Source organism: Paraburkholderia domus (assembly GCF_905220705.1).
Lineage (GTDB): Bacteria > Pseudomonadota > Gammaproteobacteria > Burkholderiales > Burkholderiaceae > Paraburkholderia > Paraburkholderia domus.
The window spans coordinates 173,014-230,684 of the sequence record NZ_CAJNAT010000005.1; the positions used below are offsets into that span (position 1 = coordinate 173,014).

The following is a 57,671-nucleotide window of genomic DNA, read 5'->3' on the forward strand; positions in this document are numbered from 1 at the left end:
GAACACCTTGCTCGCATCCTTGAGCGACGCCGAGCGCGAGGCGGTTTTCGGCGGCAACGCCGCTGCGTTTTATCGACTTTGATGTGACGAGCACGCGTTACGAGCACAAGAGAAAGCCCAATCAACTGGAGTCGTAGATGACACAAAGACTGGCCGGCAAGACGGCACTGATCACCGCGGCAGGACAAGGCATCGGCCTCGCCACCGCGGAACTGTTCGCGCGCGAAGGCGCGCGCGTGATCGCCACAGATATCCGCATCGACGGGCTCGCCGGCAAGCCGGTCGACGCGCGCAAGCTCGACGTGCGCGACGGTGCAGCGATCAAGGCGCTGGCCGTAGAACTCGGCGCGATCGACGTGCTGTTCAATTGCGCGGGCTTCGTGCATGCCGGCTCGATTCTCGAATGCAGCGAAGAAGATTGGGACTTTGCCTTCGATCTGAACGCGAAGGCGATGTACCGCATGATCCGCGCGTTTTTGCCCGCGATGCTGGAGAAGGGTGGCGGGTCGATCATCAATATGTCGTCGGCGGCGTCGAGCGTGAAGGGCGTGCCGAACCGCTTTGCGTATAGCGCGTCGAAAGCCGCGGTAATCGGGCTGACCAAGTCCGTTGCTGCAGATTTCATTACGCGTGGTGTACGCTGTAATGCGATTTGCCCGGGCACGGTGGCTTCGCCGTCGCTCGAACAGCGGATCGTCGAGCAGGCCAAGGCACAAGGCGCGACGCTCGAGGCCGTGCAGGCGGCCTTCGTCGCGCGTCAGCCGATGGGCCGCATTGGCAAACCGGAAGAGATCGCTGCGTTGGCGCTGTATCTCGCGTCTGACGAATCGTCGTTTACCACCGGTCATGCGCATGTGATCGACGGCGGCTGGTCGAACTGACAGACCCCGAAAGCTACTGATACACGAACCGAATACCTCTGAAAGGAAGTGCAAGGATGAAACTGCTTCGTTATGGGCCGAAAGGCCAGGAAAAGCCGGGCTTGCTCGATGCGCAAGGCAAGATTCGCGATTTGTCGAAGGTGGTTGGCGATATCGACGGCGCTGCGCTGACCGACGAAGGCCTCGCCAAACTGCGCGCGCTCGATCCGGCTTCGCTGCCGGTCGTGGAAGGCAATCCGCGCATGGGACCGTGCGTCGGCAAGATTGGTAAGTTCATCTGCATCGGGCTGAATTACGCAGACCACGCCGCCGAATCGAATCTGCCGGTGCCGTCGGAACCGGTGATTTTCAACAAGTGGACGAGCGCGATCTGTGGCCCGAACGACGACGTCGAAATTCCGCGTGGTTCGAAAAAGACCGACTGGGAAGTCGAACTCGGCGTAGTGATCGGCAAGCCCGCGAAATATATCGACGAAGCCAACGCGCTCGACTACGTCGCCGGTTACTGCGTGATCAACGACGTGTCGGAGCGTGAATGGCAGATCGAACGCGGCGGCACGTGGGACAAGGGTAAGGGTTTCGATACGTTCGGCCCGATTGGCCCGTGGGTCGTGACGCGCGATGAAGTCGCCGATCCGCAGAACCTGAGCCTGTGGCTCGAAGTAGACGGCCACCGCTATCAGAACGGCAGCACGAAGACGATGGTCTTCGGCGTCGCGAAGCTGGTGTCGTATGTCTCGCAGTGCATGAGCCTGCAACCGGGCGACGTGATTTCGACTGGCACGCCGCCGGGCGTCGGTATGGGTGTGAAGCCGAATCCGGTGTTCCTGAAGCCGGGCCAGACGATACGTCTTGGTATTGAAGGTCTCGGCGAGCAGACGCAGAAGACTTACGCGGCGGAATAAGCGGTGCAGTAGGCCGCACAACCAGCGCCGTTCAGGATGAAAAGCCGCGACTGCTCGCCAGCAGTCGCGGTTTTTTCATGCGCGCCGGTGTTAGCCGTTCGTTCGCCTCGCCCATCAAGAGTGCACAGTTCCGCTTACCCCGCCGGTTCGTGCTCGCCGTTGTCGCTGATTCGATTGATCGTGCCTTGTGCAACAGCGACGAGCTTCTCGCGGCCGCCGTCCATCACATACACATTGCACTGGCAGGTTGCCTGAAGCCGGCCCGCGTAGACGACCTTCGCCCGCGCGATCAGCGTGCCGTTCACTACCGGCCGCAGATAGTTGATCTTGTACTCGCCGGTCACGACCTTCGGCCCGAGCGACAGCGCGCCGGCGAACGTCAGCGCATTGTCGGCGAGATAGCTGATGACGCCGCCGTGCACGAAGCCATGCTGTTGCCGCAGTTCATCTCGGATCGGCAGGCATAGCGTCAGTTCGTCGGTACCCGTATGCATCAGCTCGGCGCCTAGCAACATGCTGAACGGCTGGGCATGCAGTGCACCGCGCGCCCGGTCGAGGATGTCGGTCATTGTGGATCCTTCGGGCGTGGCCCGCAGTGGCGTCTGCACCCGCGTGCGTTGTGCAGTCCCTACCCACTCTAGGAAGCGCCGATGCACCGCGTCAAGGTGAATCCGAAATATCTGCGCGGCATTGTTGCGCAAAATGATGGGGATTGCGGAGTTGGCCGATGAAAAGGGGTTGTAAGACGATTTTTGACGACATTGATCTCAAGCAAAGTTCGGCGTTGCCGTTAACCCTGACGTACCTTCCGTCATTCTTTGCATTCAGGTGTTCACGATGTTCAGCAAGATCAAGGTCGCATCCGGCCTGTTGTGTGTTCTGGCCGCGTTCTGCGTTTTCCAGCTTGTCACGGTGGGTTTGGGGTTCTGGTCGCTCACGCGCACGCACGACGACGTGGGCGATCTGTCGAACATCGCCTTGAAGCAGGTGGACGCGGTCAATGAAACGACCCAGCATCTGATGGATGCGCGCATCAACCTGTCGCGCGCCGGTACGCGCATGGTGCGCGGTGGCGCGGAGCCGACCGATATCGTGCAGCACGCCCGCGAACAGCTGACGGCGGCCGATCAGTCGTTCGGCGCCTTCATGAGCGCGCAGAAGACCAGCGACGAAAACAGCACCCGCGCCGCCGCGCTCGCCGAGCGCTATAAGAAGCTGCACGACGCGCTCTCGGAGCTGGTGCAGTTTCTGGACTCGAACAATATCCAGGCCTTCCTCGACCAGCCGACCCAGTCGTTCCAGGACGCGTACCTCGCCGAGTCGCGCAACTTCGTGCAATTCGGCGACGCCGCGAGCCATGCCTCGCTCGATTCGATCGATGGCCGCATGACCCTGTTCCGCGGGGTCAGTATCGCGATCCTGCTGGCGCTGGTTGTCGGCACATTTGCGGTGTATGCGGCGCTGCGCCGGGGCGTGGTGGCGCCGCTGGAAGAAGCTGGCCGTCACTTCGACCGAATTGCGCAAGGGCGTCTTGATCAGCCGATCGCCTCGCGCGGCACGAATGAAATCGGCCGCCTGTTCTCAGGCCTCGCCAAAATGCAGGCGAGCGTGGCGCGCACCGTGCAAACCGTGCGCGAATCCGCCGATTCGATTCACCTCGGCGCCGACGAAATCGCCACCGGCAACGCCGATCTCTCGGCGCGCACCGAAAACCAGGCGGCCTCGCTCGAAGAAACGGCGTCGAGCATGGAGGAATTGACTGCCACCGTACGCCAGAACGCCGATCACGCCCGCGAGGCCAATGCACTCGCCGAAACCGCCCTCGAGGCGACCTCGCGCGGCAGCGAGGTGGTCAACGAGGTGGTCGACAAGATGCGTGGCATCGCGCAAAGCTCGGACAAGATCGCCGAGATCATTTCAGTGATCGACGGCATTGCGTTCCAGACCAACATCCTCGCGCTGAATGCGGCCGTCGAAGCGGCGCGCGCGGGCGAACAGGGGCGTGGCTTCGCCGTGGTGGCGGGCGAGGTGCGCGGTCTCGCCCAGCGCAGCGCGCAATCGGCGAAGGAAATCAAGACGCTGATCAGCGAATCGGTCGCCGAGATCCAGGGCGGCTCGGTGCTGGTCGAGCATGCCGGCGAAGCGATGCGCAACGTGTCCGCGTCGATCTCGCGGGTCACGCAGATGATGGCGGAAATCAGCGCATCGTCGCTCGAGCAGAGCACGGGCATCGAGCAGGTCAACCAGGCGGTGGTGCAGATGGACGAGATGACGCAGCAGAACGCGGCGCTCGTTGAGGAAGCGGCCGCAGCGGCCGCCTCGCTGCATCAACAGACGCAGCAATTGAAGGAGGCGGTTTCCGTGTTCGAAATTTCGGAAACTGTGTTGCGGATGCAACAACCGGACGACATACACGGGCAAACGGCGGGGTTTGCGCGGTCGGCGATGCGGGCAATTTAACCCGTACGGATGCCCCAAAAGAGGGCAACTGCAAAAGAAAATGGCCCGCCGAAGCGGGCCATTTTGCATCAGACGCAAGCGCCTAAGCGTGCCTCAAAGTACCTGACGGTACTTAGGCCGGCTGGATGTTCGCAGCTTGCTTGCCCTTCGGGCCTTGCTTGACTTCGAACGTCACTTTCTGGTTTTCCTGCAGGGACTTGAAGCCGCTGCCTTGAACTTCCGAAAAGTGTGCAAACAGGTCTTCGCCGCCGTCGTCCGGGGTGATGAAGCCAAAGCCCTTTGCATCGTTAAACCACTTCACAGTACCTGTTGCCATTTTTAATCCAGTAAATGTTGTGTGTTGCATTCGCGACCGCTATTTCTCAACACGAGATCGAGCGCGAAGTACGAGTTGTATCACGTCTTTATGATGGACGCCAATCAACAAGTATTCGGGTATTCCCCTGATGGGGCCCTTTTGGGGCCCAGAAACCATTTTGGAGGGGTGCCCCAGCCGGTAGGGTAAACTGCTTGTATTACACGTCCAGGAAAAACATTGACACATTATCAGCAAGAAGAACTCACCTCGTTCTGGAGTCGTTTGACCCCCTATCTCGCGATACTGGAGTCGAAATTACCTCAAGAAGACGCTCCGGACCCGGTTGGCCGTATCACGGTCGATACCGACGACCACCAGGCTTTCGCCCTTCACACCACCGATAAAAAGCCGCACGGCGACACATCGGAAACTCCCACCGGACAAAGCGCGACCTACACGCGATTTAAAACTGCCGACGCCGATTGGGGACCTTGGCAACGCGAAGAATATTGATTGACCGGCCAGTCGGCTTGTAACGCCGATCTCTGGCAAGACGGCCGGCGCTTAGCCCGGCAACGCGTCATAAGCGGTCGCGAGGTGATAGGGCGTGGTCGACGGCATGTCGGCACGCGCGACTTCACCGGCCGCTGTTTTGCACTCGAACCAGCCTTGCGGACGCAGGAAGCGCTGCCGGAAAAGCTCGATTTGCCGCGGCAGCGCGGCGAGCGCAGCGGGGTCGCCATGGCTCGCCAGGGCGCGCAGATATTCGGTCTGAGCCCAGATCCGCTGGGTGGCATCCTTGATTCGTCCGGTTTCGTCGAGCGAGGCGCACACGCCGCCCGTTTGCGGGTCCACGCCATATTGCTGCGCGAAGCTGAACGCGCGTGTCAGCGATTCGTCGAGGCCTGACGCTTCGAACAACGCGCCCGCCTGCTTGACCAGCCAGAACCATTCGAACTGGTGTCCCGGTTCCAGACGATTGTCGTCCGAGCCAATCGGCAATTCGGCGATGCAGCCGGTCGGCGCATGCACGAAGTGATGCGCAACGGCGCCGGCAAGACGTCGCAACGCGGCGTCGAAGGCGCTGTCGCGCGTGGCGTCACGGGCGGCGAGCCAGGCTTCGGTCAGGTGCATCAGGGGATTCTGGATCGGCGTGCCGGTCACGCTGGCGAAGTCCGCTGTGAGTGCGGCGTTGAACAGGTCGGCCTCGGCAGCGAAGCGCGACTGAATCAGTGCCGACGTGCGATGCACGGCTTCCAGCGCGTCGCGGTTGCCGGAACGGGCACCGTATTCCGCGCAGGCGAACACCACGAACGCATGCGTGTACAGGTCTTTGGTGGTGTCGAGCGGTGCGCCCTGCGCATCCACGCTATAGAACCATCCGCCGTGGCGCGTGTCCTGAAAGGTGTGCATCAGCGAATCGAACAGCACCTTGGCATGCGTCGCATCGCCTGCTTGCGAGAACACGAACAATTGGCGCGCGCACGCCATCGCCCGATAGCGCTCCGCGGGCAACGGCTCATGACCCTCGGCGCTGACCGCTTCGAACGGCAGCTTCAGCGCGGTGTTGAAACCGGGTCCGCGCCACAGCGGCAGTACCACACGAGTGAAGTGATCACGCAGTGTGGTGGCGGGAGTGATCGTCGAAGCGGCGGAAGGGGTCATGGTCTGCATAGTTCGGTTGGTCAAACGCAGTCATTCGAAACGCCTGCGGACTTGGGCTCTCGCTGCGGCGTGCGGTCAAGCATAAAGCAAACGGCTGCCGCTGGCACTCCGTCATAAGTGCTGAATACGCTTCAAATAAATTTCAGATAAGGAGGAAAAACAATGTTGGGGAACCTTGAGCTCATTTCCCGTCTGGTGCTGGCCGCTGCGCTCGGCAGCGTGATTGGCTTCGAGCGCGAACGGCTCTCATGGGCCGCGGGGTTGCGCACGCATATGCTGGTCTGCGTCGGTTCGACGCTAATCATGATCGTGTCGGCCTACGGTTTTGCCGAAGTACTGTCGGGCGATCACGTCGTGCTCGACCCGTCCCGGATGGCCGCGCAGGTGGTCTCCGGCATCGGCTTTCTCGGCGCGGGCTCGATCCTGCTGCGCGGCGAAATCGTGCGCGGGCTGACGACGGCGGCAAGCCTCTGGTCAGTCGCAGCGATTGGGCTGGCGGTCGGCGGTGGGTTGTATACGGCGTCGATCGCCGCGACCATCATCATTCTGATCATCCTCGCCGGGATCAAACCGCTCGAGCGCCGCTTCATCACGGTGAAGCAACGGCGCCAACTGACGATGATCGTCGAGCGCGGCGCCATGACCTTCCATTCGCTACACGACGAACTCGGCGCCGCGAGCCCGCGCGTCAAGCAATTCGTGATGCAGCAAAGCGATGACGCGCCGGAGTGCGATGAAGTGATGATCACGTTGCACCGCGTGTCGAATACCGAATATGAAGCGATCTGCGCACGCTTGCGTCAACTGCACGGCGTCAGGCAGTTCCGGCAGGACGAGGTGTCGTCTTAAAAACGGAAAAACGTCTGCGAATGGCTTCGGCAGGGGCGGGCGGCCATGCGACAATGCGGTCTCGAAAAATTCCAATGGCTTTGACGAGCGGTGCTCGGCGCCCGCTTTCCGGCGACGACCGCTTTTTTCTCTATGGCAGATTCCGCAGCATCCACGCAGTCCCGGCCTCCGCGCGCCGCTTCGAAGAAGCGGCGTCAGGCCACCGTCTCGACCGAAACTGAAAACAAGCTGGCGCGCGCCGCGCGCTCGGCACAACGTCTCGCGCAACTGAGCGATGCCTCACGTGACGACAGCACGCTCGATCTGTTCCCTGACGATCCCACCCGTGCCACGCTCGAAGCGATGAACATCGACGTGCGGCAAGGCACGCTCCATGGCTTCGAATTACCCGATGTCGTGCTGGCAGCGGTTGGTGCGATCGATGCCGATGGCGTTTCGCTGGAGGCGAGGGCGGCGCGCCGCGCGCCTCGTGCTGTGAAATCCGACGAACCCGTGCAGGTGAATGCGCAATTGAGCGGGTTGGAGACCGAAGCTGTGGAGGGCACGGCGTCGCCTGTTGGCGAGCTGGCTTTCGGGGATGTGACCGCGGCAGCAGACGCGCCGGCCGAAGAGAAGCCGGCGGCATCGGCACGTGACGCAGCCGTGCCGCTCACGCCTGCCATGGCGGCGGCTACCGTGGCGCGCAGCGTGACCGCGCTGCGCCAGGCGGCTGAGCCGGGTGCCACCGCGATCGAGACAACGGTTGCGTCGACTTCGGGCGGTGCGAAGCCGCCTATGCCGCCGCAGCGCTTTGCGGCGACCTTTGCCAAGGCGACGACGGCTTCGCGAGAAGCGGCCGGCACCGAAACCGCGGATGCGGGAACGGTTTCGGCGCCGTCTTCGTCGGAGTCTGGGTTCGGGTCTGAGTCTGGCGCGGTTACTGTTGAACCGAAGCCGGCCGCCAACGCGTCTGGCAATACGTCTGCATCTGCGTCCGCTTCTTCATTCGCGCATGCAAACGGCGCTTTCGCTGCACCCTCATTCCGGGAAGCTCAACGCGCCGAAGCTGCCGCGGCAGCGCTGCGTGCCGCGCCTGAACTCGACCGTGCGCGTGCGACGGCCTTCGCCGATACCGTCGACGCCCTATATGGCGTGATCGCCGATCAACGCATCGCCGCGACCGACCATTCGCGCCGCATGAAATGGATGCTGTCGATCGTGGTGGGCGCGTTGCTCATGACGGTCGCGATCGGCATCACGCAGACAGTGCTCCTGATGCGCCTGACGCGTGAAACGACTGCCCAGCAGCACCGTATCGAACAGATGATGCAGAACCAGCAGGCCGCCATGGCCAGCCTGCTCGACACGCACATAGCGATGGCCAACGCGGCGGCGGCCAATGCGGCTTCTGACGCAGCTGCAAGTGCGGCGCCTCAGCCAGCCGCGGCCACGCCCGCTCATGGCAAAGGTGGCGCGCGAGCAAAGCACGCGCACAAGCCGAAAGCAGCCAACTCGCACTGAGTTTCAGTGACCGCCGCGCCGGCGTTCGCTGGCCGCGGCGGTTTGTTTTGCCGACGCTGGCGAGCGCGAAACCCGCCCGCAGCGGGGAGCCGCAGTCGGCCGCGCTTCAGTCAGCGGAACCTTTTGACCCCGAAATATAAAAAACAGGGACGTTGTCATGATGCGACGCACCATGGATAAAAACCCTGTGGCAACACACCACACCCGAGAAATTGCTGCATCGCACTAGCTTTTGCCTAGGGAAAACCCTATAATGCTTCTTAAGGGAAAACCCTAGCAAATGCAGTAACCAACCGGGAGTCGCCATGAGCTTCATTTTTGCATTGTTCCAAAAGGTCAGCGACCTCTTTGCGTCGCCCCATCTGCCGCTGGATTCGGACTACTCGTATGCAGCCCGCAGCGCCGAAGCAGAGCGCATGCGCAAAGCGCAATCTACGTTGTTCGGCATCAAGCTGAGCGACTAAAAAGCAAAGTAGTACAGCCTGAGCGCAGACCACCGCGCATGGGCGCGCACCTCGAGTGCGCCTCGCATCATTGAAGCCACCGCCCGCGAAACGCGTGCCGTGGCTTTTGTTTTTGGTGCGGTTACCGCTCAATTCCCAGTCTTTCCGAATATTTCCCGGCCGAAATGAATGTAACGGCGGCTGACACGGTGCCGTCGTGCCGTTCCGGCGATCGACCTCGCATGCGCTGTAGATGGGCGGCGAACGCCGAAAAGGCCGCTATTCATCAGTCCCTTTCTATGAAACGTGTCCTTACAAGTGCTCACGTCTTCATGCGGTTTGCACCGCTAAAGTTGGTCTCAAGCGTACGGCGTCTGGTCCGAACCCCAAATCGCGGTTCGATGTTGACTGAACACGGGCGCTGGCTTGACACAAAACTTTGTATGGGAGGTCACTATGAAAACCTTTAACAAGACATCGCGTTCGATTGTTGCAACCTTGCTGGCGGGCGGCGCGTTGCTCGCAGCCGGCAGCGCTTTCGCCCAGGAACGGGTGGTCGTCGAGCATGGTCCGGGACCGGCGGTTTACGGTCAGCCGCACATGATGCCGGTGGATGTGTCGATCAACATCGGCTGGCATGGCGATCGTTACTACGACGGCCATCGCTACTGGGAGCACGACGACTGGATGCGTCATCATCCGCGCGACTACGATCCGCATCATCACGGCGACGACCATCGCCCGCCGCCCCCGCGCTACTAATGCGCGGATGACTGCGCCGCATGACGCGGCGTGAAGTCCACAAAGCCGGTCCTTCCTCACGGAAGACCGGCTTTGTCACGTTCGGTCTTGAAAACGGACACGCTGCGCTATGCTTCAAAGCTTTCATCGAAGGCAGCAGGAGAGCGGCGTGGACAAGGCAGTGATTGGCGTAGTGGGTACGGGGTTGATGGGCGTTGGCATTGCAACGCAAAGCGCCTTGCACGGGCACCGGACGATCGTTCACGACGTCGACCCGGCGCGCCTCGCGAGCGTTGCGCCGAAGGCGGAAGCGGTGCTCGACGAACTGATCGACGCCGGACGCATCGACCACGCCGCCAAACAGGCGGCGCTCGCACGCATCGAGACGCATGCGCAACTCGACGTCATGGCGTCGGCGCAATTCGTGATCGAGGCGATTCCCGAGGTGCTCGAGTTGAAGCATCGACTATATGCGTCGCTGGCTGAGTTGATGGCTGACGACGCAATCCTCGCGAGCAACACCAGCGGCTTTCCGCCCGATCAACTGGTTGCTCCGTTGCGCGCGAAGGAGCGTTTTTTGATCGCGCATTTCTGGAATCCGCCGCACATGATCCCGCTCGTCGAAGTCGTGCCGGGCACAGAGACCGCGCCGGAAGTCACTGAGCAGACCGCTGCGTTGATGAGCGCGATCGGCATGGAGCCGGTGGTGCTGGCGAAGGCGATTCCGGGTTTTGTCGGTAACCGGCTGCAGTTCGCGGTGCTGCGCGAGGCGTTGAACATCGTGCGCTCGGGAGCGGCAACGCCTGATGTAGTCGATCGGGTCATGAAGGCGTCGCTCGGGCGCCGGTGGGGGATCGTCGGGCCGCTCGAGGGCGCGGACATGGGCGGCCTGGACACCTTCCTCGACATCTCCACGCATCTGATGCCGGAACTCGCCAAAGACGAAGACGTGCTCGATCTGCTGCGTGCGCAGGTGAACGCGGGGCGCGTCGGCGTGCGCAGTGGCGCGGGTTTTTATGATTGGGACGACGCTCATCTGGCGCGAGTCAAGGAAGGCCGCAAGCGGGTGATTAGTCGCGGTTAATGGCGTTACGCGGCAGACGAGACACTCGCCGTCGCCGCCAACCTATCACGCTGCTTCTCAATCCCACCCAGAATCGATTCCGTCAATCCGTCAGGAAATCTCGAAGGGACCTGATCGCTCACTGCATTAATCACATGATCGGTTGCGTCCACCACTTCAGCGATGATGTCTTGCGCCGTCTCACTTCCCAAGCCAACCTGTCGTGCCAGTTCGATCCAGTGCCGCCGCTGAATCTTGTCGATCAGATAGTGATTGGTACTACCGCGAACGGCCATCGCCATTTTTACCTTCTGACGCGCGATCTGATTCCGCCCGGGGCCAATGATCGGATGGGCGGAGAGCACGTCATAAAGCGGCGTCGACCGGTACATCCCGCCCGGCAGATGAAAAATGCTGAAGTTCTTCGCATGCCCATCCGTTGCTGCCAATAGCCAGAACACAAGTTGAGTCTTGAAGAACTGCCGCCGATCCAGATCCGCGTTTTCCGAGCCGAGCAACACGTCCATGATCTCGGCGATGCCCGGCCCACCGTCGGCTTGGTACTTCAGATGTGAGGGCCGTCCAGTGGCCTGGCACATGTCTTCCTGCGGAAGGCGCACGATCCAGCTCGCGTCGCTCGACAGCCTACGGTCGAAACGCTTGACCACGAGCGCTTTCTGATTCTCGAACGTTGCAATCTCGCAGTTCGCAGCGGGGAGTCCATACGCCGATACGATTTTCGAGCACAGCCATTCGTTCTCGATCGAGGTCCGCATGTCCGCCTGCATGTTCCCAACCAGGCCGAGCGGGAGTTTGAAAATATGCGTGGTCGGCGTGCTGCCAGTCGGGTAGATCCACTGCTCATCGTGGCGCAGCAGCGCCGTTTTCTCCTGCGCGCCGGCAATCGATAACCTCAGATCCGCAACGCTATCGTGTTGGCCGAGCGGCGCCGCTGAGGTGGCATTGCGCAGCAGCAGCGCGATCTGCGGCCCGGATAACGGCGTCCCAGAGATATCGTAGAGATCGGTGGGTTGCTCGTTGGGCGGGAGTAGTTGGATTGCACCGACGCAGTCCCGGCCAAGCGCCACCAGCAGATCGAATGCGTTCGTGCTGCCCGTGCGATGCCGTTGAGCTAATCGCCGGCGGATCGCATCGCTATCGGGAAGCAAATTGTCGAAGAATGCGCTGACCACATCGCCACGGTAAGGTTGATTCCCGGGCGTGAACGGCATCGATAGGGAAAGGGGGCGCCCCTGTTCGTCTTCGATCCACTCGTCGAGATAACTCAGGCGGTCCCCGTCCCGTGCTTTTTCCCAGTAGCCGACGGGCAGGCCGTTCATCCAGATGTTGAGTCGTTGTGTCTGAGAGCGGCGCGCCATGATTACCAGTTTTCCCGTTTCTTTTTGGTCGTGATTGCCCCAAGGGGTTGCTTCGAACTCGACGCCTTCTGAGTTCGGCCTGAGCGGTTGGCGACCGACGGAGATTTCGCTTTCTTGGCGGCGGGGACGTGTCGTTGAAGTTTCGGCGTCTCGGCCTGCACGGGTTTATTGCCGGGCGCGGACGACGCCTGACTCATATGCAACTCCACGTTCAGCAAGCGCATGACCTTAAAGAGCCGCTCGACGCTTGCCGATGCCGGATTGGCTTCCAGTTGCGCGTAGCTTTGCTGCGTGATGCCTAGCAATTCGGCCAGTGCAGCTTGTGTGAGTCCCGCGGACTTGCGAAAGCCCAGCAGAATGGGGCGGAGCTGACTTAGCGTCTTGATAGCGTAATCCATCGGATTTTCTTCAGGCTCGTACAGTCTTTGGATTGTAACATATAAATACAGTCAATAAACTGTAAATAAAATAAACAGTCTATAGGCTGTATGTGTAATTTACAACTTAAAGCCTGTTAAGATGGAGCGCGAAGCCAACCGATGAACAGGAATTCCCGGAAGCGCGAATAGCCGTAGTCCGCTTCACTCTCGTCCCTAGCACCTCCAGCACCTCCAGCACCTCCAGCGCGTCTGCGGTATAAATACCTCCCGCCTCACCCGCAAACCCCAACACAAACCATGTCCCACTACTTCTACGACCCCGCTGCCGGTCACGGCCTCCCGCATGACCCGTTCAAGGCCATCGTCGCCCCACGCCTGATCGGCTGGATTTCCTCACGCGCCACCGACGGCACCCTGAACTTGGCGCCCTACAGCTTCTTCGGCGCGTTCGCCAGCTTCCCGCCGATCATTGGCTTCTGCAGTGAGGGCCGTAAAGACAGCGTCGCCAACATCGAAGCGACCGGCGAATTCGTCTGGAATCTCGCCTCCAAGCCGCTCGCCGAGCAGATGAACCGCTCCTCAGCGCCAGTTCCATCCCACGTCGACGAATTCGAACTCGCCGGTCTTACACCGGCGCCGGGCCGCAACGTTGCCGTGCCGCATGTCGCCGAATCGCCGGCCGCGCTCGAATGCAAGCTGCTGCAAGTGGTCCGTCTGCATACGCTCGACGGCAAGCCAATGGACAACTACCTGTCGCTGGGGCAAGTGGTCGGCGTCCACATCAACGAGACCTATCTGAAAGACGGCCTGTTCGACACCCACGCCGCGCAGCCGATCATGCGTGCCGGCTACCGCGCGGACTACGCGCAAATCGGCGAGATGTTCCAGATGTTCCGCCCGACCGCATAAGCACCCAAAGCGTTTGAAGCACCTCGCGCCGCGCAATGCGGCGCGGCACCTATCTGATCGCCTCCACGACACGCAAAGCCGGATCCCCGCAAACTGGCCCGCTTGATGCTTGCAACCGACGCTCCAACGCGTCGTTTTCAACTGCCGGCTCACTCAAGAGGAGCGCGATCATGTCCACCGAATTCGCCACGCAGTTCAGCCATGTCCGTCCGCAAGACACGTCCTACGTGGATCAGGGCCTACGCGACTTTTTTCTTTACCGGGATTTAGGCATCGCGCAAGCAACCGGCGGCAAGGTACTCGCGCAACTCGTCAAAGCGAATCACGCACCAGAGCAAGGCACCGGCTGGCACCGTCATGAGGCCGATTTCCACATTGTGATCATGTTGAAGGGCTGGGCGCGCTTTATGTATGGCGACAAGGAGACGCTCGTTGCCGCCGGCGATTGTGTACATCAGGCGCCGGGCATCGTCCACTATCTGTTCGATTACTCAGAAGATATGGAGTACATCGAAATTGTTTCGCCGGCCGATTTCAAATCGATTGAAGTCGAAGGTCCGTGCGAAGTGCCGGCGGTGCAGCCGTGGAAGAGCGTCCCCGCTTGACCAGCGGAACTGCGCCACGGCGCCCGCATAACGAGGCCGCATGCGGCATGCACAGAGAGCTGCCGAGTCATCGGCGCATGCGGCCGCCTGAAGAAACGGCGACGTTCGCGCATGCGGCTACCCGAGAAGACGAACAGCTTATTGCGTCGCGGGTGGCCGTCGTCGCGGCGCCGGTGACGCCTGCTGAGGCTTGGCGGCGCCTCCGGAGCCAGCTCCGTTCGGCGTGGCAGTCGCGGCGCTGGTATCTATCTCGACTTCAACCACCGCCGCAGCAGCAGGCGCAGCTGGTATCACCTCAGAAGCCGCGGCCACCGATACCGGCTTGATAGTCCGCGCCCGCGAACTCACCACCACCGCGCGCGGCTCGTTGTCGTAAATCACCGCCCGTACGCGCGGATAAATCTGCCGCTCCCACCGATGTCCATTGAACACGCCATAGTGCCCCACACCGGTCTGCACATGATGCGTCTTCAGATACGGCCGCAACTTGTCGCACATATCCTGCGCCGCGAGCGTCTGCCCAACCGCGCAGATATCGTCCTTTTCGCCCTCAACGGTCAGCAGCGCCGTGCGGCGGATCTTCGAAGGCTCTACCAGCCGCCCCTCTACTTCGAGCTCATGCAACGGCAACGCGTGCCGCTGAAAAACCGTATCGACGGTCTCCAGATAGAAATCGGCCGTCAGATCCATTGTCGCGAAGTATTCTTCGTAGAAAGTGTGGATCGTGTCGGCCTTCGCCGGATCGCCTTTGGCGCGTTCGTAATGCATGGTCTCGAACGAGTCGAGATGGCGGCCGAGGTTCATCGACATAAACGCGGTCAGTTGCACGAAGCCAGGATACACGCGACGGTGCGCGCCCGCGAAACCGAACGGTACCGCGCTGATCAGGTTCTGCTCGAACCACTCGATCGGCTTGCTCTTGGCCAGTTCGTTGACGCGCGTCGGATTGATGCGCGTGTCGAGCGGGCCCGCCATCAGCGTCATGCTGGCGGGCTGCGCGGGGTTGTCGTCCGCAGCCATCAGCGCGACCGCGGCCAAAGCGGCGACCGTCGGCTGGCACACCGCCAGCAGATGCGCACCCGGCCCGATCGTCTCCGTGAAGTCGATCACATGCTGCACGAATTCGTTGAAGCCGAAACGGCCCTGGCTCAGCGGGACGTCGCGCGGGTTGTGCCAATCGGTGATGTAGACGTCGTGCTCCGCCAGCATCGTGAGCACGGTGCCGCGCAGCAACGTCGCGAAGTGGCCGGACATGGGCGCGATTACCAGCACGCGCGGTTGCGGATGCGAAAGCGTGGCGTTCTTACGGAAATGCAACAGCGAACAGAACGGCGTGTGCGCGGCGATTTCCTCGACGATCTGCACGGGATTGCCTTCCGTCACCACGCTATCGATACCGAAAGGCGGCCTCACAGGCGTGAGTCCGGCGAGCGTCAACAACTCGCAGGCCGCGCGTATCGAGCGTCCATGCGACGTCTCGCCGAACGCGGGCCAGGCGTCGAGCGAATGATTCACCAGCGCTGCGCCGTGCCGCATCGGCAGCATTACGTCGGCGAAAGCCTGGTATGTGGGATATGCGAACAGGTTCATAACCTTCGCACGAGTGCAGGAAAGGAAGGAGCCCGAATAGAGGCAAGTCATGTGCCAATCATGCGCTCGCACTGACGCGGCCGTCCCCGCACGTTGGCATAGCATTTGCGCGAGTCATGGGAACGGGCTGAAATTGCCGCGCTTTGGTGCGCCCGCGCACGGCAACGTGCATGCGCATCGTCAGGCGTCGGATGAGCGCCTCATATGGAGGAGAATCGTATGGCGAATACCACGCTCACCATCAGCAGCAAGAATTATTCATCGTGGTCGCTGCGCGGCTGGCTGCTGACCAAATTCAGCGGCCTGCCTTTCGAAGAGATCGTGATGCCGATCGACGATCCCGCTGCGCGCGCCGAATTGTTACTGCTGTCGCCGTCGATCCTGGTGCCGTGTCTCTTTCACGACGGCATCAAGATCTGGGACACCATGGCGATTGCCGAATACCTGAACGAACTGAAGCCGGAAGCGGCGCTATTGCCCAAAGACGTCCGCGCGCGAGCGCATTGCCGCTCGATTTGCGGCGAGATGCATTCGGGATTTGGTTCGCTGCGCTCGGCTTTGCCGATGAACCTGAAGGCGCATTTTCCGGGCTTCAAGGTGTGGGCGCGGGCGCAATCGGATATCGATCGCATCGTGACGATCTGGAGCGAGTGCCTGAAGCAGTACGGCGGCCCGTTTCTGTTCGGCGAGCGTAGCGCGGCAGATGCGATGTACGCGCCGGTAGTAACGCGTTTCGTCACCTACGACGTGAAGCTGGATCCGGAGATTGTCGAATACGGGCAGCGCATCATGGCACTGCCTGAAATGCAGCAGTGGATCGCAGACGCGCAGCAGGAAGTGGAGGAGATCGACGAACTGGACGTGGAGTTTTGATGACTGCGCGTGGCGGCGCCGTTAGCGCTGCCGGCGCGGCAGCAGGCGCCGCGCCTTTACGAAAGCTACGCCTCAATCCCGCCCGGCTTCCAGCTTGAACACGCTCACCACCTGCGCAAGCCGCGCAGCCTGATCGCGCAATTCAGTCGCGGCGAGTTCCGCCTCGCCGACGATCGTCGCATTCTGCTGGGTCGCCTCACCGATCTGCGTGACGGCAAGGTTGACCTGCTCGATGCCACCCGATTGCTCGCGCGACGCAACGCTGATCTCCGCCATGATCGCGCGCACCTGGCCGACCTGGTGAACGATGCCCTGCATCGTCGAGCTGGCCTCTTCAGCGATCCGGAAGCCGCTTTGAACGGTCGCCGTGGAGGCGGAGATCAGCTCCTCGATCTCCTTCACCGAAGCCGCGCTGCGCTGCGCGAGCGCGCGTACTTCCGACGCCACCACCGCAAAGCCCTTGCCGTGCTCGCCGGCGCGTGCCGCTTCGACAGCAGCGTTCAATGCAAGGATATTGGTCTGGAAAGCGATGCCTTCGATCACGCTGGTGATCTCGGCGATCTTCTGCGACGAGCGGCTGATCTCGCCCATCGTCGAAACCACGCGCTCCACGGCGCGGCCGCCTTCGAGCGCGGCATCGGCGGCATTCGTGACGAGCGTGTTGGCCTGGGCGGCGTGGTCGGCGTTCTGCTGCACGGTCGACGTGATCTCTTCCATGCTGGCCGCCGTTTCTTCGAGGCTGCTCGCCTGCGTGGCAATACGCGCGGCAATATTGCCGCTGCCAGTGGCGATCTTTTCAGTGCCTTCCGACATATCCGTCGACGCATTGCGCACTTGCGAAACGATGCGTGCGAGGCCTTCGCCGATGCCGTCGATCGACTGCATCAGGCGGCCGATTTCATCGGCACGCGCATTCGCACCCTTCGCCACGCGCACGCTCAGATCGCCGGAGGCGAAGCGCTCGGACGCCTTCGCGGCTTCGTCGAGTGGACGGCTCACGAGGCGGCGCACGGCGATCAGGAACACGATCGCGAACGCGCCGACCAGCGCGAAACCGATCAGCAGGAATTCATCGCGCGTCGTGACGACGTCGGCCATCACCTCGTCACGCGGCGCGATGCCGCCCACCAGCCATTGCCACTGCGGCACGGTGATGAACGACACGAATTTGTCGCGCGCGTTGCGCTCGCCCAGCGCTGCGTCGGCGGAACTGAATTCGAGTTGACCTTCCTTCATGTCGAGCATTTGCTGATACGGCGCGTTCGCCTCGTCCGCTTTCTGGCCGGCGGCGGCCGGATGCACGATCAGCTTGCCGCGATCCTCGCCCTTCGACGCATCGAGCACGAAGTAGTAACCGCTGTCGCCGATTTTCAGTTTGCTGATACCGTCTTCGACCGACTGGATCTCCTTGTCCACGTTCACGCCCACGAACAGCGCGCCGATCACGCGACCGCTCGCGTCCGTAACCGGGCGGTATTGCGTAATCAGACGTTTGCCAAAGAGCGTGGCAAGTCCCGTATAGGACTTGTTCGCCATGATCAGCGCATACGCCGGCGCTTTGCGGTCGAGCAGCGTGCCGATCGCGCGCGAGCCGTCCTGTTTTTTCAGCGAAGTCGTCACGCGGACGAAATCGTCGCCGCTGCGTGCGAACACGGTGGCAACCGCGCCGCTGCGTTCGAGAAACTGATCGGGAATCGAGAAGTCCATGTTCAGGACTTTGTCGCCGGCCTTGATGGTCGGGGTGGCGACGCCGTTGACGTCGACTTTCTGGGTGTCGTCGAGCGTGTAGCCGGTGGGCAGAAAGCTCGCGAATAGCGACATCGAGCGATCGACTTCGGACGACAGCGCCTTGTCGAACAGCGTGATCATGGCGGCGATCGAGCGGTCCTTATCGGCGACGCGTTCGAGCACCTGATCGCTGACCTGCTCGCCGGCGCTGCGCGTGAGCGCCCACGTAAAAGCGGCGAAAATCAATGCCACCAGCGCGCACGACAACACGGCAAGCCGGGCGCCAACGCTGGCGCGGCGCAAAGAGAGAAATTCCATGGGCGTTCGGAGTAAGGAGAGACATGTGACGCGCAAACCATGCGGATGCATGGTTTACACCTATGTCAGGATTACGGCCGATTTGCCCATATCTTTAGCGCATTTGAAAGCATTACGTAATATAGCGACGTATATATCGTCAACGTGGCGATCGTGCTGACCCGCCGCGCCAGGTGCGCAGCAGTAGCGCATTGGTGACGACGCTTACGCTCGAAAACGCCATCGCCGCGCCGGCCAGCATCGGGTTCAGCAAGCCGAAGGCGGCAAGCGGAATGCCGATCAGGTTGTAGACGAACGCCCAGAACAGGTTCTGCTGGATCTTGCGCCAGGTTCTGCGCGAAATGTCGATGGCGTCGGCCACCAGCGCCGGGTCGCCGCGCATCAGCGTGATGCCGGCCGCCTGCATCGCGACGTCGGTACCGGTCGCCATCGCGATGCCGATGTCGGCGGCGGCGAGCGCCGGGGCGTCGTTGATGCCGTCGCCCACCATCGCGACGATACCGGCACTGCGGATCTTCAGGTCGCGGATCACGTTGGCCTTGTCGTCAGGCAGGACTTCCGCGTGGAATTCGGCAATGCCGAGCGCCTCGGCGACGCTCGCTGCGCTGCCTCGGTTGTCGCCCGTGACGAGCACGCTCTTGATGCCCATTTGGGCGAGCCGTTCGACGGCCGCACGGGCGGTCGGTTTGACGGTGTCGCCGAAGGCGATCAGTGCGAGCGCGGCGGGCGCAAGCGGTGCGCGCTGCATCAGCCAGGAGACGGTGTTGCCCGCCGCTTCGAGCTGTTTTGCGCGCTCGGTGAGTTGCGGTGGCAGCTGGATGCCGAGTTCGTTGAGCCAGCGCGTGCTGCCGAGCGCCAGGGTGCGGCCGTTTATGTCCGCTTCCACGCCGCGCCCGGGTACGGCGCGTGCCGCGCTTGCCGTGAGTGTCGCAACCGGTGACTTCGTCGCGACCTTTGCTACCGCAATGGACGCCGAAGCGCCTAACGCGCTATCGCCCGTTACCCCAACACCACCATTCGCTGACGATTCTTCTCGCAGACCGCGCGCCTGTGCCGCGTCATGCGCCTTCACGACTGCCCGTGCCAACGGGTGATCGCTGTGCCTTTGCACGGCCGCGGCGAGCGCCAACGCTTCGTCGTGCTCGATGCCGCCGATCGCCTCGAACGCCGTCACCGACGGTTGCCCAAGCGTCAGCGTGCCGGTTTTATCGAACGCGACGATATCCACGCGATGCGCGGTCTCCAGCGCCTCGGCGTCCTTGATCAGCACGCCATGCCGGGCCGCGACGCCGGTGCCGGCCATGATGGCCGCGGGCGTCGCCAGTCCAAGCGCGCACGGGCAGGCGATTACCAGCACAGCGACCGCGTTCAGAATCGCGGTTTCGCCACCCGCGCCGGCGATCAGCCAACCCATTAGCGTGAGCGCCGCAATCGCCAGAATCGCAGGCACGAAGATCTCGCTGACGCGGTCGACCAGCCTTTGGATCGGCGCCTTCTCGGCCTGCGCGCTTTCCACGAGGCGGATGATTCGCGCGAGGGTCGTCTCCGCGCCGATCGCGGTAGTCGTGACCGCAATCGCGCCTTCGCCGTTGATCGAACCGGCGGTGACAGGATCGGCTACCTGCTTGGGTACCGGCAGGCTTTCGCCGGTAATCAGCGATTCGTCGATATGGGTGCGGCCTTCGAGCACCGCGCCGTCAACCGGCACTTGCTCGCCGGGACGCACGATTACCACCGTGCCGACCCGCACTTGCGCAAGCGGCACTTCGCGTTCGTCCGTGCCGACGCGGATTCGCGCGCGGTCGGGGCGCAGCGCGTTGAGCGCGCGGATCGCATCCGTGGTCTGGCGCTTGGCGCGCGCCTCGAGCCACTTGCCGAAGCGCACCAGCGTAATCACCACCGCCGATGCTTCGAAGTACAGATGCATCATGTCGCCCGGATGGGTCGCCAGTTCATAGACGCTGATTCCATAAGCCGCTGACGTGCCGAGCGCCACCAGCAAATCCATGTTCCCGGCGCCGGCCCGCACCGCACGGTAGGCCGCGCGATAGAAGCGCGCACCGAACACGAACTGCACGATCGAGGCGAGGGCGAATTGCAGCCAGGGCGAAAGCATCGCGTGCAAGCCGAACCATTCGCCGACCATTGGCAGAACGAGTGGCAGCGTCAGCACGGCGGAGGCGAGCACCGCGGCCAGTTCGCGGCGGGCTTGTTGGTGTTTGCTGTCGGCAGTGGCGGCAAGGGCGGCATTCCCGGCCGACGCCGGTGCGTCGGGCGGCGCCATCAGCGTCGCCTCGTAGCCCGCTTTCTTGACGGCCGCGATTAGCGCATCGGTGTCGGCACCTGCGCCTGCGTCGCCTGGATTGACGGTCGCGGTTTCGGTCGCCAGATTCACAGACACGCTGGCGACGCCCGGCACCTTCGCAAGCGCTTTCTCGACGCGCATCGCGCACGAGGCGCAAGTCATTCCACCGATTGCCAGTTCCGTGGCGTGCGATATTTGCACCGGTGCGATGTCCGGCCGCGCCGACGGCGTGGCTTCGTAGCCTGCTTTGCGCACGGCGCTCGCGAGCGTTTCGGGGTCGACAGCAGTCTCGCTATCGACGCTGGCTTTTTCAGTGGCGAGATTCACCGACGCGCGCGTGACGCCCGGCACTTTGGCGAGCGCCTTCTCCACACGCATCGCGCACGAGGTGCAGGTCATCCCGCCAATGTCGAGTTCGGTGGTTCTGGAGGGCGTAGCGTCCGCGGGACGCTGTGGCGTGGCAAGTTCGGTCATGGTAGCTAAGGCTCGTAGCGGCATCGGGCCGCGTTATGAACCCAGTATTGACCTTCCCATGATGGGAAGGTCAAGGATGTTGTTGTGGCGCATTGATACGCCGCCAAACGCGCCACAACAACGCGTTGCCGAAAGCGCACCGGATGTCGGCCAGCCGATCCGGCTCGTGCCGCCAGCTACGGAGCCAGGGAACTGGCAACTGCGTCGCGCTACGGTTGATGAGCAAAAGACTCAGAATGCCGGCGGCGCGTCCAGCATCGCTTGGCCAACGGCCTTCTGCCCGTCGCTCTCTCGCGCCAGCAGGGCTTCAGCCGCGCCGCGCCGGTCGGCGGCTTCCTTGTTCTGGCCGAGTTTCCATTTGCCGACCAGTCGCGTGACCTCGATCTCGAGGCCGACGATCGCCCCCAACATCTGGGCGATATAGTCGGCTGGCGCGTCGCCCATCTTCCACGGCACCGGTTCGCCTGCTTCCATCTTGCGGGTGAGCCGAGCGACCAGGCCGCGTACGAACGCCTCGTCGTCGCGCACGAGGATCCGGCCGTGGGCGTGCACCACCATATAGTTGTAAGTCGGCACCTGACGATGCGTCTCGTGCTTGCTCGGATACCAGGTCGGCGAGATGTAGGCGGCCGGGCCCTGGAAAATGACGAGGGTTTCCGGGTTGGCGGCGACTTCTTGCCAGACGGGATTGGCTCGGGCGACGTGGGCGCGGAGGATGCCGTGGGTTTGGGCAGGTGCCGCGTCATCCCCTCCGGGGACTAGCTTTGCGTCGAACTCGAACGGCAAATGATTCGCATCGAACCCGTTCGGCCCGTGGGTAATCAGCGCGCCGAACGGCTGCTCGGCGATCAGACGGTGGAGAACCTCTGGACGGTTCTCTTCAAAGTGGGCGGGCATGTACATAAAACGCTCCGGATACAAAAAGGCGGCGAGTAGTCGGGAAGAGCAGTCAGCAGGACAAGAACCGGCGCGGAAGTGGCAAAAATCGTCAACCGTACGCTAAATTGTGTCCGCGCGCGCATTGCAAAGCGCTATTCCTGCCTTTGCGCTTGCCTGGTGAGCAAGGATACGATACAACCCGAAGTTGTCGGAATCGCCAGCCGCGGCCTGGCTGCGCTGGGCTTAGGGAGGCCACGCAAACAGGTTCCGCTGCGCACCGACGTCTCCCTTAGGCCTGCACGTTCTGCCACCTGAACGAATGATAAAAAATCGCCAAGAACTGTTTTCGTTTCACTGGACCTGCGCATCGCTCGCAGGCCTCGCGTTTCTGGCTGGTTGTGCGTCGACTTCGTCAACGACGCAAAAAACCACTGGCTGGATCAAAGACGAAGTTGCCGATTCGTATGTATTCGGCTATCCGCTGGTGCTGATGGGCGTCGCGCGCGACGCGGCGGTCGGCACCGATCCGGGCCAGGCACCGGTCAATACGCTGCGCCACGCGCAGGCGTTGCCGCCGATCGGCGCGGCCAATCCGCTGCAGCCGAGTCTCGACACGCTCGACTCGACCGGCTGGCTGGATGTCGGCAGCGAGCCGGTGATCGTGTCGCTGCCCGATTCGCACGGGCGCTACGTCGACGCCCGCGTGCTCGACATGTGGACCAACGTGGTGTGGTCGACCAGCTCACAGTTCGCTACCCGCGCCGCAGGCATCAAGGCGCAAACGATTGCCTTCGTCGGCCCAGGCTGGCAAGGCGATCTGCCCAAAGGCGTGAAGCGCGTCGACGTGCCGACCCGCAACGCCTGGGTGAGCGTTCGCATCCAGTCGAACGGCACCCGCGATCTGACGACGGTGCGCAAGCTTCAGCGCGCTATCCGCGTCGCGCCGCTGAGCGTGTATGCCGGCGACACACGCTCGGCATCGATTACGCCGCCCCACAGCAATGCCGCCGATGCCGCCGCTGCTGCTTCCGGTACGCCGGCCGCGCAAGTCGCCGCGCTCGACGCGAATGCCTTCTTTAGCCGGCTTGCGCAGGCATTGCCGGAAAATCCGCCGACACCGGCCGATCCGCACGCACTGAAAATCCTGTCTGACTTCGGCGTAACGCCTGGCGATCCGGTGAAGCTGCCGAACGCGCCCGAGGCGATCGCCGCGGGTCTGGCCGACGGCCACCAGCGCGTCGTCACGCCGCCGTCCAATCTGCTGAACGGCAATGGCTGGAGCTGGTTCGGCGACGGCGTGGGCAACTACGGTCCCGACTACGCAATGCGCGCCTACGCTGCGGCGACCCAACCGGGCATCGGCACGAAGGACGATGAAGTACGCGCGGTCGTCGCCCAGGACAGCGACGGTCATGCGCTCAATGGCGCCAACCGCTACGTGATTCACTTCGCGCCGAACCAGTTGCCGCCGGTGCGTGGCTTCTGGTCGATCACCGCCTATACGAAAGACGGCGCGTTAGGGGAAAGCGCGCCCGCGCGTCTGGCGGTCGGCGATCGCAATGGCGCACGCCGCAATCGCGACGGCTCGCTCGACGTGACGGTGTCGTCGACACGCGGCAAGAGCGGCAACTGGCTGCCGGCGCCGCGCGCCGATCTGCAACTGGTGCTGCGTCTGTACGCGCCGAAGCCGCAAGCTACCGACGGCAGCTGGCAACCGCCGGCGGTGATGCGTCAGTGAAGTCCGCCAATGGAATGCATTCATTGAATGCATTAGTGAAATGCGTCACTGCTGTGACAGTAATGAATGAGTAACGCATAAATCAGCCCATGTCTGCCAGCTTCGTGCTGGCAGACATAAAGCGCTGTAGCGCGAAACAAAGTGTAAGTCGCGACTTACATTTCTATCCCGGGTAAGTTTCACCACTTATACTGCCGCATGCGGGATTTTCGTTTTCGCGGCGGGCTTGCCGCCGCATTACCCAAGACCGAGCATGGCAAGCCTCAATAAAGTATCACTCGCATCTTCCATCCAGACCGTGCGCGACGTCGCGCAGTCACGCCGCACCCGGCGTGTCATCACGGGCCTGCTGATCTTCCTCGTATTATTCGGTCTGCTGGGCTTTTTCGCGGCGCCGCCGTTGATTCGCCACATCGCCGAGCAGCAACTCAGCAAACAACTCGACCGGCCTGCCACGATCGGCCGCATTGCGCTCAATCCGTACACACTTAAACTCGAAGCCGATCGCGTGCATATCGGCGAGCGGGGTGGTGCGGGCGATTTTGTCGATATTTCACGGCTCATTGTGAAGCCGTCGTGGAGCTCGCTGTTTCGCGCGGCGCCGATTATCGACGAGGTGCAACTCGATTCGCCACGCTTTCATATCGTTCGCTACGATGCGCAGCGTTTCAATTTCACCGATCTGATCGAGAAATTCTCGAAGCAGCCGGCCAAGCCCGATAGCAAGCCGACGCTGTTCTCGGTGTCGAACATTCGCCTGGAAAACGGCCAGATCACGTTCGACGACAAATTGCTCGGCGCAACGCACGTGATCGATCAATGGAAGCTCGGTATTCCGTTTATCGCCACGCTGCCTTCGAAAACCGACATCTTTGTGGAGCCGTTGCTGCGTGCGCGCATTGACGGCAGCCCGCTTGCCATTGACGGTAAGACCAAGCCGTTTGCTGCGTCGCGCGAATCGGAAGTGTCGTTGCGCTTTGACGGGCTCGACGTGCCGCAGCTCTTGTCCTATGCGCCGACCAAGCTGCCCGTGATTGTGCAGAGCGGCAAGCTGTCCACTGACCTCAAGCTCAATTTCGTGATGTCCAACGACACGCCCTCGTTGCGCGTGGCGGGCACCGTCGATCTGAACGATGTGGACGTGCGCGATCAGAGCAAGGCGCCGTTCTTCGCGGCGCGCGCGGTACATGTGGCTGCCGCGACACTGGAGCCGTTGAAGAGCCTGTATCACATCGACGATATCCGCATCGACGCGCCAAGCGCCAATCTCGCGCGTGATAAAGAAGGCGTGTTGAGTGTCGAGCGGATGTTCGCGCCTGCGCCTGCTAAGGCAGCGTCTGCGCCGGCTGCGGCCACAACGGCTGAAAACGCTGCGAGCGCGCCCGTCGCGGCATCCGGAACAAGCGCCACGGACAAAACCGCACAGCCTCTCGACCTGTCGATCAAGCGTTTCTCGCTTAACGACGGCTCCGTGAACGTTCACGATGAAGCGGCCTCGCGCCCCGTCGACGCTGGCCTGCAGAAACTGGCTGTCACGCTGACCGATTTCTCGACGCTCGCTACCGCTCCCGCGCATTACACGCTCAATACCGACTTCAAGGACGCCGGCGGCTCGCTCGGTGTGGCCGGCACGTTTGGTCTCGTCGCGAAGACCGCCAACGCAAAGCTCGATCTGAAGTCATTGAAGTTGCCCTTGCTGCAACCGTATATCGACACCGCGACCGCCGCACAAGTGGTGGACGGCGCGCTTTCTGCCACCGCGAACCTCGATGCGAACTGGTCGAAGTCGCCGACCGCCGTGATGGTCACCGACACGCAACTCGATTTGCAATCGCTCAAACTCGCGGTGCGCGGCAGCAAGACGCCCGTGGTCTCGCTCACGCAAGGCCAGGTGACGGTCAAGCAGGTGGACCTCGCGGGGCGCACTGCCAATATCACCGGCGTCGACACGACAGGGCTGGTAGTCAATGCGCAGCGTCTGAAAGACGGCAGCATCGACCTCGCCGCCCTCGCTGGTCCGCATCAGGCTGAGCAGCGGCGCACGGCGATCCACGCGGTGAAGAAGGCGCAAGCGGAAGGGCCCGCGTGGCACTACAAGATTGGCGAACTCAACCTGAAAGACGCGACCGCGAATTTCACCGACAACACTACACCGCAGCCGGTGAAGCTAAGCGTGACGCCGCTGCAACTGAAGGTGCAGCAGATCAGCGACGATCTGAGTAAGCCGCTGCCGGTCGATCTGCAAGCCACGCTCAACAAGAAAGGCACGCTCGGCATAAAGGGTGATGTCACGGCGACGCCGCTCAAGGTGGCCGTCAAGGTCAATGCGAACCGCCTGGATGCGGCGGCTTTCGAACCGTACTTCGGCAGCAAGCTGAATGCACTGATCGCGAGCGCGTTGCTCAACGCGAACGGCGACCTCGCACTGAGTCAGGCGAAGGCGCTCAAGGCGACGTATCGCGGCGACGTGGCGCTTGTCGAAGTTCGGATGATCGACAAGGCGACCTCGGACCCGTTCGCAGGATGGGGTTCGCTCGCGCTGACCAACCTGAAGGCCGACTATGACGAACACGGCACGGTGGTCGACGCGGGCCGCGTGACGTTCACGAAGTTCTATGGGCGTGTGCTGCTCGACGCGCAAGGCAAGCTGAATCTCAAGGACGTGGTCGCGCATGAAAGCGGCGCCGCGCAATCGCTGACACGCGACAAGAGCGGCTCCGAACCCGTGCCGCTGACGCCGCAAGCTGCGTCGGCCCCTTCTGCGCCGGTAGTGGCGTCCGCACCGGTGCCGGCGTCGTCGGCAACCCCGGCCACGGTCACGGCCGCAACACCGCCGCAAAGCCCCGTCAAACTGCACTTCGGCCAACTTGTGCTGCAGCAGGGCCGCGTGAACTACACCGACAACTTCATCAAACCGAACTTCACCGCGAACCTCGTCGGCATTCAGGGCACGGTCGGCGCGTTCGGCACGCAATCGACCACCCCTGCGCCCGTCGACATCGCCGCGAAGGTGGCGGCCAATGGTCCGCTGTCGATTCGCGGCACGGTCAATCCGCTCATCGCGAAGCCGGCGCTCGATTTGACGGCGAGCGCACACGATATCGAGCTGACCAACCTCACGCCGTATTCGGCGAAATACGCCGGCTATCCGATCACCAAGGGCAAGCTGAACGTCGATCTGCACTACAAGCTCGATAACGATCAGTTGAACGCGAACAATCATATTTTCATTGATCAGCTCACGTTCGGCGATCACGTCGAGAACAATACGGCCACCAAGCTGCCGGTTCGTCTCGCGATCTCGCTGCTGAAAAACTCGCGCGGTGAAATCGACGTGAATCTGCCGGTGTCGGGTTCGTTGTCGAATCCGGAGTTCAGCATCGGCGGGCTCATCTGGCATGCTGTGCTCAATCTGCTGGAGAAGGCCGTCACTGCACCGTTCTCGCTGATCGCCAATGCGTTTGGCGGCAATGGCGAGGAATTGGGCTATGTCGAATTCGATCCGGGTTCGGCGAAACTTTCGGATGCCGCCGACAAGAAGCTCGACACCATCGTGAAGGCGCTGGCCGACAAGAGTTCGATCCGTATCGATCTGATTGGCCGCGTCGATCCGGCGATCGACGAACCGGGCCTGCGGGCGCAATACGTCGAACGCCAGGTCAAGCAGCAGAAGATCAAGGACGTGGTGGGCAATGGTGAGAGCGTCGATCTGTCAACCGTCACCGTGGATCCGAAGGAATACGACAAGTACTTGACCAAGGCCTACAAGGCGGGCGACTTCAAGAAGCCGCGCAATTTTGTCGGCTTGACCAAGAGCCTGCCGGACGACGAGATGAAGGCCGCGATGGCCGCCAACGCTCCAATCGACGACGCCAGCCTGCGTCAGCTCGCGCAGCAACGGGCGCAAGCCGTGCAGCAGTATTTCGAGGGCAAGATCGATAGCAGCCGCGTGTTTATCGTCGCGCCGAAGCTGAACGCGGATGGCATCAAAGACAAGGGCGCGACGACGCGGGTGGACTTTGGGTTGAAGTGACGTGTTGCGTTGCAATGCGAGCCGGTTCGCAGTCGTCGCGCTGCCTTCGTGACGCGATGTGGCGTATTGCGTTGTGGACGCACCGCTGCGCCGCAGCGCGCGGTTAAGCGGCGCGCGTCGGCGTCTTCTTCAATGCAGTCTGCTCGATCACCCGCGCGAGCGTGTCGAACGCCGGGCCGATCTTCTCGTTCGCCACGCAGGCGTATCCCAGCAGCAGTCCGCGCCGTGCGGGCGTCTCGCTGCTGTAGTAGGCGGCGAGCGGACGCACGATCACGCCGGCGTCGTAAGCGGCTGCCGTGACCGCGCGATCGTTCGCATGATCGGGCAGGCCGAGCACCAGATGCAGGCCGGCCTCGTCGCCCATTACCGGCAATTCGTTGCCGAAACGCGCGGTGATCGCGTCGATCAGAATCTGCCTGCGCTCGCCGTAGAGCGCTCGCATGCGACGAACATGCGACGTGAGATGACCGTCCATGATGAAGTCGGTCATCACCGCCTGCTGCATCAACTGCCCTTCGCGATACAGCTCGGCAACGCCCGTGCGGAACGTATCCACCAGATGCTCTGGCGCGATCATGTAGCCGATTCGCAAGCCTGGAAACAGCATCTTTCCCAGGCTACCCACATAGATTACCTGGCCGGCATCGTCGAGCCCTTGCAGCGATGCGAGCGGACGGCTGCCGTAGCGGAACTCGCTGTCGTAGTCGTCCTCGATAATCCAGACGTTGTGCTGGCGTGCGTATTCGAGCAACGTGCGGCGGCGCGCGAGACTCATCACCATGCCGAGCGGATATTGATGCGACGGCGTGACGAGTGCCAACCGCGGCGGCTGTTGCAGATCCTGCTCGCGCGGGTTGAGACCCTCGTCATCCACCGGCACCGGCACTAGCGTAATCCCTGACGATTGCAGCACGCTGCGCGCACCCCAATAGCATGGCTCCTCCACCCACGCGCGATCGCCGACGTCGGTCAACAAGCGCACGGCCAGATCGATCGACTGATGAATGCCCGTTGTGATGATGATCTGGTCAGGCGTGCAATTCACCGAGCGCGCTACGCGCAGGTAATCGGACAGCGCGCGCCTTAGCGGCCGATAGCCGCCGCCTGGCGCATAGGTCAGCAGATCGGGATTGGCTTCCTTCCACAATCTTGCTTGTAAGCGGCTCCATGTGCGCGCCGGAAACTCGGCGACGTCGGGCACGCCTGGCATGAACGCACCCCATTGTTTGGCGGACACGCCTGCTTGATCGATAAGCCTGCGTCCGCGCGTGGAGAGGTCGCCTAGATCGCGTTTGGGCGGCTTTATAGCCTCGGCTGCCGGACTGCCTTGCGCGTCGACACTGGCCACCACCGGCTTCTTGCGCGCGTTCATTGCCGCAGTATCCGGCCGCGTGTCGGCGACATAGGTACCGCTGCCAGTGGTCGAGATCACATAGCCTTCGGCGGTCAGCTGGTCGTAGACGTGCAGCACCGTGTTGCGCGCGATGCCGAGATCCTCGGCGAGCATGCGCGAACTGGGCAGCTTGGTGCCAGGCGGCAGCTGGCCGGTCAGGATGGCCTGCTGCATCAGCCGCAACGTCTGTCTGTAGACCGGCTCGGCGGCGGCGCGGTCGAGTCGCGCGGCAAGCCAATCCGACAAAATCACGGTGTCCAAGTGGTTCTATCCGGAATAATGAAATGGTTCCATATTGTAGAACCGTAAGGGACTATAGTGAGCCACGCAATTAATGCAATCCCGCTGTTCCGCAGGGGGAGCCGGCCGGACCGCAGAGGAGACTAGTGCGATGAAAACCGATGACGTGATCGTCAGCTTTCGAGGTGTGCGCAAGACATACGACGGCGAAACGCTGGTCGTCAAACAACTCGATCTGGATATCTATCAGGGCGAATTTCTGACGCTGCTCGGACCTTCGGGATCAGGGAAAACCACATGTCTGATGATGTTGGCGGGCTTTGAATTTCCCACCGGCGGCGAAATCTGGCTCGATGGCACGCTGCTCAATACCGTGCCGCCGCACAAGCGCAACATCGGCATGGTGTTTCAGAACTACGCGCTGTTTCCGCATCTGACGGTCGAGCAGAACGTCGCGTATCCGCTCACCGTCCGCAAACTTTCCGCGGAAGAGCGCGCCCATCGCACGAATAACGCACTGAAGATGGTGCGCATGGAGGGCTTCGCAAAGCGTTATCCGGCACAGCTTTCCGGCGGCCAGCAGCAACGTATTGCCTTGGCGCGGGCGCTCGTGTTCGAGCCGAAGCTCGTGCTGATGGACGAGCCGCTCGGTGCGCTCGACAAGCAGTTGCGCGAACACATGCAGTACGAACTTAAATCCTTGCACGAGAAGCTCGGCGTCACTTTCGTGTACGTCACGCACGATCAGGGTGAAGCGCTGACCATGTCTGACCGCGTTGCCGTGTTCGACAAAGGCATCGTGCAGCAACTCGATACCGTAGACCGTCTGTACGAATCGCCGTGTAACGAGTTCGTCGCGAACTTCATCGGTGACAGCAACAAGCTGCGCGGGACGATCGCGAACGTCGATGGCGAGTACTGCGAGTTTCATCTGGTAGACGGCACGCGACTCACGGGACGCAATATCGGCGGCGCGCGGGCAGGCACGCCGGCGGTTGCGTGCATCCGGCCCGAGCGCATGAAGCTCGCCAATGGCGTGTCGCGGCCGGGCGCCAATGCCCTGAGCGGTGAAGCGCGCGGGCTGATCTATTTCGGCGACCACGTGCGTATGCGTTGTGGCCTGCCGGAACAGGACGAGTGCTTCGTCAAAGTGCCGCTCGGTACTGATGCACTCGAAACCTTCGCGCCCGGTGCGCCGGTTGCATTGGAGTTCGCGCCCGAGCATCTGCGCGTGTTTGCAGAGGCGTGAGGCCGTGCGAGGCGTGAGTAGTTCAACGCAGCAAAAAGCAGTTCACGTAAGCAGCACATAACAAGTCGCACCGTACTTAGCTGAAAGTCGAAAGCACACCACCAAAGGAGAGCAACACACCATGAGCAAGATCGGGAAATCGCGCTGCGCCATCGCTGTCGGTGCTGTGGCACTCGCGCTGGGCGCCGCGCAAGTCAATGCAGCCGAACTGACGGTTGTCAATTTCGGCGGCGCGAATGGCGACGCGCAAAAAGTCGCATTCAACCAGCCGTTCGAAACGCAAACCGGCAACAAAGTGACCGCCGTCGAATACAACGGTGAGCAGGCCAAAGTGAAGGCAATGGTCGAAGCGAAGCATGTGAACTGGGACGTGGTGGAAGTCGAATCGGGCGACATCGGTCGTGGTTGTGACGAAGGCCTGTACGAGAAGCTCGACTGGTCGAAGATCGGCAAGAAGTCGGATCTGATTCCGGAAGCACCGCAGACCTGCGGCGTGGGCTTCTTCGTGTGGTCGACGGCACTCGCCTATAACGCCGACAAGCTGAAAACCGCGCCGACCGGCTGGGCCGATTTCTGGGACGTGAAGAAATTCCCGGGCAAGCGTGCGATGCGCAAAGGCGCGCGTTACAACCTCGAATTCGCGCTGATGGCCGACGGCGTGCCGCCGAAGGACGTCTACAAGGTGCTCGCCACCAAGGAAGGCCAGGACCGCGCGTTCAAGAAGCTCGACGAACTGAAGCCGAATATCCAGTGGTGGGAAGCGGGTGCACAGCCGCCGCAATTCCTCGTCGCGGGTGATGTGGTGATGTCCACCGCGTACAACGGCCGTATCGATGCCGCGCAAAAGGAAGGTAAGAACCTGAAGGTGGTGTGGAACGGCAGTATCTACGACCTCGACTATTGGGCGATTCCGAAGGGCACGCCTAACAAGGCGCTGGCCGAGAAGTACATCGCCTATTCGATCTCGTCGAAGCCGCAGCAGGACTACGCGCACAACATCGCGTATGGCCCGGTGAACGTGGCGGCCATCAAGGCGCTCGATCCGAAGACGCTGGCGAATCTGCCGAACTCGCCGGCCAACGGCAAGAACGCCGTGCTGCAGAACCTCGCATTCTGGACCGACCATGGCGATGAACTGGAGCAGCGTTTTTCGTCGTGGGCTTCGAAATAATTAGCCGGGTGTGAGAAGGCGCGGTTTTCCCGTTAGGGAAGCCGCGCCGTATCGAGGCTTTGCATGGGACCGGAGTAAGCGCTAAAGCGCTAACTCCGGATCGACAGGAGACGGGTGTGACTACGATGACGATCGCCGCCGATTCAACGGCTGAGTCGAGTGTTCGGCTCAAGCGGGAACTGAAGGCCGCGGAAGCGAAGAAGCGCGCAATGGCGCTGCTGCTGATTGCGCCGCTCGCCATTTTTTTGCTGCTGATTTTTGTCGTGCCGATTGGCGCACTGTTGACGCGCGCCGCGCAGAATCCGGAAGTGGTAGGCGCCTTGCCGCATACGCTGAATGCGTTAAATGGTTGGGACCGCAAGACGCCGCCGCCTGATGCCGCTTATGCGGCGTTGGCCGTGGACCTTACTGCGGTCGCCGACAGCGACGGCATGGGCGCGCTGGCACGCCGCCTGAACGTCGAGATTCCCGGCTTCCGCTCTCTGGTAGCGAAATCGGCGCGAGCGATGCCTTTTGTCGATGACAACAACAAACCGTTGACGCTCACGCCTGCCCAGATCCACGCGAAGTTCGCCGAACTGGACGAGCGCTGGAACGACATCACCTACTGGCAGGCGATCGCAAAGAATTCAGGCGCATATTCGCCGTTTTATCTACTGGCCTCTTTAGACCATAAACAGGACGCGTTCGGCCACATTATTCAGACCGACACCGACCAGCAGATCTATCTCGCCGTGTTCCAGCGCACCTTTGTGATCGGCGCGGCCGTCACGTTCTTCGCGCTGCTGCTCGGCTATCCGCTCGCTTACTGGATTTCGACGCTCTCCGAGCGCCGCGCGAATCTGGTGATGATTCTTGTGCTGATTCCGTTCTGGACGTCGATCCTCGTGCGCGTCGCGGCGTGGATTGTGATTCTGCAAAGCGAAGGCTTGGTGAACAAAGCGCTGATGGCCACCGGGCTTTTGCACGATCCGCTGTCGCTGCTGTTCAACCGCACCGGTGTGTACATTTCGATGACGCACATTCTGCTGCCGTTCATGATCCTGCCGCTGTACAGCGTGATGAAGTCGATCCCGCCGACGTATCAGCGCGCTGCGATTTCACTCGGCAGCCATCCGTTTGCGGCCTTCTGGCGCGTGTATGTGCCGCAGACTTATCCGGGCATCGGCGCGGGCGCGTTGCTCGTGTTCATCCTGGCGATTGGCTACTACATCACGCCGGCTTTGCTCGGCGGACCGGGCGATCAGATGGTCAGCTACTACGTCGCGTACTTCACCAACGTGACGATCAACTGGGGCATGGCGTGCGCGCTCGGCGGTTTGCTGCTCGCCGCGACGCTCGTGCTGTATGTCATCTATGGGCGCTTCACGCGTTCGTCATTGAGCCTCGGCTGATCGCCTGAACGGAGCCTACTCGCGATGAAACTTGCCAAGCCTTTGTTTGCGCCGCATACGTCTTTCGTTGAGCGCGTGTGGTACTTCACGCTGCGCGCGCTTGCGGTGCTCACGCTGCTGTATTTGATCCTGCCGGTGCTCGCGATCGTGCCGCTGTCGTTTTCGTCGAGCACGTTTCTGGTGTATCCGATTCCGGGTTGGTCGCTGCGCTGGTATCAGAACCTCATCGCGTCGGATGAATGGCGTATGGCAGCGAAAAACAGCTTTATCGTTGCGCCGTCAGCGACTGTGGTGGCAACCGTGCTTGGCACTTTGGCTGCGATTGGCCTGACCAAAGCCAACTTCCGCGGCAAGGCGCTGCTGATGGCGATTCTGATTTCGCCGATGATCGTGCCGGTGGTGGTGGTTGGCGTGGGCATGTACCTGTTTTTCGCGCCGCTGGGGCTGGCGAATACGTACATCGGTTTAATCCTTGCACATGCGTCGCTCGGCGTGCCGTTTGTCGTGACGACGGTGGCGGCGACCTTGCAGGGTTTCAACTACAACCTCGTGCGAGCCAGCCTGTCGCTCGGTGCGAATCCGGTGAAGACGTTTTTCCGCATTACGTTGCCGGTGATCGCGCCGGGGGTGATTTCGGGGGCGCTGTTTGCGTTCGCCACTTCGTTCGATGAGGTGGTCGTCACGCTGTTCCTTGCGGGCGCGGATCAGACGACATTGCCTCGGCAGATGTTCACAGGTATTCGCGAAAATATCAGCCCGACGATTGCGGCGTTGGCGACGATTTTGATCGTGTTTTCTACTTGCCTGCTGTTGGCGCTGGAGTGGCTGCGGGGGAGGAATGCGGCGCGGGCGGTGAAGGCCTAGGCCTCAGACGTACTACACCTGCTATGCAGCGTGAATATCGACACTGCAACTTTCTGACATCATTCTAGGATTGTTCCCATTCCGCGCACATCTGCGTCTGGTCATACTCAGAGACTTCTTAAAGAAGATGCGCTGGACGCAGAAAAAGAATGAAACTTCGGGTAATGATGTTGGCGTGCGCTCTGGCCTTGTCAGGCTGCGCGCAACACGCGGCACGCGAGCGGCTCGGCATCGAAGATGCCACGGTACTGAAAACGGGCGTGGGCGCTTCGCAGGACGAAGCCGCAGGCGCGCCGACCTCGCAGTGGGTGAACACCTACGCGCCGATCACCAGCAGTCGTGCCGCACTCACGTCATTGCAACAGCGGCTCGATCAATTGCCGGGCGACAAGCGCAGCTATTTCCACGCGAAGGCGCAATGCTGGATTAATGTCGGGCGCGAGACCTGGCAAGCCAACGACCACTGGGGTTTCCTGGAGGAAGCGATCGGGCAGGCCGCGATGATCACGATGGGCCTGGAAAACGGCACGTCTTTGTCAGCGGCTAACCCAGCCTTGCGTACTGTTTCGACAGTGCGCCCCGACCTGTGGAAGATCGTCAATGTGATCAAGAGCGATCCGGCCACCGCCCGTTGCCCCGAGGCACAGCAGCCGCTCGCTTGTGCCGAGGTCGAATTGATTCATGCCGGCCACGATGCATGGACACGCAATTTTCCGGCAGCTGAGAAGGCGCTGCCCGGCATTCAACGCGAATTGCAAAAATCGGCTGAAGCTGCGTTGCAATGTGCACCGCCGCAGAAACATGCGCCTGTAGCTCCGGAAAAGATCACGCTCAGGGCCGACTCGGCATTCCGCTTCGATAGCGGAGACGAAGCCGGCATGCTGCCGGGCGGCAAGGAACAACTCGACAAGGTGATGGCAGGACTACAGCAGGTAAAGGGCTTTGTTCAGTTGAACGTCAACGGCTACACCGACCGTCTTGGTAGCGACGCCCACAACCAGAAGCTCTCGTTGCAGCGCGCGCAAACGGTGCGTGACTACCTGCGCAAACGTGGAGTGACGCTGCCCATTACAGCGCAGGGACGTGGCAAAGCGAACCAGTTGACGGAATGCGCGCAGATGAAACGCGATGAATTGGTGAAGTGCCTTGCGCCGAACCGACGTGTCGAAATCGAATTCGTTCGCGGACAGGACTGAAGCGGTGGATCGCCGTTCCATACATACCCATGCATTGGCGCGTTATCGCACTACGCTTCGCATTACATCACGTGGATATTTCTCTCTGCACGAAAAAGATATAATTAGGAAAACGATTTAATGACCACTATTCTGATTGTGGATGACCATCCCGCGCTTCGGCTTGTTATCAAGACCCATCTTTCGCAGCTGCTCGGAGTCACTGACATAATCGAGGCCGAAAACGGACAGGCGGCAGTCGAAATGGCCCGGCAGCATATACCTGATCTCGCCATCCTCGACCTCGATATTCCGCGCATCAGCGGTCTTGATGTCATTCCGCGGCTCAAGCGGGCTCATCCGTTGATCCGTGTGCTGGTTCTGTCGGGTCAGGATCCAGCTATCTTCGCTTCGCGTGCGATGCGGTCGGGCGCGCAAGGTTTCGTCGCCAAGTCGCAAGAGATGAAGGAAATCGTGCGCGGCGTCGAAGCCGTGCTGGCGGGTTACACCGTTTTTCCGATGGGCGCCGGTGGAGCTGGGATGCCGGCGTCGCCGGACGGCGAGGAAGACAAGCTCAAGCTGTTGTCGGACAAGGAACTCGTGATCCTGCAAATGCTGTCTAGGGGGCTGTCGAACAAGGCGATCGGCGACGCCCTGTTCATCAGCAACAAGACCGTCAGCAGCCACAAAACACGCATTATGCAGAAGCTGCGGGTCAAGTCACTGGTCGAACTGATCGATTTCGCGCGGCGCTGCCGGGTTGTGCCAATTCAATGACATTGCGACAGGTCCGATAATACGATGAGCTATGCACTGTTGATAAGCGCCAACCCGGCATGGACGCGATCGAGCGGCCTTGAGACAACGCTCGGTCGCCTCGGCTTTCATACCAGCACGGAAGCAATGGTTTTGGCCGTTCAGGAATCTGTCAGGCTCGTGCTGGTGGATTGCCAGTTGGGTGCGCAGGAAGAGGGCCCCCAGCCTGAAGGCATTGCTCTGAACGCCGGGTGTCTGCATTTTGCCGTTGTTCATGCGGGTGCTTCCGCACAGGCGCTTGCAGATCTGGCCGGACGCTTCCATGGCGTGCTGTCGCTGCCAGTCGAAGAGCGTGCGCTGATCGGCGCACTGGCGGAACGACGCTATATCGCGATTTCCGCAAGCGAACGGCGCTCGTTCGGCGAGAAGCTCGACGAACTCACCTGTGGCGATGCAACCATCGCGCGACATTTCATCCGTCTGCTGATCGACACCAACCGGACCACGTTGGCTGCGCTGCGCACCGAGTTCGGTGCGTCGTCGTGGGATGCCGTGGCCAGTGCGGCACACTGCATCGCTGGTTCGATGCGTATGCTCGCTTGCACGGGTATGATCGCGCTGCTAGTGCGGCTCGAAGCGGCGGCACGCGAACGGGACGCGGTGCTTGCACGGACGCTCCTCGCGATTGTTGCTGATTCAATCGAGTATCTCGAAGCGCAACTCGAGGAGCTCCTCGACGCTGCTGTGCAGCATTGATCCGTTGTCGCGGGTGTCGCTTCTCTTTACCTAGTTGCTCCCCGCGCTTTGCCGGACCGGCAGGAAGCGTCCCTGAGTGACCTGCGTTGCTGCTTGCGCCGGCACTTCGTTTGTCGAAGATGTCGCGTTTCGATAGTGCATGTAGCGCCCTATCACCTTCGGAACGTAACTCATCGTTTCGGCATACGGCGGAATCTGACCGCCGTATTTCTGCACTGCCCCCTCACCCGCGTTATAGGCCGCCAGCGCCAACTGCAAATCGCCGAACTGCAGCATCAACCGGCGCAGGTAGCGCGCACCTGCTGCGACATTCTGGCGCGGGTCGAATAAATCCGACGCACCATGCCGTGCGCCCGTGCTGGGCATTAGCTGCATCAGGCCGGTGGCCCCTTTTGGGGATACGGCTTGCGGATTGCCTCCCGATTCGACGTCGATCACGGCCATCAGCAAAGCACTATCAACATCTGCGGCGTGGGCCGCTTCGTTGATCATGGGCGCGAGCGCCATGATGCGCGACACAACGGACGTCGCGGGCCGCCGTGACAAAACTGACGTCGCACCGTCAGATTGCATGACGACTGACAGTCGGTCGGAACTGTCCGAAGGGGAGGCGGAGTTTGCGGCACTGATCGACGACGAGCCCTGAATAGTGCTGCTGGCATCCGTCATGCCGCCGATCATCATAATGACGTGAGACGGATTGTGGGCGAGCAGTATCTGGGCATCGGCCGCATGAGCAAAGAATGGCAAGCACATTGTGCTCGCGATCAGTATCTTGAGCACCGAACGATGCAGCCGTACGCCTGGCTCCGACGTGCCCGGCGCAGCGCGATGCCGCCTTGACGTGGCATCGCTCCGTGCAGACCAGGAGTTGCCTAGGCAGCACGACGTCGTCGCGAAGATACTTTTAAGGCTGTTTGACATCGTTTGCCGCACCGGCGCGATAGCTGGACTGCATCCGTACAAGGGCCTCTGATTCGAGTGCTATTGGCCAGCGACCTGAATTAACGCCATTTTCCAACGTCACTTTGCACAGAAAATCCGGATTTCGAGGTGAGCCGTACGGATCCCGGTTTTCATCCGCAGGTTCACGATTCAGAATCCCACCGGTGCCGATGTTACCAATGACGTTAACTGCGTAATAGAGCACCTTGTTCACGAGGGGGACGTACATGTCATAGCAATAGTGCACGCGAACCTTTAGCAGGTTTGCATCCTGGATATTCACTCCTGAGTTCCGGGCCAGAGCAGAGTCGCGGTACATCAACGTATCGTTGGGGATTTCGGAATAGGACATGCCCTCGTCAGGGTAGAAGCGCAACTGGGCAAAATCCTGCACTGCCACGGCGCTGGGGTTCAGCGTGGTGATCTTGCTGAAATTGCTCACGTCGAACTTCGCTTTCGCCTGTGCGGTTTGCACTCCTTCCGCTGTGGCTTGGCGTGCGTAGAGCGGTGCCAGGCCGCGTGCAAGGCCCGTTTGCATGGATGCAAGGGATCCGTGGTTGACTGCACCTTCGCGGGCCGCTTCCAAGGCGGCAACGTCGAGTGTTGATTTTGCCTGATAGAGCAGCACAAATTGCACGGTGGCAAAACAGAAGAACAGTAACAGGGGCGCGACGACCAGGAATTCGACCATCGACTGCCCTGACTGACGGCACCGTTGCCTGCTATGAGCCAATGCAAATATCCGGGAAGCAGTCTGATTCGGCTTCAAATGTGTGAAATTCACCTGGTCGCCTCAAAGACAAGTTGATCGCCGACCGAAAGCTCGTGCTGGCGCGCCGTGCCGCCAAGCATTTCCAGGGTTTGGGCTGCGCGCAGGTTGACCAGCATGCGCCGTTTCGGCACGTCGTGATGGATCGCGACAACGCGCTGTTGCCGGTCGAGAAACAGTATGTCAATCGCAAAGCGCATGCCGAACGTGTGGACTGCCCAGCAGCTCCGTAACAATAGTGCCTCGCTATTTGGCAGGTGATCGCGGCCGAGGAGGCCTTGCATACGCTCCTGCGCAGTTTCAGTGATCGAAACACGAATACCGATGTCGTGTTCGCGAGTAATCAGACAAGCGGACCTCATAGCAGTCCCTCTTGCACGAATTTCATGGCGATCGGAAACCCGAGCACGATAAACGTAACCGGGAAGATAAACATGAGCAGGGGGAATACGAGCTTGACTGGCGCTTCCATGGCCTGTTTCTCAGCCCGCTGAAATCGCTCGACTCGACGCTGGACAGACTGGAAACGCAGCGTCTTCGCCAGACCAGCACCCATTCTTTCCGCCTGTACCACAGCGCCGACGAGGTTCGTGACTTCCTTGACTCGTTGTCGCTCGTCGAAACGGCGAAGAGCGTCCGTACGGTTCAAACCAGATTTCAAATCACGCAGTACATGCTCGAGCTCGCGGCGCAAAGGACCCTCTGGGCCTTTCTCAACCGCTTTTTGTATGGCGCCGTTAATGTTCAGACCAGCCTCGACACCGAGCGTGAGGAAGTCGAGATAAATCGGCAGATGCTTGAGGATTGCCGAAACATGACGCCGGCGCACGTCTCTCGTCCAGATGCGCGGATAGAAATAGCCGAGCAATACGGCGCCGATCAAGACCCAAAAGGAGAACATCCCCAGTGCCAGCATGAGTGCGAGCGCAACGAGCGTCACCAATACCGATGAAACAAGCGATAGCGAAAGGAATTGCCGTGCATTCATCAAAAACGACAGTGACGTGAGTCGCAGTTGCTCATCGGTCCTGGCAAGGCGTTTCTTGCCGAAAATATTGCCGAAGTGATGAGCGACAAAGTTGACGAGTGGCCACAGCATCCGAAGCGGTTTTGGCAATGGATCAAGATAGGTACGGTCCTCGTCGTCGACGACGGATGTCAGGCCTGTGACGGATTTCAGAAATAGTGCGACAGCGAGCACAACGCCGACACTGATAAGTAAAGCAATGAATAGAAGCATGGGTCACACGTCGATGTTTGTGATCTTGGTGATGGACTTATAGCCGAGAAATTCCATCACGGCGATGACCGCCAGTGTGCCCCAGCCGACTGGCTCGTTGAACAGCGGCGCCATCGCCTTCGGTTCCATGAAGTGCAAGACAAGCATCAGGAGCAGCGGCAGGCAGGTCATTACGATGCCTTGCATGCGGCCCTGGGAAGTCAATGCCTTTATCTTGCCTTCCATTTGCAATTTCTCGCGCAAAGTGCCAGCAACAGATTCCAGCGCCTCAGCGAGATTTCCGCCCACTTCCCGTGCAATGGTGATGGCGGCCGTCACCATCATGAAGTCTGGAATCGGAATGCGTTTTTCCACGTTGCGCATCGCAATGTCGAGGTCGATGCCCAGACGTATTTCACGCATCAGCAGGTCGAATTCCTGCGAGATGGGAGGAGCGGATTCTTGCACCACGCTTTCTAGTGCTATGGGAAAGCTTGCGCCAGCGCGTAGAGCGCCGGCCATCATCAGCAGCGAATCGGGCAATTGACGTTCGAGCATCGCGATGCGCTTTTTGCGCATTCGCGCGAAGTATCTTTTCGGCAGTGTCAGTGCAATAGGCAGCGCCGCCAAAGCGACTAGAATGCTGTGGCTCAACAGAAATGCGAGGATGGGCAGCACCACTATAGTGAGCATGCTCCATACGGCCATCTTTTGCCGATTGACGAATACGAACGCATCGGCGAGGGATGCCTCGATCTCGCCGGCCATCTGGTGCGAGCTTGTGGCGATTGTGGCCCTGCCGGTTCGGGCAATCATCCAGATGACGAATACGCTGCCGAAAAAGGCGAGAGCCAGAATAACGGGGAGACTCATGACCAACCCTCTACTCCAAGCGGGTGAAAATATCCGTATTCACAGGAATACGTCTGCGAATCAGGTCTTGATAGAAGTCGGGAATATATGCGGTCGGTACAAATTGACCTTCGATCTTGCCGCTTTCGCCAAAGCCGTCTTCCTTAAAAACGAACACATCTTGTAACTGAATGATGCCTGACTCCATACCGCTGACTTCCGTCACGTGAGTCACGCGGCGCGAACCACACGAGAAGCGGCTCTGCTGCACGATGATGTCGACTGCAGAGCAAATCTGTTCTCGAATCGCCTGCAACGGCAAATCAAGACCTGCCATCAATGTCATTACTTCAAGACGCGCAATGCAGTCGCGCGGCGCGTTGGCGTGCGCGGTAGTAAGGGAGCCGTCATGGCCGGTATTCATTGCCTGGAGCATGTCCAGTGCTTCACCGCCACGGCACTCGCCGACGACGATTCGGTCGGGTCGCATCCGCAGGCAATTCTTCACGAGGTCGCGAATGTGAATTGCGCCCTTGCCTTCCATGTTCGCGGGACGTGCTTCGAGCGAAACAAGGTTCGGCTGTGACAATTGCAGTTCCGCTGCGTCTTCAACGGTGACGATCCGTTCGTCGTCCGGAATGTAGCTTGACAGGACGTTGAGCAAGGTGGTTTTGCCCGACCCCGTACCACCGGAGATGATGATGTTGGCGCGCTGTTCAACGGCAGTTTGGAGGAACTCCAGCATCTCAGGCGACATCGAGCCGAATGCAATCAAATCCTCACCGACCAGCTTGCGCTTCGAGAATTTTCGGATGGTGAGGCTGGGGCCCTTCAGTGCTAAAGGGGGGATAACCGCGTTCACACGCGAACCATCGGCGAGACGCGCATCGACCATCGGCGAACTTTCGTCGATCCGGCGCCCGATCGGTGCAACAATCCGTTCGATTGCGCCAAGCACGGCACGGTCGTCGGTAAAGATCACCGGCGAGCGGGTTAATCGACCTGATTGTTCGATGAAAATTTCGTTGTGGCAATTGACCATGATTTCGGACACCGTGGGGTCCGAAATCAATTCTTCGAGTGGTCCGAGACCGATAATTTCATCGAAGACACTTTTCTTTAGTATAGCGATTGGAATTTCGGTCGTGCGAAAAGCGTTGTCGTTCGCGAGAATTTCATCGAGCGCGGCATTGACCGTTTTGTGCAACTCGTCGTCTTCCATGCGGGAGACATTGAGGCGGCGCAAGTCCAGTGCTGCGATCACTTTCATGTGAGCACGCTTGCGAAGTTCAATGCCGGCCGGGCTATTGATCGGTGCCACTGGTAAGGGCTGCGCAGCAGACTTCTTCGCAGGTGCCGCCGGGACCGGAGTTGGGGGGAGGGTAGCGCTCACCCCTTGAGCGGCGGGTTGTCGGGTAAAGGGCACCTCGAATGAGGCCATGCTTGCCGGTGAAGCGTACTGGGAAGCGAGCGATTGCTGCGTCGCATAAGTTCCGGACGTGACGACGTTAGTGTCGGCAACAGCGCCGACAGACGACCGATTTTCCGGCTGCCCGGAGACAGTTGAGGCAGCCCCTTCGGCAAACACTGCCGACGGATCACGGTTTTCCTGTGGGGCGGCTGCAGCACGAACGATTTTTAAGGTCGTTGTGCCGATTTCGATCTTGTCTACTTCCGTCAGCGGACCATATCGCGTAATCGGCGCACCATTAACGAGTGTGGCCGTAATACCGCCTTGATCTTCGATGTAATACGCATTGTGTTCCCGCACGATGCGGGCGTGCAACTTGCCTACCAGCATGCCCTTTACCACGATATCGCAGCCGGCGTCCTTGCCAATTGTGCAGCCCTGGTCGACCAGGAACGCCTCGACCGGCACGTTGCGCGCGTGTACTTGGAGATTTAGCATGATGCCTCTCGATGTAGTCCGATCAGTTGCTAGAGTTGCCAAGCACGTCGACTTGCTGTGCGGGCACCTTGCCGCTCATGACAGCAGGTGATGCGGGCGCAGAATCAGTCATCTGAGTATTCGGCATTGTGCCGACATCATTTCCCGACGTGACTGGCGGACGTTTTGCGGCATTCAGCATGCGGAGCGCCTCGGCAACGCCGATCGCCGGCGCTGGTTGTGCCGTGCCGCTGGTGATCGGGGCAGGACTCACCGTGACCGCTTGCGGCGGTGTGCTGCGAAGCGGAGTCGGGGTAACCGCGGGCGTTGGCCCGATCGGATGCCGTGTGGCGGGCGTGGAGTCTTCCTGTTCCGTGGCCGCGAGTGGGCTCGGATTGCCAAAACCGCTGCGATACTTTGCATCGAACTTGTCCGCTCGTGCCAGCAGATCCGTATTTGGTGACAGCGCCGGGTCGGAAATGACAGGTGTCACGAAAATGACGAGATCGCTCTTCTTTGAGCGGAAACTGTCCGAGCGGAATAATTGGCCGATGATTGGTAACTGGCCCAGGAATGGCATGCCACTGCTGGCGTTCAGCGCATCGGCGCTGATGAGTCCGGAAATGGCGATTGTCTCTCCGGCCCGCATCGAAATGTCGGAACTCGTCCTTCGGGTCATGAAGCCAGGGAAGCCGCCGTAGGAAACCGACGGGTCGATCTGACTGATCTCAGTCTGAAGGTTGGCCGATATGATGTTGTTCGCATCGACAACCGGTTTGATATTCAGCTTGATGCCATATGGCTTGTAGTCGACATCGGTGGTGCCGAGCGCGCCAGCTTTTGGAATGGGCACTTCGCCGCCAGCGAGGAATGTTGCGGTGCCGCCGCTTTTCGTATTCAACTCCGGTGCTGCAAGAATGAAGGCGTCGCCGTTGTTGACCGCGAAGTTGATCTTCGAAGTGATGTTGGACGCGATGCCCGCGAGGAAGTAGCCGGTCCCAGCCGTTACAGCGGTTGCGGCGCCGGTCGCGACGCTTGCTGCTCCGCCGATGACTGGTCCGTTGAACGGGCTGTCCCACGCGATGCCGAGATTTTGCTGGCCGGTGCGCGTGATCTCCATGATCTGTACCTTGAAGTGGATGGTCTTCTTCAGCGCATCACCTTCGTCGATAGTGGTGGTATCGATCACATTGCTTAGGTCCTCGGTGGCAGCTTTGACGAGCGGCGCCATGTCACGATGCACGACACCCGACAAGACGATGTTGGGGCCAATTGACTGGATGCGCAGCCCTGGTACTGACTGCAAGACGGAGCGCAATTGATCGAGGGAGGCGCTCACGTCGCCCTTGGCGATGCGAACGGTGGTTTGCAGCGCGATACCCTTGTCGTTCCACACGACCAGCGAGGTGACGCCTGGCGCTTCGCCCAGCAGCATCAATCGGCCGTCGACCACATTCGCAGTCACCAGTTTTCCGTTGCCGATCGCTACGCGCTTGATCGTGCCGGGCACGTGCAGGATGCGAACTTCGCCGCGATACATTTCGAGCAGGTTGGCGCTGACTGTTGCGCTGTCACCAGCGTAGGACGTAGCAGACTCTGCGAGCGCGACAGGCGTCGCTTCGCACAGGAGAATGCCGATGACGATCGACGAGAAGATTCGGCGACGAAACAGCGTCGCGTGATTTTTGACTTTCATTTCTTGAAACCTGTGTTCTTTACTCAGTTCCGACCCGGCGTGCCGCGCGTATCGTTTTTCTGGAGTTGCTTGGCGATGGCATTCGCCTCTTCGTAGACGTTCGGCCGTTTGGCTTCAGAAGACGAGTCGGAGGGCCAACTGGACGATTGCGCGGAGTTTTCGAGCGCAGTAGATGTAGCAGAGGATGCTGGAATGAGCTTCGTCTGAGTCAGGTCGCCGCCACCAGAGATAATTTCAACGACTGCCGGGCGTCCAGTGATACGCGAGAACAGGTTGCCTTCCACAAGCTGCATCGGGATATGGTTGTCCTTATCGTCCGAGTTTCTAAGAATCAAACGCAGCGCGCCCACTTTCTGCGCCAGTACGATTCGTGCGGCTTCCGATACAGGGACTTGCACAGTGACAGTTCCGTAATTCGACGCTGACTGCGGATTGTTGGCGTTTTGCATGGCTTCGCCTGCGTCGCGCGGACGGATGTCTTGTCCCGTAGCCAGAATTAGCGCATCGGGCATCAGCAACCGGATCATCTTGCCGTCGCTGGTCGATGATGTGTTGGCGTCGGCTTGCGGATCGAGGTTCTTGCCGACCCAGTAAATGTCGACTCGATTTCCTGGGCGAACCATCGCAGAAGTCGAATTGACCGTATCGATCTCAAGCGTGAGTGCCCGCTGCCCGGGTGGAACAACGTCAGAGAAGTCGCGGCCGCGTAGCGCATCAATGTCGCCTGCGCGCAGCGGTAGACCACGTCGAACCGCCTTGACGAGGCGCGATGGACGATATGCGTCGAAATCCGCGGCGCGGATCATATCGTCGTAGACCAGATCGGGAGCGATTTCACGTGCAACGAAGTCACCACTGGACAATGGCGTGCCAATCGGCACGTCCCGGCTTGGGACGACGACCTCGATGCCGGCGCGATTTCGTTGGCCGGCCATTTCGGCCTTGATCTTGGCCTCGCGGTCCGTAAGATACTTGTACAGCAGAAACGTCAGGCCCCCTGCCACCAGCACGGCAGCGATCAGCAGGACCCAGGAGTTTCCAAGAAGCGAGCGAAATTTAATTTTTTTAAGCATGACATATTAACCCTGGGAAAATCAGGGTAGGGAGAGACTGAAGCTATAAGCACCAAAATACGATTTGAACGCTGCCGCAAGGGCGGTGATAGGAGGAATATCACTGCCCGAAATCAGCACAATCGCAATCAGAAGCGTTACCAGCACGTATTCGACATAAGCTTGGCCGCGTTGCCGACCGAGGTGTCTTGCGGAATGTTTCATTCAACGGTTCCTTGCTGCATTGATGACTGCCTCGGTTTGCCCGTTGCGGTCGGAAAAAATCACGTCCAGACGGTCACTGCCGCGCTGCATGACCATGGCATTTCCCATAATTCGCTGGGAGCCGTCTAACCGGTACGCGGGCGCTTGGGTGACGGTAGACCAGCCTTCGTCCGAAAGCTTGGTGCTGTAGCGCTGGGCGTTGTCGCTGGCGCGGCCGGACATTTCAACGAGCCATGTGCGCCCTGCCTGGCCAGGGTCGCGACTTTCGACATCCGAAATAATCTTGCCGCCTTCCGGAAACGGAACGACCGAGTCGGGTATCCGATGCCGTACGGCTTGGCCGGACAGCTGCATCACGCTCAGGAGCCCTTTGGTTTTCGCGCCGTCGGGCTGCGGCGGAATGGTGAGTACGTAGTGGCACGTATCGTCCAAGGCGCTGAGCAGCCAGCCGGACGGTCCGCGCTTTCCCTTCGCCGGTACGCCTTCGTTCGTCCAGAATTCGCGGAACTCGTTCGATACATCAGAGGGCGATCCAGCGAACTCGAGTCCCCACACGGAAGTAGGGACGCCGTTCACGATCATGTCGCGACCGATGGCCTGCATGCGGTCCGCTTTGACGGGCTGTTTGTCGCAGGCGGTGTCCGCCATCGCGACGCCAGAGATGAGTGCGAACGCGAGCCAACTGCAGCGCGCGATTAACTGAGCGAATGTCATGGTCTGAGTCGATCGTTTGGAACAACGTCCTGCCGAATACGGCCGAACTCGAGCTGGGCGGTGGTGGTAATCTCTGGCGCGTACTTTTGCAGACCGGTATAGAGAGACGGTTGCACCACAATCGTGTTAGCCGCGGGAACTGCCTTGGCGAACAGCGCCTTCGCGTTTGAACTACCCTCTGCTAGCCACGTATTCGATAGCAACACATTCGTGTCGCTGAAGCTCAGCCCTGAAAAGCCGGGCCACAATCGCTTAAGCGTATCGCTGTCTTGTGCAATGGCAATACCGAGCGTGCCGGTTTGCAGTGTGCGTGTCGGCAGAGCCATCTTTGCGCTGTACGTGCCGCCGCTGGCGCTCTGCACCGCGCCGAATGTCGATGCGGTGTATTGCTCCAGGTTTGTAGCGGGTCCTTCGCTGTTAGCGGTGATGACGCGGACGTCCTGGGCCGAACTGAGAAATGGTTTGCCGCTGTGATCGGCCCACATTGCCTGCTGGGCAGACGGCAACGACTCAGCATTGCGGTCCGCGCTGCTGATCGTCGTGCCGTTGGCCGAGGCGAATCGCTGCAAAAATTCGCGCCGCATTTCGTCATCCATCTTGCCGTTTGTCACGGCTGTATTGCCATAGCTGGTCGACCAACCCTCCGTACTTGTAGGATCGGTTTTCAAGTTCTTCTCCGGATCTCCGTCCGACCAAACGGTTCGTTCCCAGGCGACGTAACGAGAACCCATCAGCGTCTTGTTGCGAACGTCATTGAATTTGCCGAGCATCACGATGGCGAGGAACAGTACGCTCATGACCAACACTGTGGCGACCAGAAACTCCACAACGGCTTGACCAGATTGATTTGCGCTTTTGATATTGATTCGCATCATGGCTTTCCTGTCGGGGCTCCCGCCGAGATTTGCGTCGCCATCGCGGTGCTGCGTTCGCTGCTGCTGACCGGCGCGAGCGTGGCCTGCCAGTACGGACTGAAGAGACTCGGGTATTCCGTTTGTCCGTCAGCGCGCGCCCATGCATCTGCGTGCATCAATGCGCCGCTGATTGCACCCAAGGAACTTTCGTTCGGGCGAACGAAATAAGCATTCGCGCTCGACAGAGCCCGCATGACACCACCGGCGTCGTTAGACTGGACCGTCATGCGACCACCGCCTTGCAAGCCCGGTGTCTTTACGAGAGTGTCGCCGGCGCGCTCCACTTCAATCGTGATACGGGGGGCCTTGTTTGCCACCGGTGTGCCGCTCATGTCCTGATAGGGCAGCAGACCGCCGTTGTTACTGTCGAGGGAGGTGCCGGGTCCGTCTAAGAATTGTTTCGCCATGGCTGGCGACACGAGAGAACCCGGCATCGGGCTGGTGTGATCGCCGAAGTTGTAATAGTCGCCATAGCCCTGCCAGTCTTCCCTTGCTGCGAACGGCGGGCGCGACATGAAGGTCGTAATGTTTCCGTTGGCGCTTCCGCCACTGCCCGCAATGGCGTCAAACGCATACAAGCAAGTGATATTTACGTGTGCGGTGCTAGCGTCAATAGACTGCCAACCTTTCTTGTCGGTGCGTAATTGGGTGCCGCCGTCGTGTGAGACTGTGATGGTGATACGGCCACCGCCGTTCCGGCAAACCTTGCTGGCGGAGTCATCAAGTTGCTGGTAGCCCGCGACGCTGCGTGTCGAATCACGATTCTTGACGAAATCGTCAAGCGTGTCTTCGTTGGTCACGATGTCAGCGAAATGGTCGTAGCCTTGCGTGCCTGCCGGCGTGACGGTTCGCGTGTACGACTGCCATGCCGCCAACTGAACAGCATTGCGCGGGCCTGTGAAATAGCCGTTTGTGACGTGCGTGTCGCCTTGATTTTGTCGGGCAACAGCATCGGCCGTGTCCGGCACGGCGACGAACACAGCGGCATGGTAATTCGCCTGAGCGTTGCTCAATGCCAGGTTGATCGATCCAATGCCCTTTGTAAGTGTGGGAAGCAACGCGTCCAGGGTTGCGCGCACTGGCGCAATATCAGCCTTGCCGCGATTTTTCGGCGTGGTCCATTGGTCGGGGTGATCCGCGATCCCGTTCACGCTATCGTCGAGATCGGAATGGCCATAGGTGGAATCCAGATCGTCGATCCAGGATTTCAAACCAACGGCCTGCGCTGCGGTGACCTGATTGGCGATCATCGCGCGGTTTGTATAGGCGGAGAAGTTGTAGTCGCGTGCCTGGAGCACGGCTGCACTATAGGCAGCGGCGTCCGCTGTGTTTTGGAGTTTGATCTTGGCGCTCGTCATCTGGAACGAGTTGAACGCCACATAGAGGCCGATGCTGCCGATCAAGAGGAAAATCAGAGCAGGGACCAGCGCCTGCCCGCTAGCGCTGGCGACCCTGGCCCTGCCCTTGCGGGCAGAGCGTTTCATGATGATTATCGTGAGAGCAAGCTGATTAGTTGCCCGACATGCCGATGTTGTTGTTTGCGTCGTACGTGCCCATGTTCTTCGTCTTGTTCGCGTTGCTCGTCGCGTCGTTAGCATTCTGTTGCGACGACTTGATGTTGTCCGTACCTGCCTGGCCTGACATTTCCTTGGCAAGACCGGCGGTCTGATTACGCAGCGTTTGACCGAACAGCGAATAGACGCCGATTGCCGACACGGCGATTAGTGCGACGATGATGATGTACTCAGTCATGCCTTGACCAAGTTGCTTGCTTTTACGGCGGATTTGGGAAAGTTTCATGATATCTATTTCAAGTGAATTAATAAAATGCATGTTGTCTGTGCGTGGTTTTACCGTGCATTGATATTTTGAATGGTGACATAAATTCACGAATTAGCTGATCAAAATGCAGAGCAACAGTGCCGGGACGAAGTATAGGAATCGGCGGGTTTTAGATGGGAGGGAAATTTCTCAACATTCGAAGTTCGTTTCCCAGGCCGAGCGATAGTTGGATCTGTTGCTACGGGTAGGCACAGTCACTTGAAGGGCAGGGGCGATTCCGGTGTGCGCACCACTGTTGCAACGGCGTCACGCACGCCAATAGTGCCTCATATCTTGATAGAAGGAACTGATTCGGCGTGGCTTCAGGTCGGGCATGGTTAATCAGCCCATTTCGGCATATGTCTTACATTCGTGCAGATTATTCCCACGCATATTCATCTATTTCTGGGTTTTTGGGGATAGGTCTTGCAGTTAAATTCGCGGCACGTGAAAAGGTCTGGATCGAGTTTGTTTAGGAAAGGCGATCGGTTTTTTGCGGTGGCTGTCTACACGGCTTCAAAAATTTAACTGCGAGCGGGGCTCGCCCGTTTTTGGGAATGCAACAGGTATGAATAAAGTTTATAAATCGGTTTGGAACGCAAAGGCGGGCACCTATGTGGCCGCTGCGGAGACCGCGAAGGGTAGTGGGAAGAAATCGAGTCGTAGTGCTCGAAATGTTGCGATTTCCGCGGTCGGGCTCTTCTCCGCGCTCGGCGCCGTGAATTCAGCCTATGCGTATTTCAGCATTGACTATACGAGCATTGGGGGGTCTGGCATATCTGATGGTTGGAACGCCGACGGATCACAACACGATTTCACTCTTCGTGTTCCTAACATAACGTCAGCTGTCAATGCCGGAGTTAAGCCGGGCGACACAATAGCGGTCACTGGCGGGTATTCAGGGACTTGTATCGTGGACGCGCAGATGGAGTGTAAGGGCGTATTTGCTGGCGCGTCCGGCGGAAGTGGTAGTGGCACGGGTACAGGCACAGGGGGCAACACGGGCGGTGGAATTTCGCTTGAAGACGCTTATCAGTACGTGTACCAGAAAAATGACCTGAAGTATTTCCACGTGTCCTCGACCAAGCCGGACTCGGTAGCTTCCGGTGCGGATGCGATGGGCATCGGCCCGCACGCGGTGGCAAGTGGTACGGATAACATAGCGATTGGCGACGAGGCGTTGGCATCGGGCGGGAACTACGCGATTGCGATTGGCGGTGGTGCCCAAGCGGCTGCCAATGGCGCTGTCGCGGTCGGCCAGACCGCGCAGGCGACCAACAGCTCCGCGCTCGCGTTGGGCAACCAGGCGTCCGCTCTGGCGACCAATGCGGTAGCACTGGGAGCGGGGTCCGTCGCTGTTCGCGCCAATACGGTATCGGTCGGTAGACCGGGCGGCGAACGTCAGATTGTCAATGTCGCGCCGGGTACGGCGGGCACTGACGCGGTCAACCTGGATCAGTTGCGCGCAGCCGTTAGTGGTGGCACGCCGACCCCGACTCCGACACCCACGCCGGTCGATCTGAAGTACTTCCACGCGAACTCAACACTTGCCGACTCTGTCGCGGGTGGTGCGGAGAGCGTAGCTATCGGCGGCAATGCGACCGCGAACGCGAACAATTCGGTTGCGCTGGGAGCGAACTCGCTGGCGAATCGAGCGAATGTTGTCTCGGTGGGCAGCAGCGGTGCAGAACGGCAGATAACCAACCTCGCTGCAGGTACCTCTGACACCGACGCAGTCAACGTGAAGCAACTGAACACCTCGATCGCGAGCGCGGTCACTGGGGGCACGTTACCCGACTTGGTGAAGTATGACGACTCGACACACGCCACGCTGACGCTGGGCGGTGCTGATTCCACGACTCCTGTCGCTCTCCTGAACGTCAAGGCGGGAGCGGTTAACGGCAAGAGCACGGACGCCGTGAACGGAGCGCAGTTGTACAACCTCCAGGAGTCGGCCACCTCGTCCTTTCAGACCCTGACAAACCTGATCATTGACACGGACAATCGGACCTACGGTCTGGCGCAAAGTGTCGCTGCGGCGATGGGCGGTGGTTCGAAGGCGAATCAGCTTGACAACACGATCAGCGCGCCGGCCTACGCGGTGGATGGCACGACGTACAACAACGTTGGTGATGCCATCGGCGCACTCGCATCTGCGAGCACCGGCACTGACGCAGTCAAATACGACACCTCGAGCCACGACAAGGTTACGCTGCGCGGCAGTGGCTCGACCACGCCGGTCGCACTGACCAACGTGGCAGCGGGCCAGATCACGTCGAGCAGTAGCGACGCTGTCAACGGTTCGCAACTGTACGGTACGGCAAACAGCGTGGCAGCCGCACTGGGTGGCAATTCATCGGTTGGTGCGGACGGCAAGGTATCCAAACCGGCCTACACACTGGACGGCAGCACTTACAACGACGTCGGTGCTGCCCTGAACGCGGTGAATGCAAAGGCTTCCTCTGGTTCGACGGACGGCGTGGTGTACGACACGTCGGCACACAACAAGGTGACATTTGGCGGGACGACCGCAGGACATCCTGCCGTCACTCTGACCAACGTCGCAGCCGGCCAGATTACGTCCAGCAGCAATGACGCAGTAAACGGCTCGCAACTGTATGGCGCGATGGCCAGCACGGCCGCAGCGCTTGGCGGCAATTCGGCAGTGCAACCCGACGGCACGGTTTCAAAACCGGCCTACACGGTCGCGGGCACCACGTACAACGACGTCGGTTCTGCGATTGACGCAGTGGGCACAGCCGTTGGCGATATCAATAACAATGTCGCAAGTACGACGAAGTACATTAAAGTGGTGTCGACGGCATCGGGCGCAACGGCGAACGGAGCCGAGTCGGTTGCGATCGGCGGCAACGCATTCGCTAGCGCTACCAAGTCGCTTGCCATTGGCTCGGGCGCGCGCGCCCAGTTCGACAATTCCGTGGCGTTGGGTGCGAACTCGGTCGTGACGGACCCCAATACGGTTTCGATTGGCCGGTCCGGCTCGGAAAGGCGGATCATGAACGTGGCCGCCGGCACTAACGATACGGACGCCGCGACGGTTGGCCAGCTGAATGCCTTGCAAAAGCAGGTTGTCCAGCAATCGAGCGGCGTGCGTTCAATGCTGCTTGGCGCCACGCCGGTCACGAGCTATATCGCGGTCAGCTCGAACATTACCCCCGGCATGGATCCGACGTCGGTCGACAATACCAAGTTGAACGCGATGGCTATCGGCCCGGGTGCCGAAAGTAACGGTGCGAATTCACTCGCCGTTGGCGCAAAGTCGCTTGCCAGCCTGGACGGTACGACAGCCGTTGGGTCGGGTGCAGCTGCCATGGCGCTTAACGCGACGGTCATTGGCAACGGCGCGACCACTAGCGGCGACGCAAACAACGGCGTGGCAATTGGTTACAACGCAAGTGCCGAAGGCGTCAACGCTATGGGCATCGGTTACAACGCTCATGGGCAGGGCGATGACTCGCTTGCAATCGGCACGAACGCGTCTACGGCCTTCGGCGTAGCTAAAACGATGGCGTTGGGCTCGGGCGCTACGGCTAGCGCTGTTGGTGCCGTGGCACTGGGTGCTGGTTCGGTCGGCGATCGCGCAAATGCGGTTTCGGTCGGCAGCAGCACGGCTCAGCGTCAAATCATCAATATGGCGGCGGGTACGGCGAACACCGATGCGGTTAACGTCAGCCAGTTGAAGGGCGTGACCGACGCGATCGGCGGCGGCGCGGGCGTGAATGGCGATGGCTCGATCAAGAAGCCGAGTTACGTCATTGGCGGCAAGACTTATACCGACGTCGGCACGGCTCTCGCAGCAGCGGGTACGGGCACGGGCGGAGACTCGGTGGTGTACGACACGTCGGCACATAGCAAAGTGACGTTTGGCGGCACGGGCGCAATGACGCCGGTGACGCTGTCGAATGTGGCGGCGGGCACGGCGAACACCGACGCTGTCAATGTGAAGCAGCTGAAGGATCTGGGTGCAAGCTTCGACACCAGCGGCAATGTGACGGGTGGGTTCGTTGCATATGACGACTCGTCGAAGGGCTCGATCACGCTGAAGGGCGCGGGCGGCACGACGATCACGGGTCTGAAGGCCGGTGTACTGTCGGCGACGAGCACGGACGCGGTCAATGGTTCGCAGCTGTACCAGACGAACGCGAACGTGGCGAACGTTGCGGGTAACGTGACTAACCTCACGAACGTGGTGAACAACATCACTAGCGGTACCGGCGCGGGCATCAAGTACTTCCATGTCAATTCGACGTTGGCGGATTCGTCTGCAACCGGGACGGATGCGGTCGCGATCGGCGGTAAGGCCAGTGCGACGGCGTCGGGCTCAGTGGCGCTGGGTGCAAACTCTGTAGCGAACCGCGCGAATTCGGTGTCGGTGGGTGCGGCCGGTTCGGAGCGCCAGATCATCAACGTTGCAGCGGGCACGACGAATACCGACGCGGTGAACCTGAAGCAGCTGAAGGATCTGGGTGCGAGCTTCGACACCAGCGGCAATGTGACGGGTGGGTTCGTCGCATACGATAGCTCCGCAAAGAGCAAGGTGACGTTTGGTGGCACGGGCGCAACGGCACCGGTGACGCTGTCGAATGTGGCGGCGGGCACGGCGAACACCGACGCGGTGAACCTGAAACAGCTGAAGGATCTGGGCGCAAGCTTCGACACCAGCGGCAACGTGTCGGGTGCATTCGTTGCATACGACGACTCGTCGAAGGGCTCGATCACGCTGAAGGGCGCGGGCGGCACGACGATCACGGGTCTGAAGGCAGGTGTGCTGTCAGCGACGAGCACAGACGCGGTCAATGGTTCGCAGCTGTACCAGACGAACGCGAACGTGACTAACCTCACGAACGTGGTGAACAACATCACCAGCGGTACCGGCGCGGGCATCAAGTACTTCCATGTCAATTCGACGTTGGCGGATTCGTCTGCAACCGGGACGGATGCGGTCGCGATCGGCGGTAATGCCAGTGCGACGACATCGGGTTCAGTCGCCCTGGGTGCAAACTCTGTAGCGAACCGCGCGAATTCGGTGTCGGTGGGTGCGGCCGGTTCGGAGCGCCAGATCATCAACGTTGCGGCGGGCACGACGAATACCGACGCGGTGAACCTGAAGCAGCTGAAGGATCTGGGCGCAAGCTTCGACACCAGCGGCAATGTGACGGGTGGGTTCGTTGCATACGACAGCTCTGCAAAGAGCAAGGTGACGTTCGGCGGCACGGGCGCAACGACGCCGGTGACGCTGTCGAACGTGGCAGCAGGCACGGCCAACACCGACGCGGTGAACCTGAAGCAGCTGAAGGATCTGGGCGCAAGCTTCGACACCAGCGGCAACGTGTCGGGTGCGTTCGTTGCATACGACGATTCATCGAAGGGTTCGATCACGCTGAAGGGCGCGAGCGGCACGACGATCACGGGTCTGAAGGCCGGTGTGCTGTCGGCGACGAGTACGGATGCGGTCAACGGTTCGCAGCTCTTCCAGACGAACGCGAACGTGGCGAACGTTGCAGGTAATGTGACTAACCTCACGAACGTGGTGAACAACATCACCAGCGGCACCGGCGCGGGCATCAAGTACTTCCATGTCAATTCGACGTTGGCTGACTCGTCAGCAACTGGCACGGATGCCGTTGCGATCGGCCCGAAGGCATTGGCAACGGCGAAAAACTCGGTGGCACTGGGCGCGAACGCGACCACGACAGCCAATCTGGGCGCAGTGGCATACCAGGCTGCCAGTGGCACGCTGTCTGGCCTCACGCCGGTGGGTGAGGTATCGGTTGGTTCGGTCAACAACGAACGCCGCGTGACCAACGTAGCGGCGGGTGCCGCCGCCACCGACGCCGTGAACGTCAGCCAGTTGCAGGCGGCTGTGGTTTCTGGCACGGGTGCGGCAACGGCTGACGCCGTGAAGTACGACTCCTCGTCGCATGACAAGATCACGCTGGGCGGCAGCAGTGTGGCAATGCCGGTGGCATTGACCAACCTCGCCGCAGGATCTGTCACCACCAACAGCCGCGATGCCGTGAACGGCTCGCAGTTGTTCGGCGTGTCGCAGAGCGTTGCAGACGCGTTGGGTGGTGGGTCGTCGGTGAGCCCAAGCGGCACAGTAACGAAGCCGGGCTATGCGGTTGATGGTCAGACTTACACCGATGTAGGCTCCGCGCTCGACGCAGTGTCCGCAACGGTGGGTTCGATTAACAATACGATCTCGAACACGACGAAATACATCAAGGTGGTGTCGACGGCATCGGCAGCGACGGCTAACGGCGGCGAAGCGGTCGCTATCGGCGGTAATTCGTTCGCGAGCGCGAACAAGGCGATCGCCATCGGTTCAGGTGCGCGCGCGCAGTTCGACAATTCCGTGGCGCTTGGCGCAAATGCAGTTGTATCGGCGGAAAACACGGTATCGATTGGTCGCAGCGGTTCAGAAAAGCGCATCATGAACGTGGCCGACGGTTTGACTGATACTGATGCCGCAACAGTTGGCCAATTGCACGCGCTGCAAACGCAGTTTGCTCAGCAGTCCAGTGGTGTGCGCTCGATGCTGTTGGGTGCTACGCCGGTCACGAGCTACATCGCTGTTAGCAGCAATGTGACGGCTGGCGGCGAAGGTACGACGGTCGACAACACTAAGCTGAATGCCATGGCGATCGGTCCGTCGGCGGTGTCGAACGGCGAAAATGCGCTGGCAGTTGGTGCGCAAGCGCTCGCCAGCGTGGATGGTACGACGGCCGTCGGCTCAGGTGCTGCTGCACTGGCCAATAATGCGACCGTGATCGGTAAGGGTGCCTCGACCAGCGATGAAGCTGTCAACGGCGTCGCGATCGGTTACAACGCACAAGCTGAGGGAGCTAACTCGTTGGCGTTTGGCTCCAAGGCGCAATCGCTCGGCGGTGATTCGATCGCGATGGGCAGTCAGGCTGTAACCAGCGCGGCTGCAACGAAGTCGATGGCGCTCGGCACAGGTGCGACCGTAACGGCAGCCGGCGCAGTTGCACTGGGTAGCGGTGCGATCGGCGATCGTGCGAACGCGGTTTCAGTGGGCAGCAGTACCGCTCAACGTCAGATCATCAACGTGGCGGATGGCACGCAAAATAACGACGCGGTCAACCTCGGTCAGATGAGCCGTGCCATCGCGGCTGTTTCGGGCGGCGGTTCGGCTGACGCGGTCGTCTATGACACGTCGGTGCACGACAAGCTGACGCTCGGTGGCGCAACTTCGACGACCCCTGTTGCATTGACCAATGTCGCGGCCGGCCAGGTCACGTCCAGCAGCAAGGACGCAGTGAACGGCGCACAGTTGTACAACACAGCCTCCAGCGTGGCAACCGCACTCGGCGGTGGCGCGACGGTGGGCACGGATGGCAAGGTGTCGAAACCGGCCTATACCCTGAACGGCAATACGTACACCGACGTTGCTGCAGCGTTGAGCGCAGTGAACGACAAGGCGGGCAGCGGTTCGACCGACGGTGTGGTTTACGACACACCGGCGCACGACAAGGTGTCGCTGGGCGGTGTTGGTGCAAAGACGCCGGTGACGGTATCGAACGTGGCCGATGGCGTGGCGAACAACGACGCGGTGAACGTGAAGCAGCTGAAGGCACTGGGAGCAGGGTTCGATTCGAGCGGCAACGTAACGAGTGCATTCGTTGCGTATGACGACGCGAACAAGGCGCAGGTGACGTTTGGCGGTGCCGGTTCGACGACGCCGGTGGTGCTGGCCAACGTGGCAGCAGGCCAGGTCAGCTCGGCCAGCAGGCAGGCCGTCAACGGCTCGCAACTGTACGGTGCGATGAGCAGCACGGCCGCGGCACTGGGTGGCGGCTCGACGGTGGGTTCGGACGGTAAGGTCTCGACACCGAGCTATAAGGTGAGCGGCAACACGTACACGGGCGTTGGCGCAGCGTTGGCCGCGTTGGACGCGAAGGCAACGACCGGCTCGCCGGACGGCGTGGTATATGACACGTCGACGCACGACAGGCTGACGCTGGGCAACACGGGCACGCCGGTGACGGTGGCCAACGTGGCCGACGCGAAGAGCGACGACGAAGCAGTGAACCTCAAGCAATTGAAGGAAGCTGGTTTGACCGTCGACACGTCGGGCAACGTGACCAACTCGTTCATCGCCTATGACAACGCCACCAAGGGCACGGTGACCTTCAACGCGGGCGGTGCTCCGACCCAGCTGAAGAACGTGGCTGCGGGTACCGATGCAACCGACGCTGTCAACTTCGGCCAGATGCAGACGTATGTGGCGCAGAACGCCGGTAGCGGTGGCACGGCGAATGGCGTGGCCTACGACGACGCATCGAAGAGCAAGGTGACGCTGGGTGGCGCGGGTTCCACGACGCCGGTGACGCTGACGAATGTGGCAGCAGGTACGAGCGCGACGGACGCGGTGAACTACTCGCAGTTCTCGAGCCTCCAGAGCGTGGTGAACAACCTCTCCAACGGCGGCGCGGGTAACACGACCTACGTCAACATCGACAACAGCAGCACGGGTGGTACTGCGGCGGTGGCTTCGGGCACGGACGCGATTGCAATCGG

The 57,671-nt window shown here is 60.7% G+C and carries 46 protein-coding genes and 1 pseudogene (2 of these 47 only partly in view); 24 read left to right on the top strand and 23 right to left on the bottom strand.

From position 1 onward, the window contains the following. The 3 genes in view from KHO31_RS12630 to KHO31_RS12640 are tightly spaced (at most 56 nt apart) and all read left to right on the top strand, a layout consistent with a single transcriptional unit that may run on beyond the window. On the top strand, positions 1-82 hold the final stretch of the coding sequence (locus KHO31_RS12630) for an amidohydrolase family protein (protein WP_211623437.1). It extends 749 nt beyond the left edge of the window; the window shows 82 of its 831 coding nt (coding positions 750-831); its start codon lies off the left edge, out of view; it ends in the stop codon at positions 80-82. Between the two features lie 55 nt (positions 83-137). Next, on the top strand, positions 138-881 hold the full coding sequence (locus KHO31_RS12635) for an SDR family oxidoreductase (protein ID WP_201077219.1): 744 nt from the start codon (positions 138-140) through the stop codon (positions 879-881). Positions 882-937: 56 nt separating this feature from the next. Further along, positions 938-1,786, top strand: coding sequence for an ureidoglycolate lyase (locus KHO31_RS12640; protein WP_201085164.1), 849 nt, complete (start codon positions 938-940; stop codon positions 1,784-1,786). A gap of 134 nt (positions 1,787-1,920) precedes the next feature. Here the strand turns inward: KHO31_RS12640 and KHO31_RS12645 are convergent, their stop codons facing one another. Then, positions 1,921-2,355, bottom strand: coding sequence for a PaaI family thioesterase (locus KHO31_RS12645; protein WP_201085165.1), 435 nt, complete (start codon positions 2,353-2,355; stop codon positions 1,921-1,923). 268 nt (positions 2,356-2,623) lie between these two features. Between KHO31_RS12645 and KHO31_RS12650 the strand changes: the two genes are divergently transcribed. Further along, positions 2,624-4,246, top strand: a complete 1,623-nt coding sequence (locus KHO31_RS12650; protein ID WP_201077226.1) for a methyl-accepting chemotaxis protein — start codon at positions 2,624-2,626, stop codon at positions 4,244-4,246. 112 nt (positions 4,247-4,358) lie between these two features. On the opposite strand, the gene KHO31_RS12655 is transcribed toward KHO31_RS12650, so the two are convergent. Beyond that, on the bottom strand, positions 4,359-4,562 hold the full coding sequence (locus KHO31_RS12655) for a cold-shock protein (RefSeq protein ID WP_007178724.1): 204 nt from the start codon (positions 4,560-4,562) through the stop codon (positions 4,359-4,361). Positions 4,563-4,781: 219 nt separating this feature from the next. On the opposite strand from KHO31_RS12655, the gene KHO31_RS12660 reads away from it, so the two are divergent. Beyond that, the gene (locus KHO31_RS12660; protein ID WP_201077228.1) at positions 4,782-5,057 is read left to right on the top strand and encodes a hypothetical protein; all 276 of its coding nucleotides are present in this window, start codon (positions 4,782-4,784) and stop codon (positions 5,055-5,057) included. Positions 5,058-5,108: 51 nt separating this feature from the next. Here the strand turns inward: KHO31_RS12660 and KHO31_RS12665 are convergent, their stop codons facing one another. Next, on the bottom strand, positions 5,109-6,218 hold the full coding sequence (locus KHO31_RS12665) for an AGE family epimerase/isomerase (RefSeq protein ID WP_211623439.1): 1,110 nt from the start codon (positions 6,216-6,218) through the stop codon (positions 5,109-5,111). A gap of 153 nt (positions 6,219-6,371) precedes the next feature. On the opposite strand from KHO31_RS12665, the gene KHO31_RS12670 reads away from it, so the two are divergent. From KHO31_RS12670 to KHO31_RS12690, 5 genes are all read left to right on the top strand, one after another. Then, positions 6,372-7,058 carry an MgtC/SapB family protein gene (locus tag KHO31_RS12670; protein ID WP_201077232.1) on the top strand — a complete coding sequence of 229 codons (687 nt, stop codon included), beginning with the start codon at positions 6,372-6,374 and terminating at the stop codon, positions 7,056-7,058. A 132-nt stretch (positions 7,059-7,190) separates the two neighbouring features. After that, positions 7,191-8,558 (top strand): hypothetical protein, encoded by a 1,368-nt coding sequence (locus tag KHO31_RS12675; protein ID WP_201085167.1) that lies wholly within the window; start codon positions 7,191-7,193, stop codon positions 8,556-8,558. Between the two features lie 305 nt (positions 8,559-8,863). Next, entirely contained in the window at positions 8,864-9,022 is a 159-nt protein-coding gene (locus KHO31_RS12680; protein ID WP_201077236.1) for a hypothetical protein, read from the top strand. 435 nt (positions 9,023-9,457) lie between these two features. Beyond that, positions 9,458-9,763 carry a hypothetical protein gene (locus tag KHO31_RS12685; RefSeq protein WP_201140965.1) on the top strand — a complete coding sequence of 102 codons (306 nt, stop codon included), beginning with the start codon at positions 9,458-9,460 and terminating at the stop codon, positions 9,761-9,763. A 109-nt stretch (positions 9,764-9,872) separates the two neighbouring features. Next, positions 9,873-10,826, top strand: a complete 954-nt coding sequence (locus KHO31_RS12690; RefSeq protein ID WP_201077240.1) for a 3-hydroxyacyl-CoA dehydrogenase family protein — start codon at positions 9,873-9,875, stop codon at positions 10,824-10,826. Between the two features lie 5 nt (positions 10,827-10,831). Here the strand turns inward: KHO31_RS12690 and KHO31_RS12695 are convergent, their stop codons facing one another. Next, positions 10,832-12,184 (bottom strand): type II toxin-antitoxin system HipA family toxin, encoded by a 1,353-nt coding sequence (locus KHO31_RS12695; RefSeq protein ID WP_201077242.1) that lies wholly within the window; start codon positions 12,182-12,184, stop codon positions 10,832-10,834. Between the two features lie 2 nt (positions 12,185-12,186). Then, the gene (locus KHO31_RS12700) at positions 12,187-12,582 is read right to left on the bottom strand and encodes a helix-turn-helix transcriptional regulator (RefSeq protein ID WP_201077244.1); all 396 of its coding nucleotides are present in this window, start codon (positions 12,580-12,582) and stop codon (positions 12,187-12,189) included. 279 nt (positions 12,583-12,861) lie between these two features. Here KHO31_RS12700 and KHO31_RS12705 point away from each other — a divergent pair, with 279 nt between their 5' ends. Then, positions 12,862-13,473: a flavin reductase family protein gene (locus tag KHO31_RS12705; RefSeq protein WP_201077246.1), complete on the top strand. Its 612-nt coding sequence runs from the start codon at positions 12,862-12,864 to the stop codon at positions 13,471-13,473. A gap of 170 nt (positions 13,474-13,643) precedes the next feature. Further along, positions 13,644-14,078: a cupin domain-containing protein gene (locus KHO31_RS12710; RefSeq protein ID WP_201077248.1), complete on the top strand. Its 435-nt coding sequence runs from the start codon at positions 13,644-13,646 to the stop codon at positions 14,076-14,078. Between the two features lie 138 nt (positions 14,079-14,216). Here the strand turns inward: KHO31_RS12710 and KHO31_RS12715 are convergent, their stop codons facing one another. Further along, a complete protein-coding gene (locus tag KHO31_RS12715; RefSeq protein ID WP_211623441.1) occupies positions 14,217-15,668 on the bottom strand; it encodes a polyhydroxyalkanoate depolymerase in 1,452 nt (483 codons plus the stop codon). Positions 15,669-15,887: 219 nt separating this feature from the next. On the opposite strand from KHO31_RS12715, the gene KHO31_RS12720 reads away from it, so the two are divergent. Continuing rightward, positions 15,888-16,541, top strand: coding sequence for a glutathione S-transferase family protein (locus KHO31_RS12720; protein WP_201139108.1), 654 nt, complete (start codon positions 15,888-15,890; stop codon positions 16,539-16,541). Between the two features lie 72 nt (positions 16,542-16,613). Here KHO31_RS12720 and KHO31_RS12725 read toward each other — a convergent pair whose 3' ends face one another. The 3 genes from KHO31_RS12725 to KHO31_RS12735 form a co-directional block, all read right to left on the bottom strand. Next, positions 16,614-18,587, bottom strand: coding sequence for a methyl-accepting chemotaxis protein (locus KHO31_RS12725; protein WP_211623443.1), 1,974 nt, complete (start codon positions 18,585-18,587; stop codon positions 16,614-16,616). 139 nt (positions 18,588-18,726) lie between these two features. Beyond that, positions 18,727-21,366 carry a heavy metal translocating P-type ATPase gene (locus tag KHO31_RS12730; protein WP_211623445.1) on the bottom strand — a complete coding sequence of 880 codons (2,640 nt, stop codon included), beginning with the start codon at positions 21,364-21,366 and terminating at the stop codon, positions 18,727-18,729. 231 nt (positions 21,367-21,597) lie between these two features. Then, a complete protein-coding gene (locus KHO31_RS12735; RefSeq protein WP_201077272.1) occupies positions 21,598-22,269 on the bottom strand; it encodes an FMN-binding negative transcriptional regulator in 672 nt (223 codons plus the stop codon). Between the two features lie 295 nt (positions 22,270-22,564). Here KHO31_RS12735 and KHO31_RS12740 point away from each other — a divergent pair, with 295 nt between their 5' ends. Together KHO31_RS12740 and KHO31_RS12745 are read left to right on the top strand one after the other, a co-directional pair. Then, entirely contained in the window at positions 22,565-23,983 is a 1,419-nt protein-coding gene (locus KHO31_RS12740) for a DUF1254 domain-containing protein (protein ID WP_201077274.1), read from the top strand. A 253-nt stretch (positions 23,984-24,236) separates the two neighbouring features. Then, entirely contained in the window at positions 24,237-28,016 is a 3,780-nt protein-coding gene (locus KHO31_RS12745) for a DUF748 domain-containing protein (RefSeq protein WP_211623447.1), read from the top strand. A gap of 103 nt (positions 28,017-28,119) precedes the next feature. On the opposite strand, the gene pdxR is transcribed toward KHO31_RS12745, so the two are convergent. Then, entirely contained in the window at positions 28,120-29,670 is a 1,551-nt protein-coding gene (gene pdxR, locus KHO31_RS12750) for a MocR-like pyridoxine biosynthesis transcription factor PdxR (RefSeq protein WP_211623449.1), read from the bottom strand. Positions 29,671-29,800: 130 nt separating this feature from the next. On the opposite strand from pdxR, the gene KHO31_RS12755 reads away from it, so the two are divergent. The 7 genes from KHO31_RS12755 (at position 29,801) to KHO31_RS12785 (ending at position 37,014) form a co-directional block, all read left to right on the top strand. Next, a complete protein-coding gene (locus tag KHO31_RS12755; RefSeq protein ID WP_211623451.1) occupies positions 29,801-30,898 on the top strand; it encodes an ABC transporter ATP-binding protein in 1,098 nt (365 codons plus the stop codon). 121 nt (positions 30,899-31,019) lie between these two features. Next, the gene (locus tag KHO31_RS12760; protein WP_211623453.1) at positions 31,020-32,069 is read left to right on the top strand and encodes an ABC transporter substrate-binding protein; all 1,050 of its coding nucleotides are present in this window, start codon (positions 31,020-31,022) and stop codon (positions 32,067-32,069) included. A 125-nt stretch (positions 32,070-32,194) separates the two neighbouring features. Continuing rightward, positions 32,195-33,463, top strand: coding sequence for an ABC transporter permease (locus KHO31_RS12765; RefSeq protein ID WP_201077371.1), 1,269 nt, complete (start codon positions 32,195-32,197; stop codon positions 33,461-33,463). A gap of 24 nt (positions 33,464-33,487) precedes the next feature. Next, a complete protein-coding gene (locus tag KHO31_RS12770; RefSeq protein WP_211623455.1) occupies positions 33,488-34,327 on the top strand; it encodes an ABC transporter permease in 840 nt (279 codons plus the stop codon). A gap of 149 nt (positions 34,328-34,476) precedes the next feature. Further along, positions 34,477-35,523, top strand: a complete 1,047-nt coding sequence (locus KHO31_RS12775) for an OmpA family protein (protein ID WP_211623457.1) — start codon at positions 34,477-34,479, stop codon at positions 35,521-35,523. 120 nt (positions 35,524-35,643) lie between these two features. Then, complete coding sequence (locus KHO31_RS12780) at positions 35,644-36,279, top strand: response regulator transcription factor (RefSeq protein ID WP_211623459.1); 636 nt, start codon at positions 35,644-35,646, stop codon at positions 36,277-36,279. Between the two features lie 24 nt (positions 36,280-36,303). Next, positions 36,304-37,014, top strand: a complete 711-nt coding sequence (locus tag KHO31_RS12785; RefSeq protein WP_236071231.1) for an Hpt domain-containing protein — start codon at positions 36,304-36,306, stop codon at positions 37,012-37,014. Between the two features lie 30 nt (positions 37,015-37,044). Here the strand turns inward: KHO31_RS12785 and KHO31_RS12790 are convergent, their stop codons facing one another. The 13 genes from KHO31_RS12790 to KHO31_RS12850 all read right to left on the bottom strand — a co-directional run bounded on the left by KHO31_RS12790 (position 37,045) and on the right by KHO31_RS12850 (position 49,088). Then, on the bottom strand, positions 37,045-37,797 hold the full coding sequence (locus tag KHO31_RS12790) for a lytic transglycosylase domain-containing protein (RefSeq protein WP_236071233.1): 753 nt from the start codon (positions 37,795-37,797) through the stop codon (positions 37,045-37,047). 124 nt (positions 37,798-37,921) lie between these two features. Beyond that, on the bottom strand, positions 37,922-38,650 hold the full coding sequence (locus KHO31_RS12795; protein ID WP_211623461.1) for a TadE family protein: 729 nt from the start codon (positions 38,648-38,650) through the stop codon (positions 37,922-37,924). Between the two features lie 89 nt (positions 38,651-38,739). Further along, positions 38,740-39,090, bottom strand: coding sequence for a DUF192 domain-containing protein (locus KHO31_RS12800; protein ID WP_211623463.1), 351 nt, complete (start codon positions 39,088-39,090; stop codon positions 38,740-38,742). Continuing rightward, positions 39,087-39,968, bottom strand: coding sequence for a type II secretion system F family protein (locus KHO31_RS12805; RefSeq protein WP_211623464.1), 882 nt, complete (start codon positions 39,966-39,968; stop codon positions 39,087-39,089). Before KHO31_RS12805 ends, KHO31_RS12800 begins: the two co-directional genes overlap by 4 nt. Positions 39,969-39,971: 3 nt before the next feature. After that, positions 39,972-40,820: a type II secretion system F family protein gene (locus KHO31_RS12810; RefSeq protein WP_211623466.1), complete on the bottom strand. Its 849-nt coding sequence runs from the start codon at positions 40,818-40,820 to the stop codon at positions 39,972-39,974. 10 nt (positions 40,821-40,830) lie between these two features. Continuing rightward, on the bottom strand, positions 40,831-42,708 hold the full coding sequence (locus tag KHO31_RS12815; protein WP_211623468.1) for an ATPase, T2SS/T4P/T4SS family: 1,878 nt from the start codon (positions 42,706-42,708) through the stop codon (positions 40,831-40,833). 22 nt (positions 42,709-42,730) lie between these two features. After that, complete coding sequence (locus KHO31_RS12820) at positions 42,731-44,383, bottom strand: type II and III secretion system protein family protein (RefSeq protein WP_211623470.1); 1,653 nt, start codon at positions 44,381-44,383, stop codon at positions 42,731-42,733. A gap of 23 nt (positions 44,384-44,406) precedes the next feature. Next, positions 44,407-45,456 carry a Flp pilus assembly protein CpaB gene (gene cpaB, locus KHO31_RS12825; RefSeq protein WP_211623471.1) on the bottom strand — a complete coding sequence of 350 codons (1,050 nt, stop codon included), beginning with the start codon at positions 45,454-45,456 and terminating at the stop codon, positions 44,407-44,409. A 21-nt stretch (positions 45,457-45,477) separates the two neighbouring features. Further along, positions 45,478-45,660 carry a hypothetical protein gene (locus tag KHO31_RS12830; RefSeq protein ID WP_211623473.1) on the bottom strand — a complete coding sequence of 61 codons (183 nt, stop codon included), beginning with the start codon at positions 45,658-45,660 and terminating at the stop codon, positions 45,478-45,480. After that, entirely contained in the window at positions 45,661-46,308 is a 648-nt protein-coding gene (locus KHO31_RS12835; protein ID WP_236071236.1) for a hypothetical protein, read from the bottom strand. 62 nt (positions 46,309-46,370) lie between these two features. Further along, entirely contained in the window at positions 46,371-47,249 is an 879-nt protein-coding gene (locus KHO31_RS12840; RefSeq protein WP_211623476.1) for a hypothetical protein, read from the bottom strand. After that, a complete protein-coding gene (locus KHO31_RS12845) occupies positions 47,246-48,772 on the bottom strand; it encodes a pilus assembly protein TadG-related protein (RefSeq protein ID WP_211623478.1) in 1,527 nt (508 codons plus the stop codon). The genes KHO31_RS12840 and KHO31_RS12845 overlap by 4 nt, the downstream gene beginning before the upstream one ends. A 25-nt stretch (positions 48,773-48,797) precedes the next feature. Further along, positions 48,798-49,088: a Flp family type IVb pilin gene (locus tag KHO31_RS12850; protein ID WP_211623479.1), complete on the bottom strand. Its 291-nt coding sequence runs from the start codon at positions 49,086-49,088 to the stop codon at positions 48,798-48,800. 589 nt (positions 49,089-49,677) lie between these two features. On the opposite strand from KHO31_RS12850, the pseudogene KHO31_RS40010 reads away from it, so the two are divergent. Beyond that, positions 49,678-49,806, top strand: a pseudogene (locus KHO31_RS40010) (ESPR domain-containing protein); the annotation flags it as partial. 228 nt (positions 49,807-50,034) lie between these two features. Then, a protein-coding gene (locus KHO31_RS39835; RefSeq protein WP_407945934.1) for a YadA-like family protein crosses the window boundary here: on the top strand, positions 50,035-57,671 show its 5' portion. Its footprint extends 529 nt past the window's final position; only the first 7,637 of its 8,166 coding nucleotides appear in the window; the start codon lies at positions 50,035-50,037; its stop codon lies beyond the right edge, outside the window.

Coding starts and splice junctions, on each gene's coding strand:
- KHO31_RS12635 (WP_201077219.1), top strand. CDS start 138: ATGACACAAAGACTGGCCGGCAAGACGGCACTGATCACCGCGGCAGGA.
- KHO31_RS12640 (WP_201085164.1), top strand. CDS start 938: ATGAAACTGCTTCGTTATGGGCCGAAAGGCCAGGAAAAGCCGGGCTTG.
- KHO31_RS12645 (WP_201085165.1), bottom strand. CDS start 2,355: ATGACCGACATCCTCGACCGGGCGCGCGGTGCACTGCATGCCCAGCCG.
- KHO31_RS12650 (WP_201077226.1), top strand. CDS start 2,624: ATGTTCAGCAAGATCAAGGTCGCATCCGGCCTGTTGTGTGTTCTGGCC.
- KHO31_RS12655 (WP_007178724.1), bottom strand. CDS start 4,562: ATGGCAACAGGTACTGTGAAGTGGTTTAACGATGCAAAGGGCTTTGGC.
- KHO31_RS12665 (WP_211623439.1), bottom strand. CDS start 6,218: ATGCAGACCATGACCCCTTCCGCCGCTTCGACGATCACTCCCGCCACC.
- KHO31_RS12670 (WP_201077232.1), top strand. CDS start 6,372: ATGTTGGGGAACCTTGAGCTCATTTCCCGTCTGGTGCTGGCCGCTGCG.
- KHO31_RS12675 (WP_201085167.1), top strand. CDS start 7,191: ATGGCAGATTCCGCAGCATCCACGCAGTCCCGGCCTCCGCGCGCCGCT.
- KHO31_RS12680 (WP_201077236.1), top strand. CDS start 8,864: ATGAGCTTCATTTTTGCATTGTTCCAAAAGGTCAGCGACCTCTTTGCG.
- KHO31_RS12685 (WP_201140965.1), top strand. CDS start 9,458: ATGAAAACCTTTAACAAGACATCGCGTTCGATTGTTGCAACCTTGCTG.
- KHO31_RS12690 (WP_201077240.1), top strand. CDS start 9,873: ATGCTTCAAAGCTTTCATCGAAGGCAGCAGGAGAGCGGCGTGGACAAG.
- KHO31_RS12695 (WP_201077242.1), bottom strand. CDS start 12,184: ATGGCGCGCCGCTCTCAGACACAACGACTCAACATCTGGATGAACGGC.
- KHO31_RS12700 (WP_201077244.1), bottom strand. CDS start 12,582: ATGGATTACGCTATCAAGACGCTAAGTCAGCTCCGCCCCATTCTGCTG.
- KHO31_RS12705 (WP_201077246.1), top strand. CDS start 12,862: ATGTCCCACTACTTCTACGACCCCGCTGCCGGTCACGGCCTCCCGCAT.
- KHO31_RS12710 (WP_201077248.1), top strand. CDS start 13,644: ATGTCCACCGAATTCGCCACGCAGTTCAGCCATGTCCGTCCGCAAGAC.
- KHO31_RS12715 (WP_211623441.1), bottom strand. CDS start 15,668: ATGAACCTGTTCGCATATCCCACATACCAGGCTTTCGCCGACGTAATG.
- KHO31_RS12720 (WP_201139108.1), top strand. CDS start 15,888: ATGGCGAATACCACGCTCACCATCAGCAGCAAGAATTATTCATCGTGG.
- KHO31_RS12725 (WP_211623443.1), bottom strand. CDS start 18,587: ATGGAATTTCTCTCTTTGCGCCGCGCCAGCGTTGGCGCCCGGCTTGCC.
- KHO31_RS12730 (WP_211623445.1), bottom strand. CDS start 21,366: ATGACCGAACTTGCCACGCCACAGCGTCCCGCGGACGCTACGCCCTCC.
- KHO31_RS12735 (WP_201077272.1), bottom strand. CDS start 22,269: ATGTACATGCCCGCCCACTTTGAAGAGAACCGTCCAGAGGTTCTCCAC.
- KHO31_RS12740 (WP_201077274.1), top strand. CDS start 22,565: ATGATAAAAAATCGCCAAGAACTGTTTTCGTTTCACTGGACCTGCGCA.
- KHO31_RS12745 (WP_211623447.1), top strand. CDS start 24,237: ATGGCAAGCCTCAATAAAGTATCACTCGCATCTTCCATCCAGACCGTG.
- KHO31_RS12755 (WP_211623451.1), top strand. CDS start 29,801: ATGAAAACCGATGACGTGATCGTCAGCTTTCGAGGTGTGCGCAAGACA.
- KHO31_RS12760 (WP_211623453.1), top strand. CDS start 31,020: ATGAGCAAGATCGGGAAATCGCGCTGCGCCATCGCTGTCGGTGCTGTG.
- KHO31_RS12765 (WP_201077371.1), top strand. CDS start 32,195: ATGACGATCGCCGCCGATTCAACGGCTGAGTCGAGTGTTCGGCTCAAG.
- KHO31_RS12770 (WP_211623455.1), top strand. CDS start 33,488: ATGAAACTTGCCAAGCCTTTGTTTGCGCCGCATACGTCTTTCGTTGAG.
- KHO31_RS12775 (WP_211623457.1), top strand. CDS start 34,477: ATGAAACTTCGGGTAATGATGTTGGCGTGCGCTCTGGCCTTGTCAGGC.
- KHO31_RS12780 (WP_211623459.1), top strand. CDS start 35,644: ATGACCACTATTCTGATTGTGGATGACCATCCCGCGCTTCGGCTTGTT.
- KHO31_RS12785 (WP_236071231.1), top strand. CDS start 36,304: ATGAGCTATGCACTGTTGATAAGCGCCAACCCGGCATGGACGCGATCG.
- KHO31_RS12795 (WP_211623461.1), bottom strand. CDS start 38,650: ATGGTCGAATTCCTGGTCGTCGCGCCCCTGTTACTGTTCTTCTGTTTT.
- KHO31_RS12800 (WP_211623463.1), bottom strand. CDS start 39,090: ATGAGGTCCGCTTGTCTGATTACTCGCGAACACGACATCGGTATTCGT.
- KHO31_RS12805 (WP_211623464.1), bottom strand. CDS start 39,968: ATGCTTCTATTCATTGCTTTACTTATCAGTGTCGGCGTTGTGCTCGCT.
- KHO31_RS12810 (WP_211623466.1), bottom strand. CDS start 40,820: ATGAGTCTCCCCGTTATTCTGGCTCTCGCCTTTTTCGGCAGCGTATTC.
- KHO31_RS12815 (WP_211623468.1), bottom strand. CDS start 42,708: ATGCTAAATCTCCAAGTACACGCGCGCAACGTGCCGGTCGAGGCGTTC.
- KHO31_RS12820 (WP_211623470.1), bottom strand. CDS start 44,383: ATGAAAGTCAAAAATCACGCGACGCTGTTTCGTCGCCGAATCTTCTCG.
- cpaB (WP_211623471.1), bottom strand. CDS start 45,456: ATGCTTAAAAAAATTAAATTTCGCTCGCTTCTTGGAAACTCCTGGGTC.
- KHO31_RS12830 (WP_211623473.1), bottom strand. CDS start 45,660: ATGAAACATTCCGCAAGACACCTCGGTCGGCAACGCGGCCAAGCTTAT.
- KHO31_RS12835 (WP_236071236.1), bottom strand. CDS start 46,308: ATGGCGGACACCGCCTGCGACAAACAGCCCGTCAAAGCGGACCGCATG.
- KHO31_RS12840 (WP_211623476.1), bottom strand. CDS start 47,249: ATGATGCGAATCAATATCAAAAGCGCAAATCAATCTGGTCAAGCCGTT.
- KHO31_RS12845 (WP_211623478.1), bottom strand. CDS start 48,772: ATGAAACGCTCTGCCCGCAAGGGCAGGGCCAGGGTCGCCAGCGCTAGC.
- KHO31_RS12850 (WP_211623479.1), bottom strand. CDS start 49,088: ATGAAACTTTCCCAAATCCGCCGTAAAAGCAAGCAACTTGGTCAAGGC.